Source organism: Rhizobium sp. 05L419, from assembly GCF_056397845.1.
Genome location: NZ_JBFTOF010000007.1, coordinates 112,545 through 168,487 on the forward strand (window position 1 = coordinate 112,545; position 55,943 = coordinate 168,487).

Annotated in this window: 57 protein-coding genes (2 of these 57 cut by a window edge); 27 read left to right on the forward strand and 30 right to left on the reverse strand. The window is 60.4% G+C overall.

What is annotated here, in order from left to right; genetic code table 11:
- Together AC1DMK_RS11650 and AC1DMK_RS11655 are read right to left on the reverse strand one after the other, a co-directional pair.
- On the reverse strand, positions 1-210 hold the 5' portion of the coding sequence (locus AC1DMK_RS11650) for a nuclear transport factor 2 family protein (RefSeq protein ID WP_037061905.1). It extends 183 nt beyond the left edge of the window; 210 of the gene's 393 nt are visible here — the first part of the coding sequence; the start codon lies at positions 208-210; its stop codon lies beyond the left edge, outside the window.
- An 18-nt stretch (positions 211-228) separates the two neighbouring features.
- Positions 229-855: a TetR/AcrR family transcriptional regulator gene (locus AC1DMK_RS11655; RefSeq protein WP_037061904.1), complete on the reverse strand. Its 627-nt coding sequence runs from the start codon at positions 853-855 to the stop codon at positions 229-231.
- Positions 856-972: 117 nt separating this feature from the next.
- On the opposite strand from AC1DMK_RS11655, the gene AC1DMK_RS11660 reads away from it, so the two are divergent.
- The 6 genes from AC1DMK_RS11660 to AC1DMK_RS11685 all read left to right on the forward strand — a co-directional run bounded on the left by AC1DMK_RS11660 (position 973) and on the right by AC1DMK_RS11685 (position 7,080).
- Positions 973-2,067, forward strand: coding sequence for a polyamine ABC transporter substrate-binding protein (locus tag AC1DMK_RS11660; RefSeq protein ID WP_477859106.1), 1,095 nt, complete (start codon positions 973-975; stop codon positions 2,065-2,067).
- Between the two features lie 76 nt (positions 2,068-2,143).
- Complete coding sequence (locus AC1DMK_RS11665) at positions 2,144-3,007, forward strand: ABC transporter permease (protein WP_477859108.1); 864 nt, start codon at positions 2,144-2,146, stop codon at positions 3,005-3,007.
- Positions 3,007-3,798, forward strand: a complete 792-nt coding sequence (locus AC1DMK_RS11670) for an ABC transporter permease (RefSeq protein ID WP_477859110.1) — start codon at positions 3,007-3,009, stop codon at positions 3,796-3,798. The genes AC1DMK_RS11665 and AC1DMK_RS11670 overlap by 1 nt, the downstream gene beginning before the upstream one ends.
- Entirely contained in the window at positions 3,795-4,895 is a 1,101-nt protein-coding gene (locus tag AC1DMK_RS11675) for an ABC transporter ATP-binding protein (RefSeq protein WP_477859112.1), read from the forward strand. Before AC1DMK_RS11670 ends, AC1DMK_RS11675 begins: the two co-directional genes overlap by 4 nt.
- 4 nt (positions 4,896-4,899) lie before the next feature.
- Positions 4,900-5,634: an MBL fold metallo-hydrolase gene (locus tag AC1DMK_RS11680; protein ID WP_037061899.1), complete on the forward strand. Its 735-nt coding sequence runs from the start codon at positions 4,900-4,902 to the stop codon at positions 5,632-5,634.
- A 12-nt stretch (positions 5,635-5,646) separates the two neighbouring features.
- Complete coding sequence (locus tag AC1DMK_RS11685) at positions 5,647-7,080, forward strand: aldehyde dehydrogenase family protein (protein WP_477859113.1); 1,434 nt, start codon at positions 5,647-5,649, stop codon at positions 7,078-7,080.
- 132 nt (positions 7,081-7,212) lie between these two features.
- On the opposite strand, the gene hutC is transcribed toward AC1DMK_RS11685, so the two are convergent.
- Positions 7,213-7,968 carry a histidine utilization repressor gene (gene hutC, locus AC1DMK_RS11690; protein WP_037061896.1) on the reverse strand — a complete coding sequence of 252 codons (756 nt, stop codon included), beginning with the start codon at positions 7,966-7,968 and terminating at the stop codon, positions 7,213-7,215.
- A 186-nt stretch (positions 7,969-8,154) separates the two neighbouring features.
- Here hutC and AC1DMK_RS11695 point away from each other — a divergent pair, with 186 nt between their 5' ends.
- From AC1DMK_RS11695 to solA, 6 genes are all read left to right on the forward strand, one after another.
- Complete coding sequence (locus AC1DMK_RS11695) at positions 8,155-8,994, forward strand: transporter substrate-binding domain-containing protein (protein ID WP_037061894.1); 840 nt, start codon at positions 8,155-8,157, stop codon at positions 8,992-8,994.
- A gap of 105 nt (positions 8,995-9,099) precedes the next feature.
- The gene (locus AC1DMK_RS11700; protein WP_037061892.1) at positions 9,100-9,825 is read left to right on the forward strand and encodes an ABC transporter permease subunit; all 726 of its coding nucleotides are present in this window, start codon (positions 9,100-9,102) and stop codon (positions 9,823-9,825) included.
- A 10-nt stretch (positions 9,826-9,835) separates the two neighbouring features.
- On the forward strand, positions 9,836-10,540 hold the full coding sequence (locus AC1DMK_RS11705) for an ABC transporter permease subunit (RefSeq protein WP_037061890.1): 705 nt from the start codon (positions 9,836-9,838) through the stop codon (positions 10,538-10,540).
- A 28-nt stretch (positions 10,541-10,568) separates the two neighbouring features.
- Positions 10,569-11,345 (forward strand): ABC transporter ATP-binding protein, encoded by a 777-nt coding sequence (locus AC1DMK_RS11710; RefSeq protein WP_477859116.1) that lies wholly within the window; start codon positions 10,569-10,571, stop codon positions 11,343-11,345.
- The gene (locus AC1DMK_RS11715) at positions 11,342-12,835 is read left to right on the forward strand and encodes an HAL/PAL/TAL family ammonia-lyase (protein WP_477859118.1); all 1,494 of its coding nucleotides are present in this window, start codon (positions 11,342-11,344) and stop codon (positions 12,833-12,835) included. Before AC1DMK_RS11710 ends, AC1DMK_RS11715 begins: the two co-directional genes overlap by 4 nt.
- A 10-nt stretch (positions 12,836-12,845) precedes the next feature.
- Positions 12,846-14,003 carry an N-methyl-L-tryptophan oxidase gene (gene solA, locus AC1DMK_RS11720; RefSeq protein ID WP_477859120.1) on the forward strand — a complete coding sequence of 386 codons (1,158 nt, stop codon included), beginning with the start codon at positions 12,846-12,848 and terminating at the stop codon, positions 14,001-14,003.
- A gap of 4 nt (positions 14,004-14,007) precedes the next feature.
- Here solA and AC1DMK_RS11725 read toward each other — a convergent pair whose 3' ends face one another.
- The 6 genes from AC1DMK_RS11725 to AC1DMK_RS11750 form a co-directional block, all read right to left on the reverse strand.
- Positions 14,008-15,078: an ABC transporter ATP-binding protein gene (locus AC1DMK_RS11725; RefSeq protein WP_477859122.1), complete on the reverse strand. Its 1,071-nt coding sequence runs from the start codon at positions 15,076-15,078 to the stop codon at positions 14,008-14,010.
- Entirely contained in the window at positions 15,075-16,004 is a 930-nt protein-coding gene (locus tag AC1DMK_RS11730; protein ID WP_477859124.1) for a PfkB family carbohydrate kinase, read from the reverse strand. Before AC1DMK_RS11730 ends, AC1DMK_RS11725 begins: the two co-directional genes overlap by 4 nt.
- Positions 16,005-17,027 (reverse strand): SIS domain-containing protein, encoded by a 1,023-nt coding sequence (locus AC1DMK_RS11735; protein ID WP_477859126.1) that lies wholly within the window; start codon positions 17,025-17,027, stop codon positions 16,005-16,007.
- Positions 17,024-17,869: a carbohydrate ABC transporter permease gene (locus AC1DMK_RS11740; protein ID WP_037061880.1), complete on the reverse strand. Its 846-nt coding sequence runs from the start codon at positions 17,867-17,869 to the stop codon at positions 17,024-17,026. The genes AC1DMK_RS11735 and AC1DMK_RS11740 overlap by 4 nt, the downstream gene beginning before the upstream one ends.
- On the reverse strand, positions 17,869-18,753 hold the full coding sequence (locus AC1DMK_RS11745) for a carbohydrate ABC transporter permease (protein ID WP_037061879.1): 885 nt from the start codon (positions 18,751-18,753) through the stop codon (positions 17,869-17,871). Before AC1DMK_RS11745 ends, AC1DMK_RS11740 begins: the two co-directional genes overlap by 1 nt.
- Before the next feature lie 73 nt (positions 18,754-18,826).
- Entirely contained in the window at positions 18,827-20,065 is a 1,239-nt protein-coding gene (locus AC1DMK_RS11750) for an extracellular solute-binding protein (RefSeq protein WP_037061878.1), read from the reverse strand.
- Between the two features lie 221 nt (positions 20,066-20,286).
- On the opposite strand from AC1DMK_RS11750, the gene AC1DMK_RS11755 reads away from it, so the two are divergent.
- Positions 20,287-21,492, forward strand: coding sequence for an ROK family transcriptional regulator (locus tag AC1DMK_RS11755; protein WP_477859129.1), 1,206 nt, complete (start codon positions 20,287-20,289; stop codon positions 21,490-21,492).
- A gap of 58 nt (positions 21,493-21,550) precedes the next feature.
- On the opposite strand, the gene AC1DMK_RS11760 is transcribed toward AC1DMK_RS11755, so the two are convergent.
- Both AC1DMK_RS11760 and AC1DMK_RS11765 read right to left on the reverse strand, forming a co-directional pair.
- The gene (locus AC1DMK_RS11760; RefSeq protein WP_477859131.1) at positions 21,551-22,549 is read right to left on the reverse strand and encodes a Gfo/Idh/MocA family protein; all 999 of its coding nucleotides are present in this window, start codon (positions 22,547-22,549) and stop codon (positions 21,551-21,553) included.
- 80 nt (positions 22,550-22,629) lie between these two features.
- Entirely contained in the window at positions 22,630-23,538 is a 909-nt protein-coding gene (locus AC1DMK_RS11765; protein WP_477859133.1) for a LysR substrate-binding domain-containing protein, read from the reverse strand.
- Positions 23,539-23,726: 188 nt separating this feature from the next.
- Between AC1DMK_RS11765 and bioB the strand changes: the two genes are divergently transcribed.
- Genes bioB through AC1DMK_RS11790 form a run of 5 tightly spaced genes read left to right on the forward strand, consistent with a single transcriptional unit; the run spans position 23,727 to position 28,756 of the window.
- A complete protein-coding gene (bioB, locus tag AC1DMK_RS11770) occupies positions 23,727-24,731 on the forward strand; it encodes a biotin synthase BioB (protein WP_477859134.1) in 1,005 nt (334 codons plus the stop codon).
- On the forward strand, positions 24,728-25,873 hold the full coding sequence (locus AC1DMK_RS11775) for an 8-amino-7-oxononanoate synthase (RefSeq protein WP_477859136.1): 1,146 nt from the start codon (positions 24,728-24,730) through the stop codon (positions 25,871-25,873). Before bioB ends, AC1DMK_RS11775 begins: the two co-directional genes overlap by 4 nt.
- Positions 25,870-26,508, forward strand: a complete 639-nt coding sequence (bioD, locus tag AC1DMK_RS11780) for a dethiobiotin synthase (protein WP_477859137.1) — start codon at positions 25,870-25,872, stop codon at positions 26,506-26,508. The genes AC1DMK_RS11775 and bioD overlap by 4 nt, the downstream gene beginning before the upstream one ends.
- Positions 26,505-27,770, forward strand: coding sequence for an adenosylmethionine--8-amino-7-oxononanoate transaminase (locus AC1DMK_RS11785; RefSeq protein ID WP_477859139.1), 1,266 nt, complete (start codon positions 26,505-26,507; stop codon positions 27,768-27,770). The genes bioD and AC1DMK_RS11785 overlap by 4 nt, the downstream gene beginning before the upstream one ends.
- The gene (locus AC1DMK_RS11790) at positions 27,767-28,756 is read left to right on the forward strand and encodes a beta-ketoacyl-ACP synthase III (protein WP_037061870.1); all 990 of its coding nucleotides are present in this window, start codon (positions 27,767-27,769) and stop codon (positions 28,754-28,756) included. The genes AC1DMK_RS11785 and AC1DMK_RS11790 overlap by 4 nt, the downstream gene beginning before the upstream one ends.
- 62 nt (positions 28,757-28,818) lie before the next feature.
- Here AC1DMK_RS11790 and AC1DMK_RS11795 read toward each other — a convergent pair whose 3' ends face one another.
- From AC1DMK_RS11795 to AC1DMK_RS11865, 15 genes are all read right to left on the reverse strand, one after another.
- On the reverse strand, positions 28,819-29,817 hold the full coding sequence (locus tag AC1DMK_RS11795) for a dihydroxyacetone kinase subunit DhaK (RefSeq protein WP_477859141.1): 999 nt from the start codon (positions 29,815-29,817) through the stop codon (positions 28,819-28,821).
- 61 nt (positions 29,818-29,878) lie between these two features.
- Positions 29,879-30,289, reverse strand: coding sequence for a hypothetical protein (locus AC1DMK_RS11800; protein WP_037061867.1), 411 nt, complete (start codon positions 30,287-30,289; stop codon positions 29,879-29,881).
- 1 nt (position 30,290) lies between these two features.
- The gene (locus tag AC1DMK_RS11805) at positions 30,291-31,892 is read right to left on the reverse strand and encodes a putative PEP-binding protein (protein WP_477859144.1); all 1,602 of its coding nucleotides are present in this window, start codon (positions 31,890-31,892) and stop codon (positions 30,291-30,293) included.
- On the reverse strand, positions 31,876-32,220 hold the full coding sequence (locus AC1DMK_RS11810) for an HPr family phosphocarrier protein (RefSeq protein WP_477859146.1): 345 nt from the start codon (positions 32,218-32,220) through the stop codon (positions 31,876-31,878). Before AC1DMK_RS11810 ends, AC1DMK_RS11805 begins: the two co-directional genes overlap by 17 nt.
- The gene (gene dhaM / locus AC1DMK_RS11815; protein WP_037061863.1) at positions 32,217-32,618 is read right to left on the reverse strand and encodes a dihydroxyacetone kinase phosphoryl donor subunit DhaM; all 402 of its coding nucleotides are present in this window, start codon (positions 32,616-32,618) and stop codon (positions 32,217-32,219) included. The genes AC1DMK_RS11810 and dhaM overlap by 4 nt, the downstream gene beginning before the upstream one ends.
- Entirely contained in the window at positions 32,615-33,223 is a 609-nt protein-coding gene (gene dhaL / locus AC1DMK_RS11820; protein ID WP_477859410.1) for a dihydroxyacetone kinase subunit DhaL, read from the reverse strand. The genes dhaM and dhaL overlap by 4 nt, the downstream gene beginning before the upstream one ends.
- 54 nt (positions 33,224-33,277) lie before the next feature.
- Positions 33,278-34,918, reverse strand: a complete 1,641-nt coding sequence (locus tag AC1DMK_RS11825; protein WP_477859148.1) for a dihydroxyacetone kinase subunit DhaK — start codon at positions 34,916-34,918, stop codon at positions 33,278-33,280.
- A gap of 52 nt (positions 34,919-34,970) precedes the next feature.
- Positions 34,971-35,978: an ABC transporter ATP-binding protein gene (locus AC1DMK_RS11830; RefSeq protein WP_477859150.1), complete on the reverse strand. Its 1,008-nt coding sequence runs from the start codon at positions 35,976-35,978 to the stop codon at positions 34,971-34,973.
- A complete protein-coding gene (locus tag AC1DMK_RS11835; RefSeq protein WP_477859152.1) occupies positions 35,971-37,068 on the reverse strand; it encodes an ABC transporter ATP-binding protein in 1,098 nt (365 codons plus the stop codon). Before AC1DMK_RS11835 ends, AC1DMK_RS11830 begins: the two co-directional genes overlap by 8 nt.
- Positions 37,069-37,071: 3 nt before the next feature.
- Positions 37,072-37,284, reverse strand: coding sequence for a hypothetical protein (locus AC1DMK_RS11840; protein ID WP_037061856.1), 213 nt, complete (start codon positions 37,282-37,284; stop codon positions 37,072-37,074).
- A complete protein-coding gene (locus tag AC1DMK_RS11845) occupies positions 37,281-38,234 on the reverse strand; it encodes a carbohydrate ABC transporter permease (RefSeq protein ID WP_477859155.1) in 954 nt (317 codons plus the stop codon). The genes AC1DMK_RS11840 and AC1DMK_RS11845 overlap by 4 nt, the downstream gene beginning before the upstream one ends.
- Complete coding sequence (locus AC1DMK_RS11850; RefSeq protein ID WP_477859157.1) at positions 38,231-39,199, reverse strand: carbohydrate ABC transporter permease; 969 nt, start codon at positions 39,197-39,199, stop codon at positions 38,231-38,233. The genes AC1DMK_RS11845 and AC1DMK_RS11850 overlap by 4 nt, the downstream gene beginning before the upstream one ends.
- Positions 39,200-39,300: 101 nt before the next feature.
- Positions 39,301-40,626 carry an ABC transporter substrate-binding protein gene (locus tag AC1DMK_RS11855; RefSeq protein ID WP_477859159.1) on the reverse strand — a complete coding sequence of 442 codons (1,326 nt, stop codon included), beginning with the start codon at positions 40,624-40,626 and terminating at the stop codon, positions 39,301-39,303.
- 871 nt (positions 40,627-41,497) lie between these two features.
- Positions 41,498-42,523 carry a hydroxyacid dehydrogenase gene (locus AC1DMK_RS11860; RefSeq protein ID WP_037061852.1) on the reverse strand — a complete coding sequence of 342 codons (1,026 nt, stop codon included), beginning with the start codon at positions 42,521-42,523 and terminating at the stop codon, positions 41,498-41,500.
- Positions 42,524-42,813: 290 nt separating this feature from the next.
- Positions 42,814-43,710 carry a LysR family transcriptional regulator gene (locus tag AC1DMK_RS11865; protein ID WP_477859162.1) on the reverse strand — a complete coding sequence of 299 codons (897 nt, stop codon included), beginning with the start codon at positions 43,708-43,710 and terminating at the stop codon, positions 42,814-42,816.
- Between the two features lie 131 nt (positions 43,711-43,841).
- Here AC1DMK_RS11865 and AC1DMK_RS11870 point away from each other — a divergent pair, with 131 nt between their 5' ends.
- The gene (locus tag AC1DMK_RS11870) at positions 43,842-45,023 is read left to right on the forward strand and encodes an MFS transporter (RefSeq protein WP_477859163.1); all 1,182 of its coding nucleotides are present in this window, start codon (positions 43,842-43,844) and stop codon (positions 45,021-45,023) included.
- A gap of 103 nt (positions 45,024-45,126) precedes the next feature.
- Positions 45,127-45,960, forward strand: coding sequence for an aldo/keto reductase (locus AC1DMK_RS11875; protein ID WP_477859165.1), 834 nt, complete (start codon positions 45,127-45,129; stop codon positions 45,958-45,960).
- 55 nt (positions 45,961-46,015) lie between these two features.
- On the opposite strand, the gene AC1DMK_RS11880 is transcribed toward AC1DMK_RS11875, so the two are convergent.
- The 3 genes from AC1DMK_RS11880 to AC1DMK_RS11890 all read right to left on the reverse strand — a co-directional run bounded on the left by AC1DMK_RS11880 (position 46,016) and on the right by AC1DMK_RS11890 (position 48,899).
- Positions 46,016-47,662, reverse strand: coding sequence for a GMC family oxidoreductase (locus tag AC1DMK_RS11880; protein WP_477859167.1), 1,647 nt, complete (start codon positions 47,660-47,662; stop codon positions 46,016-46,018).
- 157 nt (positions 47,663-47,819) lie between these two features.
- On the reverse strand, positions 47,820-48,488 hold the full coding sequence (locus tag AC1DMK_RS11885) for an HAD-IA family hydrolase (RefSeq protein WP_477859169.1): 669 nt from the start codon (positions 48,486-48,488) through the stop codon (positions 47,820-47,822).
- Between the two features lie 33 nt (positions 48,489-48,521).
- Complete coding sequence (locus tag AC1DMK_RS11890) at positions 48,522-48,899, reverse strand: VOC family protein (protein WP_477859171.1); 378 nt, start codon at positions 48,897-48,899, stop codon at positions 48,522-48,524.
- A gap of 230 nt (positions 48,900-49,129) precedes the next feature.
- Between AC1DMK_RS11890 and AC1DMK_RS11895 the strand changes: the two genes are divergently transcribed.
- The 3 genes from AC1DMK_RS11895 to AC1DMK_RS11905 all read left to right on the forward strand — a co-directional run bounded on the left by AC1DMK_RS11895 (position 49,130) and on the right by AC1DMK_RS11905 (position 51,442).
- Complete coding sequence (locus AC1DMK_RS11895; protein ID WP_477859173.1) at positions 49,130-49,828, forward strand: glycosyltransferase; 699 nt, start codon at positions 49,130-49,132, stop codon at positions 49,826-49,828.
- Between the two features lie 78 nt (positions 49,829-49,906).
- Entirely contained in the window at positions 49,907-50,362 is a 456-nt protein-coding gene (locus AC1DMK_RS11900; RefSeq protein ID WP_080725490.1) for an acyltransferase, read from the forward strand.
- A 228-nt stretch (positions 50,363-50,590) separates the two neighbouring features.
- Positions 50,591-51,442, forward strand: a complete 852-nt coding sequence (locus AC1DMK_RS11905; RefSeq protein ID WP_477859175.1) for a 3-deoxy-manno-octulosonate cytidylyltransferase — start codon at positions 50,591-50,593, stop codon at positions 51,440-51,442.
- A gap of 223 nt (positions 51,443-51,665) precedes the next feature.
- Here the strand turns inward: AC1DMK_RS11905 and AC1DMK_RS11910 are convergent, their stop codons facing one another.
- The gene (locus AC1DMK_RS11910; RefSeq protein ID WP_477859176.1) at positions 51,666-52,094 is read right to left on the reverse strand and encodes a hypothetical protein; all 429 of its coding nucleotides are present in this window, start codon (positions 52,092-52,094) and stop codon (positions 51,666-51,668) included.
- A gap of 144 nt (positions 52,095-52,238) precedes the next feature.
- Between AC1DMK_RS11910 and AC1DMK_RS11915 the strand changes: the two genes are divergently transcribed.
- The 4 genes from AC1DMK_RS11915 to AC1DMK_RS11930 all read left to right on the forward strand — a co-directional run.
- Complete coding sequence (locus tag AC1DMK_RS11915) at positions 52,239-53,168, forward strand: aldo/keto reductase (RefSeq protein ID WP_037062040.1); 930 nt, start codon at positions 52,239-52,241, stop codon at positions 53,166-53,168.
- A 237-nt stretch (positions 53,169-53,405) separates the two neighbouring features.
- Positions 53,406-54,158, forward strand: a complete 753-nt coding sequence (locus AC1DMK_RS11920; RefSeq protein WP_477859179.1) for a transporter substrate-binding domain-containing protein — start codon at positions 53,406-53,408, stop codon at positions 54,156-54,158.
- 9 nt (positions 54,159-54,167) lie between these two features.
- Entirely contained in the window at positions 54,168-55,544 is a 1,377-nt protein-coding gene (locus tag AC1DMK_RS11925; protein WP_477859181.1) for a GGDEF domain-containing protein, read from the forward strand.
- 200 nt (positions 55,545-55,744) lie between these two features.
- Positions 55,745-55,943, forward strand: the 5' end (the start) of a protein-coding gene (locus AC1DMK_RS11930) for a TIM barrel protein (protein ID WP_477859183.1). Its footprint extends 584 nt past the window's final position; only the first 199 of its 783 coding nucleotides appear in the window; it begins with the start codon at positions 55,745-55,747; its stop codon lies beyond the right edge, outside the window.

Here is a 55,943-nt window from a genome sequence, read left to right on the forward strand (position 1 = left end):
GCAGCCCCGGACACGAAATCCGTCCCGTGTTTCCCAAAGCTGCCATTCGGCCTCGTATGCGGCGCGACTACGCAGCGGCCGGTCCAGATTGTGGAAAATGAAGGTGGCTTCCGGCGCGAAGGCGGCGAAATAGCCGTCGCGGTCATGGCGCCCGAAAGCGTCGACAAGGCGCTCGGCAGCCGCAAGAACGGCATGTTGCTGTTGTTCCATCCCAAAGTCTCCCGTCTTTTATTGAATTCTGGGGCTGCTGATCAGCAGTGCGAGCGGTCGGTTCTGCCGCGCGACGCGTTCTTTCAGCGTTTGCAGCGTCATCGCCTCGTCCTTGACGAATTCGATGAACATCATGTTGAGGTTGTTGAAGGCCATCTGCCCAACGGCAACCGCATCAATACCCGGCATGACCACGCCGCGCAGTTGCAGCTTCTGGACCAGCATCGAAACCTGGTCGCAAAGCCGACCGTCGAGTTCGGTATAGCGGCGGCTGAAGGGGCTGTCGGGTTGCTGAATGGAGGTTGCCATCGCCGTACGCCACATCTCCTTGCTCAGATAGACCAGCGAATGGTCGAAATACTGGTCGATCAGTGCCTGCAGTGCCTCGAGTGTTGCCGGTGGCGGATTTTCGACAATTGCCTTCCCGGATTGAAGGACTTCCTCGACTTCCATCGAGACTGCGGCGACCAGAATGTCGCCCTTGTTCTGATAGTAGTTGTAGAATGTTCCGACCGAGACAGCTGCTTGTTCGGCGATGTCCTCAATGCGAGCGCTATCGTATCCGACGTTGCGGAACAGGCTTGTCGCTGCCTCCAGGATGCGGCGATTCCGATCGGCTTTCTGCTTTGCGCGCAGTCCCGTCATTCCCGACTTTCTCAAATTATGAATGCCCTCAAGATTCATATTGACTTAAAAAATGAACTCATTCAATCTTTTTCCTGAAGGCGCCGAAATGAGCGCCACCGACCAGAGGGCAACATCATGATCCACGTTCGCAAGGGCGCCTTCGCGCGCAAATTTTTGTCTTCGGCCGCCGCCTTGTCGCTCGGCGCGGCGTCAGCCGTTCTCTCTGCAGCGCCGGTCTTGGCGCAGGAGGAACTGAATGCGCTCGTCTGGTGCGACCACACCGACCCGGCGCTGATCGAGCCCTTCGAAAAGGCGAACGACGTCAAGGTCAACCTCAAGGAATATGAGGGGACAGGTGCGGGCCTCTCGATCATCGATCAGTCGCAGCCTGGGGATTGGGACGTCCTGGTGATCGATGGGGTCGATGTGCAGCGCGCGGTGGACAAGAACATTCTTGCCGACATTCCGGCCGATGCACTACCCAATGCCGACATCTTCCCGCAAGTGCGCATGCAGGACAACAATACGCGCGATGGCAAGACATATGCAGTCACCGAAAAGTTCGGATACAACACCGTCTCCTACGACAAGAGCAAAGTCGATCCGGCCGACATGAGGGACATGTCCAAGCTGTGGTCGGACAAATACAAGGGCCGCATTGCGGTTTACGACTACTATCTGCCGATGATCGGCCTGACGGGAATCGATCTCGGCAAGGCGACGGCCGATCTCAAGGAAGCGGATCTGCCGGCGATCAAGGAAAAGCTCTTCGCGCTGAAGAAGAATTCAAAACAGGTGAGCGACGTCGTCTCCTCGCAAACAGCGCTCGCGACCGGTGAGGTCGATATCGTCTTTGGCGGGGGCGAATGGCTGACGGCCGGATTGGTCAAGGACAAGCCCAATCTCGATTGGGTCATTCCGGATCAGGGTGCGGTGCGTTGGGCGCAGTCTATCGGCGTCATGAAGGATTCCAAGAAGAAGGATCTGGCGCTGAAGTTCGTCCAGTATATCGTCAGCCCTGAAGGGCAGGCACGGCTTGCAACCTCGTCGTGCTACTGGGCGATGCCTGCAAACGCCAAGGCCGGAGAACACCTGACTGGCGAGCAGAAGACGGCACTGCGCTGGAGCGAGCAGGCGGACTATTTGAAGCGCACGCAGCTCTATCCGATCCCGAGTGCCGAACTGGACACGAAGATGCAGGACGTGTGGACCGAGATGCTTCAGAATTGACGGGCTGATTTTACCCGAATGTGCCTCACCATGACCCTCCCCCTTGAAAGGGGAGAGGGAGGACGGAGCCTTGACCATGGCTACCCTTTCTCTTGACGATACAGAGCAACGCAAGGCCTGGGGTTTCGTCGCTCCCGCACTTGTCTGGACGATTGCATTTTTCGTAGCGCCGTTTCTCCTCATGGCGGCGATGAGCCTCTGGGCACAGCAAGGCGGTTCGATTGTCCGCGTCTGGAATTTCGGCAACTACATTGCTTTCTTCGAGAAGGACGCTCTGTTGAAGGGCCTGACCAACTCGCTTGAAATCACCGTCGTCGTCACGATCCTTTCCGTTCTGCTAGCCTATCCGCTTGCCTGGATCATTGCCGAGCGCGTGCCGCAACGGTTCCAGCGAGCAGCACTGATACTGGCTGTTTTGCCATTCTGGACGTCTTATGTCGTTCGTTCCTATTCCTGGCTGCTGGTCCTCTCCCGCAATGGAGTGATAAACCAGGCCCTGATGCAGAGCGGCCTGATCAGCGAGCCGCTTGAACTTGCCAGCAATCGCACGGCCACTGTCATCGGTTTCGTGCATTTCTTCGTCATGCTTCTGACGCTGACCATCTATGCCAATCTCGTGCAATTGTCGCCGAACTACAGGCGGGCGGCGGCCGACCTCGGCGCCAACGCGTTGCAGACCTTCTGGCATGTCGTCCTGCCACTGACGCTGCCAGGCATCATGACGGGCGCTTTCCTGACATTCGTACTGTGCATCGGCGACTACGTCACGCCGCAGATTCTCGGCGGCAACAATGAACTCGTGCTTCCCCAGATCATCATGCTGCAGCTCGGGCGCCGCGCCGATTTTCCGATGGCCGCAGCATTGTCGATCATCCTGATGCTCGTAGTCACCGCAGCCTATCTTGCCTGTGCCCGCTGGCTGAAGATCGAGAGGGCGTGATGGCAGCCAACAAAATCTCGACATGGCTGGCAATGGCCTATGCCGGCCTGATCTTCGCCTTCATCTTCCTGCCAGTCGTGGTGCTGGTGCTTTTCTCGTTCCAGGACGGACGTCTGCCCGTCCCGCCGTTCAACGGTTTTTCCCTGCAGTGGTATGAAGCGGTCTTTGCCGACCGCAAGCTCATGGCGGCGCTATTGCATTCCTTCCTTGTCGCGACGATCTCCTCGTTCGTCGCCTGCCTGCTCGGGTTCCTGGCGGCGTATGCACTTGCTCGCTACAAGCTGCCCGGCTCGGCATGGCAGCGTGGTCTGCTGATCGCGCCAATGACGGTCAGCTATCTCATCATCGCGCTGGGGCTGCTCACGGTCCTCAACACGCTGGGCATCGGGCTGTCGCTCTGGACAGTCGGCATCGGGCACGTGGTCATCAACCTGCCGCTCTGCTTTGCGATTATTTACGCGTCGATGGGCGACCACCACATCAACATCGAACGGGCTGCCCGCGACCTCGGCGCCAATGATATGAAGGTCATGATGCTGATCACGGCGCCCATGCTGATGCCGTCGCTGCTTGCCTCCTTCTTCCTCTCGGTGACTTTCAGCTGGGATGAGTTCATCATCGCTTTCCTGCTGTCGCGCTTTGACGTCACGCTCCCCGTCGAGATCTGGAGCCTCTTGCGCTCTGGTCTCAATCCGAAGACCAATGCCATCGGGTCGTTGGTGTTCCTCGTCTCTGTCATGGTGCTGATCGTGCTGGAGCTGTGCCTGTTCGGAAGGACCAAGAAATCATGACCGCCCCGGTTTCGATCGCCAACGCAACCAAGACATTCGGCAGTTTCACCGCACTCGATGACGTTTCGCTCGATATCGCCGCTGGCGAGTTCATCGTGCTGCTTGGGCCTTCGGGATGCGGCAAAACCACGCTTCTGTCGATCCTTGGCGGCTTTCTGTCGCCGACCAAGGGACGGATCGCGATTGGCGGCAGGGAGATGACCAACGTGCCGCCGGCACGCAGGCCGACGACGACAATGTTCCAGGACTACGCGCTGTTTCCGCACATGAAACTAAAGGAGAATGTTGGCTTCGGCTTGCGGATGCGCGGTGTCGGCAAGGCCGAGCGTGAGGTGCGCGCGAAGAGCTTTCTCGACCTCGTCGGCCTCAGGGCCGCGGCCGAGAAGAAACCGCATGAGCTTTCCGGCGGCCAGCGTCAGCGCGTGGCGCTTGCGCGTGCGCTTGCCGTGGATCCCGACGTGCTTTTGCTGGATGAACCGCTTGGTGCGCTTGACCTGAAACTGCGTCGCCAGATGCAGGACGAACTGAAGGCGATCCAAAAGCGTGTCGGCACGACCTTCGTCCATGTCACCCACGACCAGGAAGAAGCGATGGCGATTGCCGACCGGATCGTGGTGATGAACCAGGGCCGTATTGAGGATTTCGGGCCGCCGACCGACATCTACATGCACCCGCGCTCGCTGTTTTCCGCCGCCTTCATGGGCGAAGTCAATTTCCTGCAGGGCACAGTCCGGTCGCTGGATGCAGTCGATGCGCAGGTGGAAACAGCGCTTGGACGGATCGACCTCGCACGGCAGAATTTCACGGCCGCGCCGCCGGCAGAAGGGCAGAAGGTAACCCTATGCATACGCCCGGAGCACTTGCGCCGCGGCGGCCAAGCAAGCGAGACGCTGACAGCGCTCGGCGATGCCACCGTGACGAGCGCCGCCTTTTTCGGTACCCATCACCGTTGTCATTTGAGGTCCGCGCAGGTGCCGGATCTCGCGATCATCGCACACATGCCCCAGTCGGCCGATGTCGCTGTGGGCCAAAATGTGGCGCTCGCTGTCAACGCTGCAGGTGTCGTCGCCCTACCGACGCCAAGTCGCGGACACTGAACCGATGGAACGCATCAGCGCGGATAGATGGTATGCGGTCCGGCGTCTCGACGACGATGTCACTGCGATCTCTGAGCCCTACATTCAGGAGTTCTACCGTTGCAACATCTGGCATGTGCGCGGACGAGATCGCGATATGCTGGTCGACAGCGGCATGGGCGTTGTTTCGCTGCGCGAATGGGTGCCGCTCGTCACTGAGCGCGATCTGATCGCTGTCGCAAGCCACACCCATTTCGACCATATCGGGTGTCATCACGAGTTCGAGTGCCGCGCCGTGCATGCGGCCGAAGCCGACCTGCTTTCAAACCCCACCCGAACGAACACGCTCGCCGATCCCTATGTTGCCGACGACATCTTCAGCGCCCTTCCTCCCGAACCCTATTGCTCCAAATGCTACGCGGTTAAAAAGGCGCCTGCGACCCGCATCCTCCAAGAGGGTGATGTGATCGACCTCGGCGACAGGAGCTTCGAAATCATCCACACCCCTGGCCACTCTCCGGGCGGCATTGCGCTTTGGGAGAAGAAGACGGCAACGCTGTTTTCCGGCGATATTCTCTACGACGGACCACTCATAGAAGACACCTACCATTCCAATGCGGAGCACTATCTCGCCACGATGGAGCGGCTTTTGAAAATTCCTGCCCGGGTCGTCCACGGCGGCCATTTTCCGAGCTTCAGCGGCGAGCGATACCGGCAGTTGATCACCGACTGGCTTACCGACAAGACAAACGCGAATTGAGGAGGGCAGCAAATGCGAGACAAGCGGAAATTCTACATCAACGGCGAATGGGTAGCCCCACTTGCCGAAAATGACCTTGAAGTCTTGAACCCGGCGACCGAGCGGCCCGTAGCCGTGATTTCCATGGGGACAGCCGACGATATCGACCGCGCCGTTGCGGCTGCGAAGACGGCGTTTCCAAGCTATAGCCGTACCAGCGTCGAGGAGCGCCTGGCGCTGCTGGAGACGCTGCTCGCGATCTATAAACGTCGCTACGACGAGATGGCACAGACGATCACGCTGGAACTCGGGGCGCCGATCACCATGAGCCGCGAGCAACAGGCCGACGTCGGCGTCGGCCATCTGCAAGGCTTCATAGATGCCCTGAAGCGCCTCCAGGCGCGCCAGGTGCTGGGAAATGGCGACGTCGTGTTGCGCGAGCCGATCGGTGTCTGCGGCCTCATCACACCCTGGAACTGGCCAATCAACCAGATCGCGCTGAAGGTCGTTCCGGCCCTGGCTACGGGCTCGACCTGTGTGTTGAAGCCCTCCGAATTTACGCCGTTGAATGCCATGCTTTATGCCGAGATGATCGATGAGGCGGGCTTTCCTGCGGGCGTCTTCAATCTTGTCAACGGCGACGGTGTCACTGCGGGCGCGGCACTGTCAAGGCACCGGGACGTCGACATGATGTCGTTTACCGGCTCGACACGTGCAGGCATCGCAGTCAGCAGGGACGCGGCCGAAACGGTCAAGCGCGTTACGCTGGAGCTCGGTGGCAAGTCTCCGAATATCGTCTTCGAGGATGCCGATCTTGAGGATCGGATCACCGGCAGCGTCCTTGAGTGCTTCAATAACTCCGGCCAGTCCTGCGATGCGCCGACCCGGCTGCTGGTCCAGGCGTCGGTCTATCAAAGGGCGGTCGAGATCGCCGAGCGCGTCGGTCGCGAGGCCGCGGTCGGCGACCCGGCACAAGAAGGTAYGCACATCGGACCGGTGGTCAGCGACGTCCAGTTCAAACGCGTGCAGGCGTTGATCGAGGCCGGGATCGCCGAAGGCGCGCGAATGCTTGTCGGGGGGCCCGGCAGGCCAGACGGCTTTAAAACCGGCTATTTCGTCAAGCCGACCATCTTCGCCGATGTCGACAACTCGATGCGGATTGCCCGCGAAGAGGTGTTCGGTCCGGTGCTGGCGATCATGCCGTTCGAGACCGAAGAGGAGGCGATCACGATCGCCAACGACACCAACTACGGTTTGGCCGCCTATGTGCAGACCGGTGATCCGGCGCGTGCAGAACGCGTCGCTGCCCGGCTTCGCGCCGGCATGGTGCATATCAACGGTGCGCCGCACCGCTACGGCAGCCCTTTCGGTGGCTACAAGCAATCAGGAAATGGACGCGAGGGCGGCATGTTCGGCCTTGAAGATTTCCTGGAGGTGAAAACGCTCCATCGTCCGGACGCCGCTTGAGCGGCGTCGGCGGACCGCCGTCAGTGTGCCAATCCGACGCGCCGTCGCGGTGAAAAATCCCGCCGCCCGAAGCGGCGACGAATCCTTATGCCCAAGGACGACGGCATAGGTACCATATACAACCTCGGTGGATTATTCCTCAAAAACCTTGCCGCTTCGGGTCTCCAGGCGGTAGCGGTAGCCAGGATAGACAAGCCGTGCGGTGGAGACGACATGCCGCTCCGACCATGTTCGGCGGCGGATCGTCAGGCACGGCTCACTCCTCAGGATGGTCAGCAACTTACATTCCCAGGCCTGGGGCATGGCCGCCTCCACAATGTGTTCTGAGCCGCTGAGCGGCGCTGCAGCCGTCAGATAGACGTTGGGGGTGAGGGAGGAGAAGTCCTGCGAAAGGTAGTCGGGCGCGGCTGCCGGATTGACGAAGCGGTCTTCGATCTGAACTGGCACACCATTTTCGCTGTGGACGATCAGGGAGTGGAAGACAGGCGCCGCGATGTCGAGTTCAAGCGCGTCTGCGACCTCCGGAGAGGCTGCTTCCTGGGCAAGAATGACGACTGACGCCTCGTGCGTGTGGCCGCGCTCAGCGATCTCGTCGGCGATGTTGCGGACCTCAAAAAGCGCCGAATAGCCCTTGCGCTCGGCAACGAATGAGCCGACGCCCTGGATGCGCACAAGCTCCCCCTCTGTTGCCAGTTCCCGCAGGGCGCGATTGGCCGTCATCTTGCTGACGCCAAGCTCGCTGACCAACTCGTTCTCCGAGGGCACGCGATGCTTGGGCGGCCACTCGCCGCTATGGATGCGGTCTAGAATCATCTGCTTGACACCGGCATAGAGCGGTGAGGTATCGTTCTGCGCCAGCTCACGCTTCATTTCGCCAGGACGCTTCATTGCCTATTCCTTTTGCACGAACGGAATTCGCCCGATAAACCGACTTTCCTCTTGCATATCATAAAATATCTCATATGGTACCCTATACAACCTGCCGATCACCTTCTTTGGAAGTGGGCAGGCAAGCCGGCGGAGACCGGTCGATCCAGCCGCAAGGCCAATTGTAACTTCAGAGGAGATCCTTCGATGAAATTCAGCACGCTTCTTCTTTCAAGCGCCATGGCGCTCTCTGCCTTTGCAGCCCCGGTTGCTGCCAAGGACTGGACGACTGCCACGATCACACTTGAGGGTGCCTATGCACCATGGAATATGACCAATGCCGACGGCTCGCTCGGCGGTTTTGAACCGGAACTCGCCAAGGTGCTCTGCGAGCGCGCCAAGATCGACTGCAAGCTCGTCGCGTCCGATTGGGATGGCATGATCCCGGCACTTAATGCCGGCAAGTTCGATGTGATCATGGATGCGCTGTCGATCACCGACGATCGCAAGAAAGTCATCGGCTTTACCATTCCTTATGCCGCAACACCGGCAGCGTTTGCGACCGCCAAGGATAGCCCGCTCGCAAATGCGGCCGGGACCGGCGCAACGATCAAGATGACGCCGGGCCAGACCGGCGTGAAGGAAGTCGACGCGCTCAAGGAGGCCTTTAAGGGCAAGACCATCGGCATCCAGGCGGCCACCGTCTACGCGAAGTTCGTCTATGACAATTTCGGCGACATAGCGGATATCCGCGAATACAAGACCGGTGCTGACCGCGACCTCGACCTGCAGAGCGGACGTATCGATCTCGGCTTCGACGATGCGGTCTATTTCGCCAACGCGTTCCAGTCCGCAAACGATGCACTGGCATTTACCGGTCCCGAAATCGTCGGGTCGATCTGGGGTGAGGGCGAGGGCCTTGGTATTCGCCAGGCGGATACCGATCTGCGCGACAAATTCAACGAGGCTATCAAATCGGCGCTCGCCGACGGCACTGTGAAGGACCTCTCCATGAAGTGGTTCAAGGTCGACGTCAGTCCGCAATAACGCTCGACCGGCGAAAGCCGGGGGTCCCGGTCTCCGGCTTTGCTGCCGGGGACCGCATGCTATTCTGACACCGTCGAGAAAGTGGCGGGCGCGGGGACACGGGGTATGGCAACACTGGAATTGATTGGATTCGGCTCTACTGGATGGGGTGCCTTGCTTCTGCTGGCGGCCCTGATGACGCTTTGCGTCACGGCAACCGCGCTTTCAATCGGCGCAGTCCTTGGAGCGGTGGTCGCCGCCGCGAAACTGTCCAGAAGCGTCCTTCTCGCCACGCTGGGCAATGTATACACGACCGTCTTTCGCGGTGTGCCGGAACTCCTGATCATCTATCTCATCTACTTCGGCGGCTCGTCTGCGATCACCTCCATAGGCAAAGCGATGGGCTACGAGGGTTTCCTCGGTCTGCCGTCCTTCCTCGCCGGCGCGCTGGCGGTCGGTATCATTTCCGGCGCCTATCAGGCAGAGGTGTTCCGCGGTGCCTTTCAGGCAATATCGAAAGGCGAGCTTGAGGCCGCTTCGGCGATCGGCATGCCGCAAAGCCTGCGTTTTCGTCGCATCATCATTCCGCAGGTCCTGCGCTTCGCCATCCCGGGCCTTGGCAATGTCTGGCAGCTCAGCCTCAAGGACTCCGCGCTGATCTCGGTCACGGGCCTTGCCGAGTTGATGCGCACCAGCCAGGTGGCGGCAGGCTCAACGCGGCAGTACTTCCTGTTCTTCATCGTCGGCGGCGCGCTCTATCTCATTTTGACCAGCCTGTCTGATCGCGTCTTCAACGGAGCAGAGCGGCGGGCAAACCGCAGCATGCCGACCGCGGCCATGGGCAAGGCTTGAGGATCGTAGAATGGATTTTGCATTTCTMACCCAGACCATGATGACCTTGCTTAAGGCCGTGCCGATGACCTTGGCGCTGTTTTCCGTCGCGGTCTTCTTCGGCGGCATTCTCGGACTGTTGATCGTCTGGATGCGTGTCGGTGGCAATCCGGTGCTTTCGGCGGTCGCCAAGGGCTACATCTTCGTCTTCCGTGGTTCGCCGCTGCTGATCCAGATGTTCCTGGTGTTTTATGGCCTCGGTCAATTCGGATTCATCCGCTACTCGTTCCTCTGGCCGTTCCTGCGCGAGCCCTTCGTCTGCGCTGTACTGTCGCTGGCACTGTGCACCGCAGGCTATTCGGCGGAGATCTTCCGCGGCGGCATTCGCGCGGTCTCGCCGCGCGAGATCGAGGCAGCACGCTCGATCGGCATGTCCGGCCCGCTCCTCGTTCGGCGCATTCTGGCGCCGATTGCCTTCCGTCACGCGCTGCCGGCCTACTCGACCGAGATCGTGCTGATGATGAAATCGACGGCGCTCGCCAGCCTGGTCACCGTCTGGGAAGTCACCGGGGTGGCACAGCGCCTGATTTCGCAGACTTACCGGACGATGGAAGTCTTCCTCTGCGCCGCCATCATCTATCTCGTTCTCAACTTCATCATCCTGCAGGCCATGTCCTTGCTGGAATACTCGCTCTCGCGACATCGCCGCGCGGCCCCGCCGGCGCTGAAGGCGTAGCAGCGAAACGACCACGATTGGAGCTTTCATGCCAGGTGTCACACGACTTTCCGTTCGCAACATCCGCAAGAGCTTCGGGACGCACGAAGTCCTGCGAGGCATCTCTCTGGATGCGCAGGATGGCGACGTCATTTCCCTGCTCGGTGCGTCCGGCTCGGGCAAATCGACCTTCCTTCGCTGCATCAATCTGCTGGAAACCGCAAGCGACGGCGAGATCTGGGTGGATGGCGAAGAAATCCGCATGGTGCACAAGGGCGGCAAGAGCCGGCCGGCAAGCCAGAAGCAGGTGGATCACATCCGCTCCGAACTCGGAATGGTGTTCCAGTCGTTCAACCTCTGGTCCCACATGACGATCCTGCAAAACGTCATCGAAGGGCCGGTTCACGTTCTGAAGCGCGCGCGCGCCGACTGCATTGTCGAGGCAGAAGCACTGCTGGAGAAGGTCGGCATTGCCGACAAGCGCCATGCCTATCCGGCACATCTGTCCGGCGGGCAGCAGCAGCGCACGGCGATCGCGCGCGCGCTTGCCATGAAGCCCAAGGTCATGCTCTTCGACGAGCCAACCTCGGCGCTCGATCCCGAACTTGTCGGCGAGGTGCTGCGTGTCATGCGCGCGCTCGCCGAGGAGGGCATGACGATGCTGGTCGTCACGCATGAGATGAGCTTCGCCCGCAATGTCTCCAACCGCGTTGTCTTCATGAAGGAGGGCCTTGTGGAGAGCAGCGGAACGCCCGATGAGATGTTCGGCGGTGGCGGGTCGCCGGCCTTTCGCCAGTTCATCGGCCATTTCGGAAGCGGCCAATGACCGTCATCATCGAGACCGTGCTTGGTTGGCGCGACGTGGCGCGGATCGGGGCAGGGCACTCGCTTGCGCTTTCGCCTGCGGCATGGGMGCGTGTGGATCGCGCCAGCCGGATCGTCGAGCGCATCGTTGAAACAGGCATTCGTGCCTATGGCGTAAACACCGGTGTCGGCGCTTTGTCCGATACCGTCATCGACCGCGCGTCGCAAAGCCGGCTGTCACGGAATATTGTCCTCAGCCATGCCTGCGGTGTGGGCGACCTCCTGGCGCCGCGGGAAGTGCGCGCCATCATCGCAGCGCAGATTGCCAATTTTGCGCACGGCCATTCCGGCGTGCGGCCCGACGTCCTGCGCCACCTCGCTGCCTTCCTGGCAAAGAACTGCATTCCGGACGTGCCATCACGCGGTTCGGCAGGCTATCTGACACACAACGCGCATACGGCGCTCGTCCTGATCGGCGAAGGCAGCGCCTTGGTTGCTGGCAGGCGGATGAGCGGCCTCGAGGCATTGGGTTCGATCGGCCTTACGCCCCTGGTGCTTGGAGCCAAGGAAGGGTTGAGCCTCGTCAACGGCACGGCTTGTGCCACCGGTTTGTCGAGCGTCGCGCTCGCAAGGGCCGAGCAGCTTCTTGACTGGGCGGATGCCATCGGCGCGCTGACGCTTGAGGCAGCCGGATGCCAGACGGCCGCGTTCGACGAGGCCGTCCTTGCGCTTCGTCCGTCGCGTGGCATTGCACAGGTCGGTGCCTCGTTGCGCCGTCGCCTGGAAGGCAGTGGTCTCATCGCCGCTGCGGTGGGGCGGCGCACCCAGGATGCACTTAGCCTGCGCTCGATACCGCACGCCCATGGCGCGGCCCGCGACGTGTTCGACACGTCGGCGGCAGTGGTCGATCGGGAACTTGCTTCGGTGACGGACAATCCGGCAGTGTCGGGAACGCCCGAGAACCCGGTCGTCTCGTCCGAGGCGCACGCGGTTGCTCCAGCACTTGCACAGGCAGCGGATAGCCTGGCAATCGCAATTGCGCAGATTTCGGCGATGAGCGAGAGGCGCATGGATCGGCTGATCAATCCGCTCGTCAGCGCCCTGCCGCCATTCCTCGCCAGCGATGCTGGCAGCAATTCCGGTTTCATGATCGCACAGTATACCGCAGCTGCCCTCAGCAACGAGAACCGCCGGCTTGCCGCGCCCGCTTCCACCGACGGCGGGCTGACGTCAGCCTTGCAGGAGGATTTCCTTGCCCACCCGACCGCTGCGGCAAACAAGCTGCTCTCGGTGATCGACAACGCCGAGTATATTTTGGCGATAGAGCTGATGGCTGCGGCCCAGGCCCACGATTTCCTGGTCAAGACCGGATCGCGTGCTGAGGGTACCGACGTTATTCATGCGCTCGCCCGCAAGGCCGTTGCGCATTATGACGACGATCGACCGCTTTCCAACGATATTGAGAGGCTGCGGACACTGTTGCAGGAAACGTCGCCGCCTGCTGTCGCCTGAAGGAGCCAGAATGACCACCGAGTTTGATGTTGCTGTGATCGGCCTTGGTGCGATGGGCAGCGCAGCCCTCGCATTTCTCTCGGCGCGGGGGGTAAGGGCAATCGGCATCGATGCCTATTACCCGGCTCACGCCTTGAGCTCCTCGCATGGAGACAGTCGCCTGATCCGGATGGGCTATTTTGAGGACCCATCCTATGTGCCGCTCCTTCAGCGCGCCTATCGGAACTGGCGCTCACTGGAAAAGAGGCTTGCCGCCGACGTCCTGACCATCACCGGCGTGCTGCAGATCGGTGCGCCCGACAGCAAGATCGTCCGCGGGACGCGTGCATCCTGTGAGATGCACGGCCTGCCGCATGATGTCCTCGACAAGGAAGATATGGCGGCTCGGTTTCCCGCCTTTCAACTCGATGACGGCGAAATGGCAGTCCTTGATCCGCAGGGCGGCTATCTCAGGCCGGAGGTGGCCGTCATGGGGTATCTGAAGCTTGCGGCCCAGGACGGAGCCGTCCTCCACTTCGGCGAGCGCGTGTTGGCGATCGAACCCGATGATGGCGGCGTGACGATCCGGTCGGCCACCGGCCGGTATCGGGCAAGGAAGGTGGTCGTTGCGACCGGTTCGTGGATCGCGGAGCTTGTGCCGCAGCTCAAGGACCATGCCGTTCCGATCCGCCAGGTCGTCGCCTGGTATCAACCGCGCAATGGCTTTGCGACAGAACCGCAGCGCATGCCCTGTTTTCTGCGCGACGAAGGCGCGGAGGGCTCCTATTTCGGGTTCCCGGCGATTGGGGTAGACGGTGTCAAAGTCGGGCGGCACGCCCATTTTCGAGAACCGATCGATCCCAACCGGCTCAATCCTCCAGTCAACGATGCGGACACGGCCCTCCTCGACAGCTTCATCGGCAAACGCGTGCCAGCCGCGGGTCTGCGTGTGAACGCCACGACATGCCGTTATACCATGCTGCCCAGCGAGGATTTCCTGCTGGACCTCGTACCCGGCAATCGAAATGTCGTCGTGGCTTCGCCGTGTTCCGGTCACGGTTTCAAGTTCACCAGCGTCGTCGGAGAGATCCTGGCAGATCTGGCGCTTGAAGGCGGCACGGCACTTCCGACTGCCGCCTTTTCCTTTGATGCGATGGACCGCTTCATTGCGGCCCGAGCGCCGGCCTGAACGTTCAGCGGCAGCGCAGCCCTGTTTCTGGATCGAAGAGGTGGACGGCTTCAGGATCGAAGTCGAGCGTCAACTCCTGGCCGGCACTCAGAAGCGTGCGGGGCGGCAGGCTGGCCATCAAGCGCTGTTCTCCAACAAACGCCGTGACAACGAGTTCGGGGCCGGTCAGTTCGGCCACATCGCATCGCGCACCAATCTGACCGCCATTGCCGCCCAGCCGCAACGTCTCCGGGCGGATGCCGAGGATCAGCTTGCGTCCGTCGTCCGGCGCGGTCTTCAAGGATGTCGGGAGCGGCACACGGCAATCAGTTCCATCGATCGTCAGATTGCCGCGCTTCACCGTCGCCTTCAGAAGGTTCATCGGCGGCGCGCCAACAAAGGTGGCGACATAAAGGGTCGCCGGCTGGTCGTAGATTTCGGCGGGGGTCCCGAGTTGTTCGATGCGCCCGTCTTTCATCACGGCGATCCGGGTTGCAAGCGTCATCGCCTCGATCTGGTCGTGCGTCACATAGACGACCGTCGTTTTCAACATCTGGTGCAGGCGCTTGAGTTCGGTGCGCATCTCCATGCGCAGCTTGGCGTCGAGATTGGACAGCGGTTCGTCGAAGAGGAAGACCTCCGGCTTGCGGACCAGAGCGCGGCCAATGGCGACGCGCTGGCGTTGGCCACCTGAAAGTTGTCCCGGTTTGCGATCGAGCAGACCCTCGATCTGGAGAAGCCGGGCGGCGTCGCGCACCGCCGTGTTCCGCACGTCAGCCGGCACCTTGCGCATCTCAAGTCCGAAGCCGATGTTGCGGTGAACGGTCAGGTTCGGATAGAGCGCATAGGACTGGAAGACCATGGCGATGTCGCGGTCTTTCGGATGCACGCCGAGAACGGACCGATTGCCGATGCGCACATCGCCGCTGGTTGCATCGGCAAGCCCGGCGATGATGTTCAGCAGTGTCGACTTGCCGCAACCGGACGATCCGAGCAACACGAGGAACTCACCGCTTTCGAGAGCGATGTCGATGCCCTTCAGTGTCTCGACGTCGCCGTAGGTCTTGCGAATATTCTGGATCTCGAGTGCGCTCATCGCGTGGTCTCCTCGGAAGCCGATGGTCCGCCATAGCTGCGGGGAAGGGTGGAAATGGCACGCGAGGCCACGTCGCAACCTGCCGATAGGCAGGCTGCGAGCGGTCTGCTCTCGGCAAGGGCGGCGAGGAAGGCGGCATTGAAGACGTCGCCGGCGCCGATCGTGTCGACGACCTTGACCTTGGGGGCTGACACCGAGATCAGCTGACCGTCCGGCCCGATGCCAACAGCCCCATCGGGGCCTCGTTTGACGACGACAACCGCGCCATCTGGCATATGGGACCTGATTTCGCGGGCCGCTTCGATCGGGTCGTCGAGGCCGGCGAGCGTGGTCGACTCGACCTCGTTGAGAAGGGCGACCCTACAGCGCGAAAGCCAGTTTCGCGTGTCTCTGCAATTGTCGTCCGTCCAACCGTCGAGGGGCCAGCCGGTATCGAGTGCCACCGCAATCCCGTGCCTGTCTGCCCAGTCGAAGAAAGCATGATAGTCCCGTGTCAGATCATCCGTCAGGAAGGAGCCGCAGAGAAGGGCATAGCCGCCCGACATTTTCGAGCCATCGACAACTGCAACGACGTCGGCGAGGCTGAAACGGGGCAGGTGCCCGCGGGTCGTGAAGAACGTGCGCTCGCCGTCTGGATGCGTGATGCCGACGGAGAGCGTGGTTCCCTCTGGCCGAACCGGCCACTTTTCGGCACGCGATCCGAATGCTTCGCTTAGCCAACGGCCAAACTGGTCATCGCCGACATTGGCCGCGATCTGGAAGTCGACGCCGAGACCCTGCCAGGCGAGTGCGCTGTTGCCAGCTGCACCACCGACGCGCAATTCGTCATGATCGACGATGATCTCTGTGCCCGCCTTCGGCCATGGTGCCGCGGGACCGAGAATAAGATCGACGTTGACGTTGCCAACAACTGCAAGAGGTCGCATTCATTCACTCCGGGTGATCTTGGTCGAGCGTACAGGGGTGCCGGCATTGGCAACACGCGCATCGGCAAACGCGATCATCAGTCGCTGCGCCGCAGGAAGCATCGCCAATATGGCGGCGAGGCCGGTGGCCGGCGTGAAGCAGACAGTGACAGTTCCGGCGACAGGCTCTTTGCCCGAGGCGTCGAACACCACGACAGGCGCGCCGGTCTCGACGGCCGATACCGCCATTGCCGTGACCAGGCTGCAGGTATTGTCGTTTCCCCGGAAGAGGACGACGCCAATCCTGGGGCCGAGCATTTCCATCGGGCCATGCCTCAGCTGGCCACCTTCCAGTGAAAAGCAGGGCAGCCGCGACAGCTCGGTCAATCCGAGCGCAAGCGCCTCCGCAACGCCCTGCAGGCGGCGGCCGGAGGTGACGACGGTTGCGACGTCAGCCAATGCCGAAAGCGCAGGGCCGATATCTGGTTCTTCGGGCGTGGCGAGGGTCGCGAGAGCGCTGGCCGGGTCGTCACCGAGGGCTGCGAGAATGGCGAGGTGCAGTGCGAAGGTGACGGTGAGGCTGCGGGTTGCGGCGAATGCCAGTTCCGTGCCTCCGGCTCCCGTGAGCGAGGTGACTGTGCGCGCAAGGAAGGAACCGCCCTCCAAGGTCAGTCCGAACGTATCCCTGGTTCCGCCAGTTTCGTTGAACCAGCGCACCACTTCGGCGCTCTCGCCGGACTGGGATGTGATGAGAACGGTTCTGCCGACGAGCGACAACGGTTGCCCCAATTGTTCGGACAGCGGCGATGCGATGGCATCGATGCCGAGCGCGCGATAGAGCGGCTCGACGGCGCGGCCGACGGCGTGCGACCCGCCCATGCCCAGCAGGAGCAGCTTGCCTGTCTTGCGCAGCGATGCCGCGATGGTCTCTGCCGTCGCCTTCGCTGTGCCGTATGAGGCTAGCGCATCGTGATGCTGACGCGCCATTTCCCGATCGATGGCGAGAAGGCCAGCAGGTCGTGTCTTTAGCTCGGTCATGATCATCCCTTTACGCCGCCGCTGGTCAGCCCCGAGATCAGGGCGCGTTGCATGACGAGACCGACCAACACCGGTGGCAGGGCGGCCAGCACGCCGGCGGTCGCGATCAGTCCATAATCGGAGACACGGCCACCAGCCAGATCGGCAATGGCAACCGTCAGTGTCTTGGCCCGCTGATCGGAGGTGAACAGCAGTGCGTAGAAGAATTCATCCCAGGCAAGCAGGAAGGCAAACAGCGCCGACGTCGCGACAACGGGCATGGCCAGCGGCAGCGTGATGATCCTCAAGGTCTGGAAGAGGCCCGCGCCATCGATCATCGCCGCAGCCTCGATCTCCTTGGGGATGGAATCAAAGCCCGATTTCATCAGCCAGGTGGTAAACGGCGCAAGGATCGTCAGATAGACGAGGGCGAGCCCGAAGACGTTGTTCAGCAAGCCGAGATGCGACAGGCCCATATAGAGAGGTACGGCCAGTGCCACAGGCGGCAGCATATAGGTGGCGATCACCATCGTCAGCGACCAGCCGACCGATGGCGTGCGCGAGACTGCCCAGCCGGCGGGAATGGCAAGCGCGATTGCTGCGATCGTCGCCATGCCGGCCACTTCGATGCTGTTTCGAAGCGACGAGGTGAAGGCGCCGCCTGCGCTGTTTTCCAGCCTCGAGAGCAGCACCCCGTAGCGAGAAAAGTCCATCGACTGTGGCCACCAGCGAAGCGGTTTTGCGGCAAGATCGGCAGCCGGTGAGATGCTCATGATGAAGAGCCACAGGATCGGCGCCAGAATGATGGCGGCGAGAAGCAGGGCGCAGAGGTAGATGAAGGCGGTGAAAACGGGGCCTCTGCGTTCCATCAGGCGGCACTCCCTGCGGTCTTGCGGACAAGGGCGGCATAGGCTGCGGCAAGCACGGTGACCAGGAGCGTGACAATGAGCGCAAGCGAAGCACCTGATCCGGCACGCTGAAAGGAAAAGGCCTCCTGATAGACGAGGATCGACAGCGTTCGCGTGCTGTTGGCCGGCCCGCCGCGGGTCATGACCCAGATGATATCGAACACTTTGAATGCTTCGATCGTCCGCAGAACGAGCGCGACCATCAACGGACCGGCGAGATAGGGCAGGATGACGAAGCGGAAGCGCGAAAATGGTCCGGCACCATCGACCAGGGACGCTGCGGTGATATCGCGCGGCACCGCTTGCAGGGCCGCAAGTGCAATCAGGGCGACGAGCGGAAAATTCTTCCAACAGTCGGCGAGGATCAGGGCCGCCAGCGCGGTACCGGGCTCTCCGAGCCATGAGCGATAGGCGTCGATCAGACCGACCTGCATCAGGGCTGCATTGAGCGCGCCATATTCCGGATTGTAGATCAGGCGCCACAGCGTTGCGTTGACGACAGTTGGCAGTGCCCAGGGGAGTATCATTAAGGCGCGCAGCACGCCGCGGCCGTGGAAGTTCTGGTTGAGAAGAAGGGCAGCGAGAACGCCGATCACCATTTCAGCGGCAACGGAGACGATCGCAAACCACGCGGTGGTGACGAGCGTGCGCTGGAAATTCGAGCCGGAGATCATCTTCACGTAGTTGTCTATACCGACGAAGCTGCCTTCTGTGCCGACGAGTTTGGCGTCGGTGAAGGACAGGCTGACTGTATCGATCAATGGCCATCCGATGACGGCTACCATGACCACGAGCAGCGGCAGCATCAAAAGCCACGCACGGGTTGTCATCCAGGTGCCGGACATTGGGCGCCCTCTCAATTCATCGGTATGGAAATGAAGGCCAGGCGGCGCTTGCAGCCGCGTGGCGGTTCGTCGCTCAGAGGCCGCTGTTGTCGGCAGCGGACTTCAGCGCATCTTGCGGGGAAGACTGGCCGAGCAGGGACTCCTGGATTGCCTGCTGAAGGGCAGTCGAGAGCTCCTGATATTTCGGTGTCGTCGGGCGCGGATACATGGCGGCAAGACCGATCTTGGCGGCAGAGATCAGTTCTTCCTGGCCCTTGGTGACGGCAGGGTCGTCATAGGACGACGCCCAGATCGGCAGGCTGAGCTTTGCATACTGATTCTGCGTGGCCTGCGAGGTCATGAAGGCGATGTACTTCCAGGCCTCGTCCGGATGCTTGCTTGCCGACGTGATGCCAAGGCCCATCGAACCGTTGACGGCGGATACCTCACTCTTTCCGGCAACGCCTGGTGCAGGCACGACGCCCACCTTGCCTGCCACCTTGCTGTCCTTGGGGTCGTTTGCCATGTTGTACATGTAGGTCCAGTTCAGCGCGAAGGCCGCGTCACCGTTTTCGAATACCTTGCGGACATCCTCTTCAAGGAACTCCTTGGAGTTCGGGTTGGTCAGGCCCGATTTATAGCTTGAGACCATGTAATTCAGCGCATCGAGACCGCCACCTGTCTGGAAGGCGGGCTTGCCGTCCTTCAGGAAGTCACCCTTGTAGGCACTGACGAGCGTCGTGTAGTCGCAAATGGCGGCTTCGGCCTGCGACCAGCTCCATGCGATCGGGGTGGCGAGCAGGCCCTTGTCCTTGATGATCTTGGCCTGTTCGGTCAGCTCGTCCCAGGTCTTCGGCGGATTCTTGATGCCAGCCTTTTCCAGGATTTCCTTATTGTAGAACAGGTATTTGGTGTCCAGAATCCAGGGCATGCCGTAGTACTTGCCGTCTGCCTGAACGGTCGTCCAGGCGCCGGGCAGGACGCCCTTCTTCGTGTCGTCGGAGATGCGCGAGGACACGTCGACCAGAACTTTGTTGCTCGCATACTCAGCAGGCCAGATCACATCGAACAGCACGACATCGTAGCCGCCGCCCGAGCCCTGAGCCAGCACCGTCTTGTCGTGCAGGCCTTCGTAGGGAACGAATTCCAAGTTTACCTTGACGTCAGGGTTTGCTTTGCTGAATGCATCCGTCATGGCGCGGACATCGGCTTCGCTATAGGCCGCCTGTGCCATGAACAGTGCATTGATCGTGGTTTCGGCAAAGGCATGCGGAGCAAACGACGCGCCGAGCAGAGCTGCACCGAGCAGTGTCTTGTTTAAGGATTTCAACATTCCAGCCTCCAGTTTTTTGACATTCACGCGTGTTCCCGAGGCGGCTGTGCGTCGCACCGGCTGTCGAAAAGGCACCGGGTCTGCCGGCTGCCAAATTTCGGAGCGTCGTCGGAGCCGTTGCGGCCCGCTGCGTTCCCGGGAACTCTTCGGTTCCTTATTAAGTCAATTGTCTTGACTTATTTGTTCTTCAATATTCTATTGGTGTCAAGAGGGAATTGCACATGAACGAAACGCGCCCGATCCGGGCCAAGAGCGGCACCAACCATGAAGGCACCAGCGCCCATAACCGGCGGGTGATGATCGATGCGCTACGGATGAACGGCGCGCTCTCACGTGCCGATCTGGCGCGAGCAACAAAGCTTACCAAGCAGACCGTTTCCAACATCATCGATGAACTGGAGCAGGATGGATTGGTGAGCTCGCAGAATGTCGTCAGAAAGGGCAGAGGTCAGCCGTCGACCCCCTATGGTCTCGTGCCCGAAGGTGCTTTCGCGATCGGCCTGCAGATCGATCGGCACATCACCAGGGCGCTCGCCGTCGATCTCATGGGCAATATTCTGACGCGGGCGGAGGCGAACCTGACGCCGGACGGCCCCTCAAGTGGCGTCAAGGTCATTCTCGACCTGGTGGAGACTGTCAGACGTGATCTTGCAAAGCGTGCCAGTCAATCGGAGCGGCGTCTTGTTGGTCTCGGCGCGGCGATGCCCGGCCCCTTCGGCGTCGAGGCAAGCGCCGATGATCCCTGGATGATGGCTGCGTGGCAGACCTTTCCGCTGCTTGAGATGCTGGCCGCAGGAACCGGACTTGAGGTCGGGCTCCAGAACGATGCGGCCGCCTGCGCGACAGCCGAGCGCATGGTGGGCGCCGCACACGGGCTTGACCATGCCGTATGCCTTTATCTCGGCTACGGTATCGGCGCCGGCCTGATCCTCGGAGGGGAGCTTTACAGCGGTGCAAACGGAAACGCCGGTGAGATCGGCATGGCGCTTCTGTCTCCTGGAGGGCGCTCTGCGCCACTCGAACATCGCGCCTCCCTTGCCTCGCTTTATCAGCACTTGCGGATCGATCCCGCCGACCCTGAGCTCTACTCGGCGATCGACGACCTTGCCTCCAGCAGCGATGCCAGGGTTTCGTCCTGGATCGAGGAAGCCGCGATGGATCTGCGCTGGAGCGTCCATCTGATCGAGACCATCTTCGATCCGCAGACCGTCATCTTGTGCTGCGGCGCCCCCGAAGCACTCGGCCGCCGCCTTGTCGCGGCGATGGAGCCGTTGCTGCCATCGATCTCCAATCGTCCAGGCCGTGTCGTTCCGCGCTTTCAGCTCGGCATGACCGATCCCTGGGCGGTCGCGCTCGGCGCTGCGGCTGAACCCATCAGCCGCGCCTTCGACCCGCGCTTCTCGGCCATCCTGAAAGGTGCCGGGTAGCCGCGCGTTCGCCAAGGCGAATTTCAGCGGCGACCCGATGCTATTGGTCGGAAAAACCTCAAAGCGGGGGCGAGGTCCTGCACAGCGCTTCCCATTCGCTCAGCAGTTCCATGATTTCGATCGAATCGCCGAGGCGCGGCGAGGGGCGTTCAGCCTGCTTGAGGCCCAGGCTGAGGCAGCGTTCGACAACGCGAACCTGGTGACCAAACGCGTCGATGTCTGACCAAACCCGGACCTGTTCGGGTTCTTTGCCGTACTCCTCGATGTCGAGGATGTTGTCGCCGGCAATCGGCAGCCACGGGTTCGTTACAAAGCGCGCCGCGCCGAGGTCGCCGCGAACCGTGAAATCGAAAGACATGCCGTAGCTGTCGGTCGATTGCAGTGTCGCGAGTGTTCCGGTGCCGAAGCGAACGGCCAGGGCAGCATCGCAAATATTGTGATCCCTGGGCGAGAGGTTTCCGTGGCCGCTCATCACCCTCTTGGAGAAAGCCTCGGGGCCAAAGGCCGTCTGGATGACGTAGTGCAGCAGTGAGGCTGGATAGCAGCCGAGATTGTAAAGCGTGCCATTTCCCTTGGGGTTGACGACCTTCCAGATGTCGGCCGCGTAAAGGCCCGCGATGGAGCGGATGGCGCCGAGGCGACCGGATCGGATGATATTGCCAAGCTCGGCGATGACGGGATGGTTGAGGTACATCAATCCCTCAAGAAAGAAGATGTCTGCTGTCTGCGCTGCGTCCGCCATTGCCTGCGCATCGGCCATCGTCGTCGCCAGGGATTTTTCGCAGACCACGGCCTTGCCGCGTTGAGCTGCCTTGATCACGGCTTCGTGGTGCACGTTGTTAGGCAGGCCGACATAAACGACGTCGATCTCCGGTTCGTCGACGAGGGCTTCAATCGTGGCGTAGCTTTTTGCAACGGCGTGCCGCTTGGCGAAGGCCTCAAGGCGCTTCGGGTCACGGCCAGCGACGGCTTCGATCCGGGAGCCGTCGCTGGCCTGAATAGCGTCCGCCATCGTGCTCGAGATGAAGCTTGTCCCGAGAATTCCCCAACGCAGCATTCCGTCATCCTTCCGTTCAATCGCCGCCATCGCGGCAATTGCTTGTTCTAGCGCCTGCGAACCCCGATCGCACAGGGATATTATAATGCTGCAAGGGGCAGATTTGCTGCCTTTGCCTCCGCAACCAGCCAGGCACGCAAGGCTGCGATGGACTTTCGGTCGCGATCAGCCACCCGGCAGCAAAGCCGGTAGCCGGCCGGCCGGGCAGTGAAGCCGAATGGAGCAACCAGACTGCCCGAAGCCAGTTCGGCTTCGATCGATGCACGCGGTGCAATCGTGAAGCCCATGCCGGCTTTGGCGGCGCTCAGCGCCAGCACGAGGTCGCCGAATTCGGTGCGCTTGTGAAAGCGGACCGGTGTGGTCCCGCTTTCGCGAAACCAGTCGTCCCAGAGGTATCCGACGTCGCGGGCGATGATTGCGGTCGCCTTTTCCAGGCCGGCGGACATATTCGCCGCCACCTGGGGACTTGCGACAGGGCCGAATTGGTCGTCCATGAACTGCGTGGCCGAAATGTCTGGAAGGGGCCGGTACTCGCCGCCCGCCACGATGGCGTCAATATCTGGTGCGTCAGACAGAGTGACGCTGACGGGAACTGGCACCACCTCGATATCGAGCGACTTTATATCCGCCTGAATGCGTGGCAAAAGCGCAACAAACCAAGCAGATGCCATCGGCATCGGGACGCCGAGCCTCAGTCGCAGCCTCTGTTCTTGAGACGATATCTCGTCGGCTGCCCGCACGATGATCGCAAAGGCCACGCCGATCGCGTCTGCAAGGCGGCGGGCGGTGTCGTTCAGGCTGACGCGCCCACTCTCCCTGTTGAAGAGCGCGACGCCGAAGTGATCCTCAAGGCTTGCAAGCTGCTGGCGTACCGCACCCGGCACGACGCCAAGATCGGCCGCGGCGGCCCGCAGGCTGCCGCACCGCGCCAACGCATCGAAGGCCCTCAGTGCATTGAGCGGGGGAAGGGAGGGGCGTTTGTCTGCCATAGAGGGTTCACGGTCCAAGCACGGAAGTGCCCAGCGTTTTCGGTCGCGGCCTGTCCGATGTCAACCGATCCCCGAACAGCGGCGCTGGGAGCGTGTGATCTATTCCGTTTCTGCCAGCTTGCAAAATTATAGATAAAAGTACATGCATATCTATATTGTGATCAAATCCAGGGGAGGCACATTAGCAGATGCGGCTTGAAACATCAGAGTTCATCCTGCGCGATCAAGCCGGAGCGGCTGGTTCGTTCGCGTGTTCGGTCGAGAATGCGAGTATTATCTATAATTTGCCGTTCAACGATCTCCTCTTTCGTGCGCAGACCATCCACCGTGCCAATTTCGATCCCAACGCGATCCAAATGAGCCGACTGTTGTCCATCAAGACAGGGGGCTGTGCGGAGGACTGTGGATATTGCAGCCAGTCGGCTCACTATCCGACGGGCCTGAAGGCCTCGAAGCTGATGGAAGTCGAGCGTGTGCTGGCCGAAGCCCGCAAGGCAAGGGAGGCTGGCGCCACCCGCTATTGCATGGGTGCGGCCTGGCGCAGTCCCAAGGATCGGGACATGGATCAGGTCGTTGCCATGGTGCATGGCGTCAAGGCGCTGGGCATGGAGACCTGCATGACGCTCGGGATGCTGACACCCGCTCAGTCCGCTTCGCTGGCAGACGCCGGCCTCGACTACTACAACCACAATGTCGACACGTCGGAAAGCTTCTACAGCGAGATCATCACGACGCGCAGCTTCGCCGATCGTCTTGAGACACTGGCAAATGTGCGCGAGGCGGGCATAAAGGTCTGCGCCGGTGGCATCCTCGGGATGGGCGAGACCAGTGAGGATCGCATCTCGATGCTGGTCACTCTTGCCAATCTGGCGGTGCCTCCAGAGAGCGTGCCAATCAACATGCTGATCCCGATCCCGGGATCGAAGCTTGCCGACGCCGAGCCCGTCGACCCGATCGACTTCGTCCGCACGATCGCACTGGCGCGCATCCTGATGCCTACGTCTCACGTGCGTCTTTCGGCGGGTCGGACCGAGATGAGCGACGAGATGCAGGCGCTTTGCTTCTTGGCAGGCGCCAACTCCATCTTCGTCGGCGACACCTTGCTGACGGCCGACAATCCGGGCGAAGACCATGACAGCGCTTTGTTCCGTCGTCTGGGCCTGCGGCCGATGGAGCTGGAGCCGGTGCGATGAGCACAGCCGGCCTTGCCCGGTATGAGAGGACGTTGGCCGGCCTCGAACGCAAGGGTCGCGGCCGTGCGCTGGTCGCTCAGACTGGAATAGATTTCACCTCGAACGACTACCTTGGCCTTGCCCGGTCTGATCGGCTGAAGGATGCGATCACCGCAGCGCTTGTGCGCGGCGTGCCGGTCGGGGCAGGCGGCTCAAGATTGCTGCGAGGCAACCACCCTGAGCACGAGGCACTGGAAGCGGAAGCGGCAGCCTATTTTGGGGCCGAGAGAGCGCTCTATTTCGGTAGCGGTTATGCCGCGAATGTGGCCCTGTTTTCGACCCTGCCGCAACGCGAGGACGTCATCGTCCACGATGCGCTGATCCATGCCAGCGCCCATGAGGGGATCACCGCCAGCAAAGCGCTGGCGATCTCCGTCCCGCACAATGATGCACAGGCATTTGACGATGCGATCGGCTCCTGGCGTCGTTGCGGCGGTACAGGGCGACCCTGGATCGCGGTCGAGAGCCTTTACTCCATGGACGGTGACCGCGCGCCGCTTGCCGAGCTTTTACGCATCGCCAAGGCGCACGACGCGTTTCTTGTCGTCGACGAGGCACATGCGACCGGCGTTTTCGGACCGGGCGGCCGAGGTCTTGCGGCGGGTCAAGCGACAGGCGAAAATGTCATCGCTCTGCACACATGCGGCAAGGCACTTGGCGTTTCCGGCGCACTGTTGTCCGCTAATGCGGTCATCTGCAACTATCTCGTCAATCGCGCGCGCGGCTTCATCTATTCTACCGCGCCATCGCCTCTGGTGGCCGCGGGCGTTCGCGAGGCTTTGCGCATTCTCGGCGACGAGCCCCAACACCGCGCCTGCTTCGATGCACGGTGCGCCTTCGCAAACGCCGCGCTCACGCGGGTTCTCGGTGTGCCGGCAAGTGGATCGCAGATTCTGCCGGTCATCATCGGCGACAATGCCAGGGCTGTCAGGATCGCCACCAGGATGAGAGACGACGGCTTTGATATCCGTGCAATCCGGCCACCGACGGTGCCGGAAGGCACGGCACGGCTCAGGATTGCCATCACGCTCAACGTCGACACGGACATGATCGTCGCGATGCTCGAGCGCCTGGCGACCGTTCTTGCGGAGGAACGCGCATGACGCTGCGTTTTGTTGTCACCGGCACCGACACCGGTATCGGAAAAACGGTCTTCAGCGCCGCCCTGACCAGCGCGCTGGGTGGCTACTACTGGAAACCGGTGCAATCGGGCCTGGACGAAGAGACCGACAGCCAGACGGTCATTCGGCTTGGCGCGGCCCTCGCGTCGCGCGTTCTTCCCGAGGCATACAGGCTGAAGACGCCGGCCTCACCGCATCTGGCCGCGCGGCTCGATCGCATTTCGATCGATCCCGAACGATTGATACCACCCGAAACCGACGCACCACTGGTCATCGAAGGCGCCGGTGGTTTGCTGGTGCCCCTGAACGACCGGTTGCTGTTCGCCGACATGTTCGCGCGATGGCAGGTCCCGGTCATTTTGTGCACGCGAACCACGCTCGGCACCATCAACCATACGCTTCTGTCGCTTGAAGCGCTGCGCAGCCGGCGTGTTCCTGTCTTCGGCATTGCCTTCATCGGCGATGAGAATGTTGAGACTGAGCGGATCATCACCGAGTTTGGCGGCGTTCGATCGCTTGGCCGCCTGCCGCAATTGCCCGCGCTGACGCCAAGGGTACTTGCCCGCGCCTTTGCCGAAAACTTTGACATCACACGCTTCAAGGAGGGTTTTGCGTGACCCGCTCGGCTGTATGGCATCCCTTTACGCAGCATGCGCTCGAGCCGTCGATGCGCAGGATCGTCGAGACCGAGGGCGCCTATCTCATTGATGAAGACGGCAATCGTATTCTCGATGCGATTTCGTCCTGGTGGGTGATCACCCACGGCCATCGGCATCCGGCGATCGTCAAGGCGATCGCGACGGCGGCGGGGCAATACGACCAGCTGATCTTTGCGGAATACACGCACGCTCCGGCCGAGGAGCTGGCCGTGGGGCTACTCGCCCTGGCGCCGCCCGGCCTCGCGCATGTCTTTTACTCCGACAGCGGATCGACCGCCGTCGAGGTTGGATTGAAGATGGCGCTGGGCTTCTTTGCCAACAGGGGCGCGGCGCGCAATCGTATCGCCGTCATGCAGCATGGCTACCACGGGGACACCATTGGAACGATGTCGGCGGGAGAACGGGGTGTTTTCAACGCTGCCTATGAGCCGCTTCTTTTCGGCGTCGATCGCCTTCCCTTTCCCGAACCCGGCCAAGAGCAGGAAACGCTTGACGTCTTCGAACGCGTCTGCCGGTCGGGCGAGGTGGCAGCGCTCCTGGTCGAACCGCTCATCCTCGGCGCTGGAGGGATGAGACTGTTTACTCCACCGCTGCTTGCCGCATTGAAGGCAATCGCGCAGCATCATGGAACGCTCCTGATTGCCGATGAGGTCATGACCGGCTGGGGACGCACGGGCACGGTTTTTGCATGCGAACAGGCAGGTGTGGCACCGGATATATTGTGCACGTCAAAGGGGCTGACGGGCGGCGCGCTGCCGCTGGCTGCGACGCTGTGCACCGGGGAAATATTCGATGCGCATCTTTCGACGGATCGGAAAAAGACGTTCTTCCATTCGAGTTCATACACGGCCAATCCGATTGCATGTGCTGCGGCAGTCGCAAATCTCGGCATCTGGCGCGACGAGCCTGTGCTGGCGCGCGTCAAGGATCTGGCAGACATGCATCGAGAGCGGTTGTCGCGCTTTGACTGCGACAAAAGGTTCGGGAACGTTCGCCAGATCGGCACGATCGCGGCACTCGACCTCAACACCGAGGCTGGCGGCTACCTGGCAGATGTCGGCCCGAGACTTCGCACCTTCTTCCGCGAACGCGGCCTGCTTGTCCGACCGCTTGGCAATGTCATCTATCTCATGCCGCCCTATTGCGTGACGGCGGCGGAGCTTGACCACGCCTATGAAACGATCGACGAGGCTGCATCCCTGGTCGGAGGCGCTGCATGACGACCGTCAAATCGTCGCGGCTTGTGGGCTTCGGACACAGCGTTCCCGCGCGCCGGGTCGACAGCCGCGAAATCGAGATCAGGCTCGGTCTCGAGCGTGGTTGGATCGAGCAGCGGACCGGCATCAGATACAGGCACTGGGCGAGCGAGGGCGAGACCTTAAGCGGCCTTGCGGCAAACGCTGGCGCGATGGCGCTGGACGATGCCGGCGTTGAGCGCACTGACATCGCCCTCACTCTGCTTGCGACGTCGACCCCTGATCACCTGCTGCCGCCATCGGCACCCTTGCTCGCCCACCGCCTTGGTCTTCGCAATGCCGGTGCTATCGATCTTGCCGGAGCCTGCTCGGGCTTTCTCTATGCGCTGACCTTGGCTGACGGCTTTGTCCGCACGCAGGGACGACCGGTTCTCGTTGTCGCGGCAAACATTCTCAGCCGCCGCATCAATCCCGCCGAGCGCGCGAGTTCGGTCTTGTTTGCCGATGCGGCCGGCGCGGTCGTACTGGCGCCGGCGAGCGACCCCGATGCGGGCCTGCGCGGCGTTGACCTCGTTGCCGACGGAAGCGGCTACGACCTGATCTCGATTGCAGCCGGCGGCAGTAACCAGCCGTTTGGGCCTGACATCAGCGCCGAGGATTGCCTCATGACGATGCGGGACGGACGCGAGGTGTTTTCGCGTGCCGTCGCGATGATGGCGACGTCGTCGCTATGCGCACTCGGCCAAGCGGGCCTCCTGCCGCGAGATATCACGCGCTTCGTTCCGCATCAGGCCAACAGCCGCATCTTTGGTGCCGTGGGCGAGAGGGTGGGTATCGCGCCGACGAAAACAGTGAGCACGATCGCAGATTATGGAAACTCGTCGGCAGCGACCATCCCGCTATCGCTCTCGATTGCGAACAGGGCGCGCCGCTTCGACGGCGATGACAGGCTTCTCCTGGCGGCTGCAGGCGCTGGCATGACGGGCGGTGCCGTCGTGGTCGCTTTTTGAGGCAACCGGGTTTGAGCCAAAGACGACAACGGCTTGGCAGTATGGGGATGGCGGCTCTCGGGTCAGCCGTTGCCCCAATGAAGTGCCGCTGTCGCTACAGGTTGGTCCCACAGGGCGATCTGCTCGTCCGTCAAGTGGGCGAGGGTGACGGACAGCCCCTGCATGTCGAGCGAGGTGACGTAGGTCCCGACCAGCGAGCGCTCGACGCGGATGTGTCGCTGCTCCAGGAAATTGCGGGCAGCGTTATAGGCAATATAGAGCTCGGCCGGTGGTGTACTTCCAAGGCCATTGACGAACAGCAGCGCCTTGGCGTCGTCTGGCATAGCAATGTCGGCCGCAATGATCCTGCAGAGCTTTTCGACAATGACATCAGACGAACAAAAGGGTTCTCGAGAATGGCCGGGCTCCCCGTGAATGCCTACCCCCAATTCCATTTCCTCAGGCCCGAGCGAGAACGTCGCGCGCTCTGTCTGCGGAACGGTAACGCCGCTCAGTGCCACGCCCATGGATCGAACCTTGCCATCCAATCGGTCTCCAAGTGCCTTGAGCTGCGCAAGTGACATGCCCTGCTCCGCTGCAGCGCCGATGATCTTCTCGATGACAAGCGTGCCGGCAACACCGCGACGTCCGCGGCCGTCGCCGTTCCTTGCCGTTTCCATGTCATCGCTGACGACGAGCATTTCGATAGTGTGGCGGTCGCCGACCATCTCCATCGCCATTTCGAAGTTCATGACGTCACCGTCGTAATTCTTGACGATGAGAAGGCAGCCGGCTCCCGTATCCGTTTCGTCGATGGCACTGATAATCTGGCTCGGCGTTGGCGACGTGAAAATGTGCCCGATGCAGGCAGCATCCAGCATGCCGCGGCCGACAAAGCCGATATGCATTGGCTCGTGGCCGGCGCCGCCACCGGAGATGATGGCGACCTTTCCCGGCGTCAGGCCACGGCGGCGGACGCATTTGCGCTCAGCACCGAACACAACGAAGGCTTCATGGGCGCGCACAAAGCCTTCGACGCTTTCGGCGACCATAGTTTGCGCTGTGTTCATGAACTTCTTCATCGAGCCCCTCCCAAGGCGGCGATCGCTATGGCCGATTAGGCCGTGGCTGTTGCTCTGCCGGTCATTCCGGCCCCCCCGAGATCGCGACGATCTTCTGGACGAGATCCGAGATCGCTTCCTCCAGAAGGCGGTTGCGTCGTTCGTCGCCGAAATCCGGTACCATCAGAGACAGGTGCCGCAGTTTTTCGGAATGACCGAGCTCCGGTAGCTTTCCAGGATGCGCATTCTGGTAGGCGTCAAGAAAGCGGTCCTGTTCGGTGGCGCTGAAATGACAGACCCTGAAGATCGTCGCGAGATGGCGTGCCGGTAGCGGTGTCGTGTAGCTCGGGCTGGTGATCTGTGTGACAAAGCTGCGGTGCTTGCCAAGCTCGGTCGCCAGGCGCTGACGGGTGCCGGACGGCCTGTTGTCGATGATTTGCGCCAGGATGGACTTGTAGGCGATGATGGCGTCTTCGGTGTCTTCGCGCGCCATTCTATACTCCGGCTGCCGTTGTCCCGTCGGCGTTCAGGCCGACGATCGCCGATCTTATCGCGCCAAGGCGACCCGGCGCTACGGAAAAATTCCGCAAACCGGCCGCTAGAAGGGATGGCACGGATTGCGGATCGCTCGCCATATCCCCACAAATGCTGACCGGTTTTCCGGCGCCAAGTTTGACGGCCTGTTCCAAGAGACGGACGACGGCCGGCTTTGCCGCGTCATACTGCATCTCGAAATCAGTGCCTTCCCGGGCAGAGGCGATCAGGTACTGCGCGAGATCGTTGGTGCCGAACGAAAAAAAGTCTGCCGCCACAAACCTATCCAGCATCAAGGCGGCAGCGGGCACCTCTACCATCATTCCAATGGAGGGCATGCGATGGGCAATGCCGCGGCGGTCGAGTTGGCGTGCCTGGTCGAGGAATATCAGGCGCATCTGCTCGACCTCCGACGGAAAGGTCACCATCGGCAGCATGACGGCGAGTGTTCCTGACACAGCAGCGCGAAGCAGCGCACGCGCCTGGACGCGTGCAATTTCGGGCCGGGCAAGGAGCAACCGTATGCCGCGCGGCCCCATCGCAGACAATGCCGGTTGATCGCCAAGACCCGAAAGCGGCTTGTCGCCGCCGAAATCAAACATGCGGATCGTCACGGGTTTTTCCCCCGCCCATTCCAAGACGCGTCGATAGATCGCGAACTGCTTGTCCTCGTTTGCGGCATCGGCGACCGACATCACCGCGAACTCCGAGCGCATCAATCCCACACCGGCAATTGTTGCCGGATCGACGGAGGCGATTTCGGCCGGATCATTGAGATTGAGGAACAGTCTAATCTGCACCCCATCTGCTGTCAGCGCATCGCCATCGTCGGATGCGATTGCGTTGTCGCGGGTGGCGGTTGGATGAGAAAGCGCAGTCGGGGACGACGGCCGGTCGCCTTGCAGGACGATCTCGCCGCTGTCGCCATCCACCTGGATCTGGTGTCCGCCAAGTGTCGTGAAGGGACCGGCGTTGACCACCATCGGAATTGATCTCGACCTGGCGAGCAAGGCGACATGGCCCACCGTGCTGCCATCGAAAAGCGCAATGCCGCCGCCCGCCGACCAGTCATGCGCCAGAAAACGGCTCGGCTCCATATCTCTGGCCACGAACACCGAACCGGCAGGAAAGTCGGCGACTGCGGTCCCGGCCAGCGCGCCAAGCACACGGTTCTTGATGTCCAATATATCGACGGCGCGGGCGCGCATCTGTTCCTCGTCAGAGGATTCCAGCTCCCTTATGTATCCGTCGAGCGTATTGACCCAGGCGAAAGCGACGTTTTCGCCTGTGGCCATACGCGCTTCCGTCGCCTCGGCGATCGTTGGATCGTGAAGCACTTCGATCTGAAAATCGATGATGTCCCGGCTCTCGCTGTCGGCGCCCTGAGTGAGCTGCTCAAGTTGGCCGATTGCGGTTTCGATTGCTGCTGTAAGGCTGTCATATTGCCAAGCGGTCTGCAGGCGAGACCCAACCGGGAGGTCCGGCGGTTCCGCCAGGTGAACCGGGCCGGTCGCGACGCCGGGAGATGCGCTTCTAGCCTTTACCCTAAACCGTCCGGCCATGCTTCTTCTCCTCATCGAAATTGCGCTCGATGAGTTCTCTCAAGACCCGGATTGCTTCCTCAGCGAGAATTCCGTCGGCCCGTATCTTGAGGATCGACCCCTTGCGGATTCTGGCGCCCATGATCTTGATGATGCTCTTGCCGTTCAGCCAGACGTCGCTGCCGTTGACGGCGACTTCGATGGAGCAGGGGAAGGATTTGGCAAGCCGCGTGAACGTGACGGAGGGGCGGGCATGCAGGCCCACGCCGTGCTTGACTTCCACTTCCGTCTGGCAGCTTGCGTGCACTGAAGTTTCCTCTCGTTTCTCCTTATCAGGCTCGCTGGTCATAAAGGCGATAATTCCTCGGCCGTGGCGACGACTTTTGCGAGCGATGCGCCGCCGGATGCTTCGGCTGCCGCGATCACAGCGCCCTCGACMAGCGGCGCGTTGCAGATCGAGACCAGGCCCGCCCGTGGCGCGCCGAGCATCTCGATGGCCATTTCGCTGTTGGTTTCTGCGCCGCCGAGATCGACGAAGACAGCAACGCCGGCATCCGACCAGGCAGACTCGATTGCACGAAGGATGCCGGCGGCATCCGTCCCAAGCTCACCGTGCACGTTCCCGCCTGACCAGGCGAGCGGGATGCAATCTCCGACCATCTGCCGCACCATGTCAGCAATGCCCCGTGCGACGAGGGGCGAATGAGAGACGATCACGATCCCCACATTTGCGGTTTTTCCACTCATTGCGGATAGTGCTCCTCCAGATAGTGACATATTGCCGTGGTCAGCAGCGCGCAGCTCGATGCGCCCGGATCCACATGCCCGATCGAACGGTCGCCGAGATAGGATGCCCGGCCGCGCATCGCTTTCATTGCAGCGGTCTGGCTGGCAGACCGTTCCGCCCTGATCGCGATTTCACTGAGCGGCGATCGTGCCGTAAGCGCAGCATGAATGGGATAAAGGACATCAAGCAGGGTCTTGTCGCCTTCCTGGGCACGTCCGCGCCTTGCCACCGCGTCGATTGCCTGTTTCAGGACGACAGAAAACTCAGCCGCCTCGTCGCGCCGCCGAAGCTCGCGCCCCATTTCCATCAGCAAGGTGCCGTAAAGCGGTCCGGCCGCGCCGCCTATGTTCATCACCAGGGTCAGGCCGATCCCTTCCACAGCATCCGGAAAAGGCAGGGTTGACAACTTTGCGCCCTCGGCACTGACCGCCTCGCAGCCACGCTGCATGTTCGTACCATGGTCGCCGTCACCGATCGCACGATCAAGCGCGCAGAGCTGCTCGCTGTTTTCAGCGATTGCCTGACGGCAGACTTCGATCAGTCCCGAAACAAGCACCGGTTCCATCCGCACCTTCGATCCTCCCGCACCTTCGATCCTCGCCAAGGACCGCCTCGCATTCTATGCGAGGCGTGCCGCAACCTCGAACGCTCCTGCGACCGCGACTGCGCCGGGATCGGGCACGCCGGCGAGATCCCTTTCACCGACATAGGACGCGCGCCCTGCTTTCGCCTTGCGCATCGACTTCGTCGCCTCTGCACCTGCAGCCGCTGCCTTTGCAGCTGTCGCAACATTGCCGCAGGCCAGCGCGTTCAGCGCCGGCGCAAGCGCATCCACCATCGTCCGGTCGCCGACGACCGCGCCACCATAGAACGTCATCCGGCCCAGTCCGGCAAGAAGGGCCGCAGCAATATCCGGCTTTTGCGCCATTGCCTTTGCGGCGGCGGTAAAGAAGATCGACATCAGCACGCCGCTGGAACCGCCCATGCTGGTGCCCAGGATATCGCCAAGCGCGGCGAGCGTCGCGGCTGGCTGCTTGAGCGGCAGGGTGTCGATGCGGGCAAGGATGCTGCGGGCGCCGGCTGCGACAGTGGTGCCCGTATCGCCGTCGCCAACTCGGCCGTCGAGCCGGTTGAGTTCGTCCTCCAACGATATCAGATGGTTGCAAAGTGCGGTGATCAGACGCCGGCTCTGTTCATGTTCGCTCGCCGCGCCAATTGGATGCGGCTTGGCAGCCGTTGTCGGAGCATTGGCGACGGCAAGCTCGTGGCGTTCGACCACAGGAACCCAGGCATGAGGGGCGACCGCGGCCGTCAATGCTGCCTCGCGACCCGTGTCCAGCCGGATCAGCGACAGCGAGAAGCCGTTCATATTCAGCGCGGTCATCATCGGCGCCGGACCGACAATCAACCTGACCCGCTTGGCGATGGGAGAGGACAGGACCGCGTTTGCGATAACGGCCATCTCGAGCGGTGGCACTGCTCCGAGATTGTTGATGAGGAGCGCGTGGTCGCCGCCATCACGCAGTGCCGCCTGAAGCCGCCTGATCATGGTGGCGACGATATCGGTGACCGGCTGCAGCGCGATCCGCTCGACCCCCGGCTCACCGTGGATGCCAAGGCCGAGCTCGCCTTCGTTTTCCCCCAGGCGATTCTCGTGAGCCTGGCCGGGTACGCTGCAAGTCGACAGAGACATGCCGAGAGAGACGATATCCCTGGCTGCTGCGCCGGCATGGGCCGCGACTGTCGCCAGGTCTTCTCCTGCCTCTGCGTAGTAACCGGCGATCTTGTRCACGAACAAAGTGCCGGCGACGCCGCGCGGCTGATTTATGTCAGGTATGGCGATGTCGTCGGCGACGATCACCATCTCGACATCGAAACCCTCAGCGCGCGCTTTTTCGGCAGCCAAACCGAAATTCAGGCGATCGCCCGTATAATTTTTCACAATCAGCAATGCCCCCTTGGGGCCGGTGACCGCGCGGATCGCCGTCAGAACCGCGTCGACGCTCGGCGAGGCGAATATCTCGCCCGAGACCGCCGCCGTCAGCATGCCCTTGCCGACGAACCCGGCGTGCGAAGGCTCGTGCCCGGCTCCCCCGCCGGAAATGATCGCCACCTTCGACTTGTCCCAGTCCGCGCGCAGGATCACCTTGATATCGGGATAGGAATCCAGGCGCGCCAGACGGCCCTTGCCGGTCGTCAGAAGCAGACCATCCAAAGCCTCGGTGACGATGTTTTCCCTGCGGTTGAAAAAGTGCTTCATTGGTCGATACCCGTGCGTTTGTCTTGCATGCCATAATCGGTTCGTTTGGCGTTCAGGAGAGACGCTCTCCGCTCGCGCCGAAATAGAGCGGATCGCGCAGCGTCAGGTTAATCCTGTCGCCTCGTTTGATCGCAAGATATGGGTCCGCAAGTGTGACGAGCTTGTGATCCCGGACCCGGATGTGCAGATGGTTCTGATCGCCGAGATGTTCGACCCAGTCGATCTCGGCATTGGCGTCCTTCCCGACGACGATATCGAGATGCTCCGTCCGTGCGCCGACGGTTCTGGTGCCGGACGGAGGGTGGCCGCCCGGAAGCAGATCAGCCGGCAGAAGGTTGATATGCGGTTGGCCGAGGCGGGCAGCAACATGGAGGTTGGCGGGGTTGCCGTAGATCTCGCGCGGGGTTCCGACCTGCATCAGCCGGCCTTCGGCGACGATGCCGATACGGTCGGCCATGGTCATGGCCTCCACCTGGTCGTGGGTCACGTAGAGCAATGTCGAGCCCAACTCCTTCTGGATCCGCTTCAGTTCCAGGCGAAGCTCGGCGCGCAGTTTGGCATCGAGCGAGGAAAGCGGCTCGTCCATGAGGTAAATCGCGGGCTGGCGTACCAGCGCGCGGCCGATCGCGACGCGTTGCATCTCCCCGCCGGAGAGACGCGTCGAGCGGTTCTCCAGCTTGTGGTCGATCCGGACCATGCGTGCAACGTCGCGAACACGGCGATCGATCTCGTCCTTGGTCAGTCTTCGCACCGGCGCCTTCAACGGAAAGGCGAGGTTCTCATAGACCGTCATGTGGGGGTAGAGCGAATACTGCTGGAAGACAAAGGCGACATCCCGCTCCGCCGGGGCCTCTGTGGCGACGTCACGGCCGCCGATCTCGATGCGGCCGCTGTCGGGTCTTTCAAGCCCGGCGATGAGCCGCAGCGTCGTCGTCTTGCCGGCGCCTGTTGGCCCCAAGAGCACGACGAACTCGCCGTCACGGATCGCAAGATCGAGATTGGACAGGGCCTTCGTTTCGCCGAAGCTCTTGTTGAGGCCCTTGAGAACGACATCAGCCATGTTGGGCCTCCTGATAAAGCGCTGAAGCGACCGCACGGCCCGACTTGCAGTCAAAAAGCGCGAGGTTTGAATGATTGAATTCGAGCCCGACCGTTTCGCCGATGCGAAAATTCCTGTTTGCCGGAACCCGCGCCTTGATCAATCCACTGGAGGTTTCGACAGCGACCACCTGGTCGGTGCCAAGATACTCGCTGCCGTAGACGGCGCCGCGGATCGGCGAGGCGTCGCTGAAGCGGATGTGCTCGGGCCGCACCCCAAGTGCCAGCTCGCCCTCGGCCATGTCTTGCCTGACCTCGGGAACGGCAATGTCGACACCGTGGAGCGAGACAGAGCGCGCACCCTTTTGGAGGCCCGCGTTGAAGCGTATGAAATTCATCGGCGGCGAGCCGATGAAGTCGGCGACGTACATGGTCGCCGGCTTGCTGTAGATCTCCTGCGGCGTCCCGAACTGCTCGATGACACCGTGGTTCATGACGGCGATCTTGTCGGCCATCGCCATGGCCTCGTGCTGGTCGTGGGTGACGTAGACCGTCGTTGCGTGAATGCGGTTGTGGAGTTCGCGCAGTTCGTGAACCATGACCTCGCGAAACTCGGCATCGAGCGTGCCGAGCGGCTCGTCCATCAGGAAGCATTTCGGTCGACGCACGATTGCTCGGCCGAGCGCCACCCGCTGGCGGTCGCCGCCGGCAAGGCCGGAGACGGACTTGTCGAGGATATGGCTGATCTGTAGCAGGCGTGCCGTTTCCTCGACGCGGGCACGGATTTCGGCCTTCGGCATTCCCTGCGACAGCAAGGGGAATGCGATGTTCTTGCGCACGTTCATGTGCGGATAGAGCGCAAAGAGCTGGAAAACGAAGGCGATGTCGCGGGCGCTGGCCCGGTTGAACGTAACGTCCTCGCCATCGAGGTAGATCTTGCCGCTGGTCGGCAGTTCCAGTCCGGCGATCATGCGAAGCGTCGTCGTCTTGCCGCAGCCGGATGGCCCGAGCAAAGCGAGGAATTCGCCGTCATGAATGACGAAACTCGAAGCCTGCACCGCGACGAAGTTGCCGAACTGCTTGCGCAGATTTTCGATCCTGATGTCCGCCATGGTTCACTCCGGAAACTTCGAGACGATGATGAACATGACGGTTCCCGCAAGAAGGGTGACCAGCGAATAGGTGTAGAGCACCAGCAGGAACGGCTGGAACAGCATCAAGAAGCCCGCCGCGATCAGGACCGTGGCGATGTTTTCCATCGGCCCGCGCCGCAGCAGGAACGACCGTTTCGGACGGGTGGGGGGTGGTGTTTCGATCAGGTGCGTCATTTGCGGACCGCTCCGAAGGTGATGCCGCGCAGCAGCTGTTTGCGAAGGAGGATGGTAAAGACCAGGATCGGGATCAAGAAGATCGTCGTTCCGGCGGCCACGGCCGGCCAGTCCTGCCCGCCTTCGCCGATGATCGTCGGGATAAAGGGCGGTGCAGTCTGCGCCTCGCCCGATGTCAGGAGCGCTGCGAAAGCATATTCGTTCCAGGCAAAGATCAGGCAGAAGATGGCGGTAGCCGCGATGCCGGTCGTTGCTTGCGGCAGCACGACCTTGCGGAAGGCCTGCAGCCTCGTGTAGCCGTCGATCATGGCGGCTTCCTCGTATTCACGTGGGATCTCGTCGATAAACCCCTTGAGCAGCCACACTGCGAGCGACACGTTGACCGCCGTATAGAGCAGGATCATTCCAAGAGCGGTATCCGAAAGCCCAAGCTCGCGGTACATCAGATAGATCGGGATCGCGACGGCGATCGGCGGCATCATGCGCGTCGACAGGATGAAGAACAGCAGATCATCGGCGAGCGGTATTTTGAAGCGAGAAAAGCCGTAGGCGGCAAGCGTTCCCAGGAAGACCGCGAGGAAGGTGGAGCCGAACGCGATCACCAGCGAATTGACGAAGCGCGGCAGGAAGTTCGACGGGCCGGCGATCACCATGTTGCGCTTGCGCGTCACCTCATCGCAGGTCCCCGTCGGTGCAGGCAGGGAAGCGATGTAATCCGGCGTCTGCCGTGTTCTCGTGGTGAGAAGGTTGCAATAGCCTTCGAGGGTTGGCGTGAAGACAATCTTGGGAGGATAGCTGATGGAATCGGGCGGCGACTTGATGCTGGTCAGGAAAATCCAGACGAGCGGGATCAGTGTAATCAGCGCATAGAGGACCACGATTGCGCCAGCGATGCGCTTGCTGGTGCGGCTCGGTGCGACGACCGAATGGGCTGATGTCACGGAGCTCATCGTTGCTTCACCTTGTTGAGAGCCTTGACGTAGATGTTGGCAAGGCCAAACACCGCGACGAAAAGGACGATTGCGAAGGCGGAAGCCCGGCCGGTTGCCCAGCTTTCGAAGGCGGTTCGCTTTAGGGTGATCGACGCCACTTCGGTGACTGACCCTGGCCCGCCGCCTGTCAAAAGGGTCACCATGTCGAACATCTTGAAATTCTCGATGCCGCGGAAAAGCACGGCGAGCATGATGAAGGGCAGGGCCATCGGTACGGTGATCGACCAGAACTGCCGCCATGCCGATGCGCGATCCACCTCTGCTGCCTCGTAGATGTAGTCGGGGATCGAGCGAAGGCCGGCAAGGCAGATCAGCATCACATAGGGCGTCCACATCCAGGTGTCGACGATGATGATCGCCCAGGGCGCAAGCGACACGTTTCCGAGCATCTGGATGTCGGAGGTCGGGATGCCGGTGAGAAGCGAAACCGCATAGGCGAAGAGACCGATCTGCGGCTCATAGAGAAACCGCCAGAAATTGCCGACGACCGCTGGAGACAACATCATCGGAATGAGGATGATGGTGGTCCAGAAGGCATGGCCGCGAAACTTGCGGTCGATCAGATACGCCAGCGCGAAGCCGATGACCGTCTGCAAGACGATCGTCCAGAAGACGAAATGCGCCGTTGTCTGCATGGCCTGCCAGATATCCGGATCCGTCAGAACGCGCTCGTAGTTGCTGAAGCCGACGCCCTGGACGGGGGCATTCGGCCGGTTGGCGCGGTAGTTCGTGAAGGAGAGATAGACTGCCCAGATGAGCGGGAAGATGTTGATCGCGAGCAGCAGGGTGATGGCGGGTGCGATAAACACCCAGGCGATCGCCCTGTCGGAGAGGCCGCGGACGCGGCGGGCGACCGATACCGGCGTTGCCCTTGCAGTCGCGTCCGCGGCCTTCTCGACGATGGAGGAATGGGAGATATTCAAGATGTCACCTGGTCTTTGCGTATGTGAGACACTTGGCGGCCCGGCCCTGTTGCCGATCCGGACCGCCATTCTGGCAAGGATGTCGCGTGTCCAGCCGCACACTAGATCTTGCCGTCGTCCGTGAAGACCTCGGTCCAATCCTTCACCAGTCCGTCGAGCGCTTCCTGGGCGGTGCCATTGCCGGCAACGACGTAGTTGTGGACGCGTTTTTGCATGTCCTGGAGAAGGGTGGCGTAGCTTGGCTCGGCCCAGAAGTCCTTGACGATGGCCATGGAGTCGAGGAAGGCCTGGGCGTAAGGCTGGCTGGCGGCGAAGTCGGGCGCGTTGACGACGGACTTCAGGCAGGAATAGCCGCCGAGTTTCCACCATTTCGCCTGCACCTCGGGCTGGGCGAACCACTTGATGTATTGCAGCGCCGCATCCTTCTTGTCGGAATAGGAGACGACCGAGATGCCTTGCCCACCCAACTGAGCGAAGTGTGCCTTTTCGGCAGGGTTGGGGAAGAAGCCGATCCGGTCGCCGCCAACCTTCTCGTCCTTGTAGAGGCCGGGCCAGGTGAAGGCAAAGTTCATCTGCATGGCGACCTGGCCGGATTTGAACGCGTCGGCGGACTCGACCATATAGACGTTGGAGCTGCCGGGCGGTGTGCAGCAATCATAGAGGGACTTGTAGAATTCGAGGCCCTTGACCGCATCGGCGGAGTTGACGAAGCCTTCCATCTCGTAGGGCTTCTTCGGATTTTCGTACTGGAAGCCCCAGTCGTAGAGGACGTTGGTCACGCCCATGGTGATGCCTTCGGAGCCGCGTTCGGTGTAGATCGAAGCCCCATAGACGGTTTTGCCGTCGATCTCGCGCTTCTGGAAGAACTCGGCGATCTGCTTCAACTGGTCATAGGTCTTGGGGGCAGCAAGCTCCCAGCCGTATTTTTCCTTGAACGCCTTCTTCAGTTCGGGCTTCTCGAACCAATCCTTGCGATAGGTCCAGCCGACGACGTCGCCCATGGCAGGAAGCGCCCAGTAGTTTGGTGAGTTCTTCGGCCACTCGGAATAGCCCACGACTGTCGCCGGCACGAAGTCATCCATCTTGATGCCTTCCTTGTCGAAGAAATCGTTGAGCTTGACGTAGTGGCCATTCTCCGCAGATCCGCCGATCCACTGGCTGTCGCCGATGATCAGGTCGCAGAGCTTTCCATGGGAGTTCAGTTCGTTGAGGAAGCGATCCGCATAGCTCGTCCAGGGAACGAACTCGAACTTCATGTCCGTTCCGGTCTTTGCGGTAAAATCCTTCGACAGCTCGACGAGCGCATTGGCTGGATCCCACGCGGCCCAGCAGAGCGTCAATTGGTCGGCTTTCGCAAGAGTTGGCAATGCCGACGACAGCACAAATGCCGAGGCAAGCCCAACAAGGGCTTTCGATGTTTTCTGCATAAGTTCCTCCCAGAACCAAAGGCCAGCTCCTCGCCGGCGGCGCAAGTTCACCCGTTTTCAGAGAATGCCGACATGAACTCCTCAATCATCATGTTTAGCAATATGTTTAGTAATAAGCATTTTTATAAACATGGCAAGCCGTATTCGTCGCTGCAGTGCAGCGTTGGTATCGCGAGGTACGTCTGCTCGGCGGCGTGTCGTCGAACAGTGCGCCGTTTTGGCCGTGAAGACATGCACAGCAGCATCGACAAAATGACGTAGGAAGACCGCGTTGCAATGTATTTTAGTAAATTATAAAATAAAAGGCGGAGGACAAGGCAATGCGGACATCCATCGCGATACTGGTGATATTCGCCGCGCTGGGTACAGCGTCAGCGTCTGAGCGGTACATTCACATGCCGGGCTATGCATTCAGGACCGATCCCCACTGTCACCGGACAAAGCCGATCGACCAATTCGATCCAAGATGCGATGAGCCCGTGCTCGGCTACAGGGATTTCTGTCCACCACTTTGGCTTGGCATCGCCACGTGATCGGCGCCGGTTGATCAATGCCGGGATATCTCCGCTCTGGACTGTGGTCGGCTGCTGCGCGGCAAGCGCATAGCGCATGGCTGCCGTGCGGAAACCTGCTTGTCGTTTAGGCTAAAACAGCCTGTATAAATATTCATCGAAGCGATGCACCTCCTCCCGCAGAGCTTCGTGTTTGCAGGCGCCTCACTCCTCCTCAAAGGGCGCCTGCGCGAACAGCAGCACTCCTCCTCCCAGCTGCTGTTCAACTATTTCAAATAGCCTGCCGCACCTCCTCCCGCGGCAGGCTTTTTCTTTTGTGCATTGCTCCACGCAAATTGGCTGTCACATCGTTGTCGCGTCTACGACACCGATACGGGCTTTGACCTCAGCCTGCTCGCCGTTGCGGGGTCGGCGCGGCGGCAAAGCTGCGGCGGCAAACCTCTCATGATCAGTTCGGCGTCAGCCACTGCCATTGCGCCGATCTCGTAGAATGCGTCGCGCGTGCCGCCTGTGCGGTGCGCCGAAAGAAGAAGGCCGGGGATCTGCCGGACAGGATCGTCTGCGGCCACCGGTTCGTCGGGGAACACGTCAGTCGCCGCCCTGATACGTCCGGAGCCGACTGCGTCCAGCATTGCCGGGAAATCCACCACGGCAGCGCGGCTCATCAGCAGAAATGCCGCCCCTGGCTGCATCAGCGCAAATTCCCGACGGCCGATGAAGCCCTCGTTTTCGCTTGTGACGCTGGCGAAGACAAAGACAATGCGACTTTCGCGCAAAAGCTCGTCAAGGTCGCTTCTGATGCAGTCGAGCCGTTCGATCGCTTCCCTTGGAAGCCATGGATCGAAGACCCTGACGGTATTCCTGAACGGCCTTATGAGTTCCCGCAACTGCTTGCCGAGGTCGCCGAAGCCGACAATGCCGACTGGGGCGCCGGAAAACCGGAAGACACCTCGATTACCAGCAAGACCGTATTCTTCTGTCCCGGCGCGAAAGTCGCGGTCGGCCGCGGTGATGCCGCGCGAAAGATCAAGCGCCATGCCGAGCGCCGCTTCCGCGACGGGCGACGCGAAGGCAGACGCCGGCGTGATCACCCAGATGCCCCGCTCGACGCATGCCTGGTAGTCGATATTCGGCATGAAGTTGGATTCAACGTTGATGATCGCCTTGAGTTTCGGGGCCTTGTCGAGGCGCTGCTTGGGCATGTCCGTCTGCCCAAAGATCAGCACAGTCTCGGGAAGCAGCGCTTCGACCTGCTCGTCCGGCATCTGGCGATCTTCCGAAACGATCACCTCACCGAGTTCTTCCAGGCGCGCACGCACGTCAGGCGTCATGATGAGCTCAAGCGTTCTGGGCAAAGGATCGACTAGAATGATGTTGCGGCTCATGGTTCCTCCCAGATATCCAGCGTAGAAGAATTATCATCAAAGCGCTTTTGGCAAAGCGTTTTTCGCATCCTTGGGCGCACAACGGGAAAGGGGTGGAAGCCTCCGTGTGCCACTGGCCGATCGATGAGGGGCAAGGCTCTTTTGCAAGTCGATCTGGGATATGCATGATGATCTCGAGGTCGGGCTTCGCGATATGACGCCTCCGCCTCACCCGATCCACGCTGTGTTTCGGGGGAGGCTTCGAGACAACCGGCCGATATCCCGCAACGGTCGTTGCAACGTGTTTGAGGCTATCTTATACGCTCGACAAGGAAGTCGATAAAAGCACGTATTCTCGTCGCCAGATGCTCATGTCCGGGGTAGACGGCATGGATCCGTTCTATGTCTTCGGGGTTAAATTCCTCGAGCACGGGAACCAGCGTTCCGGCATCGATGTCAGGCTGAACATGAAACCGGCCCACACGGGCCAAGCCGGCTCCCTGAAGGCAAAGCGCTCGCACAGTGGGACCGTTGTTGCTTTCGAAATTCCCATGAACAATCTTCAGGAAGCTGGTTCCTGAAACAGGATCTCGAAACGGCCATTCCTCCCAGGTCGGTCTGAAACTGAAGGTAAGGCAATTGTGCTGGTCCAGTTCATCCGGACTGGAGGGTCTGCCGGCGGAAGCGAGATAGGCCGGCGACGCCACGATGATACGGCGGCTCTCCAGGAGCTTTCGTGCTTTCATCGCGGTATCTGTGAGGTCGCCGGACCGGATTGCCACGTCGGCGCCTTCGCCCACGATGTCGATGAGGCCGTCCGTCAAGGAGAGTTCCAGCTGGACCTCCGGATACTTGTCGAGAAAATCCTGAATGATGGGAACCACATAGCGCACGCCAAACGCCACGGAGACACTGACCCGCAGCCGACCCCGCGGCACCACCACTCCCCCCGCCGACACGACCTGTTCCGCCTCGTGGATGTCTTCGAGAATGCGCTTTGCGCGCGCGAAGTAGACTTCGCCTTCCGGTGTCAGCCGCAACTGGCGGGTCGTGCGGACGACCAGCCGGGTTCCAAGCCGTTCTTCGAGCCTGGTGACAAGCTTGCTGACGGCGGAGGGCGATAGCCGCAGTTGTCGTCCTGCAGCTGAAAAGCTCTGCAGTCTCGCGGCCTGTATAAAGACTTCCATCTCACCCGCCCGGTTGTCCACGACCACTCCTGTGAATTTGTTTCATAAGTATTTGGACGATATATCGCCTTATCGGGATAGTGAATGCCCTGCATATACCAGTCCGACATCTCAACCGCCGACCATTCGGCTCGTTCAAGCGGACCAACGCCATGCCAATTGCTCTTTTTGCACTGACCCTCGCAGCCTATGCGATCGGAACCACCGAATTTGTGATTGTCGGACTTTTGCCGACGGTTGCGTCAGATCTGCACATCACGCTTCCACTCGCTGGGTTGATCGTCAGCGTCTATGCACTTGGTGTTACCTTCGGCGCACCCGTGTTGACGGCGTTGACCAGCCGGGTGGAGCGAAAGCCTCTCCTCCTCGGTCTGATGGCGCTCTTCGTCGCCGGGAATATGATCGCGGCGCTTTCGACCAACTATCAGATCCTCCTCATTGCTCGTATCCTGGCAGCCTTTGCGCACGGCGTCTTTTTCTCCGTGGGTTCCACCATCGCTGCCGACCTGGTGCCGGAGGATCGCCGTGCATCAGCGATCGCGATGATGTTCATGGGCTTGACCGTGGCAATCGTGACCGGGGTCCCGATCGGCACGCTCATCGGGCAGACGTTCGGTTGGCGGATGACTTTCTGGGCAGTCACCGGCTTGGGCGTCGTAGCCTTTGTCGGCATCGCAGCGCTGCTGCCCAATAACCTCAGCAAAGCGGAGCCCGCAAGGCTGCTCGATCAAGTCCTGGTGCTTGGGTCCGCACGCCTTCTCATTGTCTTTGCAATGACCGCGCTGGGCTACGGCGGTACGTTCGTCGCGTTCACCTATCTTGCGCCCATCCTGCAGCAGGTGACCGGCTTTTCGGAGGGCGGCGTCAGCCTGATCCTCGTCGTCTACGGCATCGCAATCGCGATCGGCAATATCGTCGGCGGCAGGATCGCCAACCACGATCCTGTCAGGGCGCTGATTATCCTGTTTGCCCTTCAGGCCATCGTGCTTGTTGTCTTCAGCTTCACGTCGGTGTCCCCGGTCCTGACGGTCGTCACGCTTGCTGCGCTTGGTTTTCTGCAGTTCGCCAATGTACCGGGTCTGCAGCTCTATGTCGTCCAACTTGCCAAGCAATATCGCCCCGGCGCGGTCGACGTGGCCTCGGCGCTCAACATTGCCGCCTTCAATCTAGGGATCGCAATTGGTGCCTGGCTCGGCGGTCTCGTTGTCGCATCCCCGATTGGCCTGACCGGGACGCCGTGGATCGGTGCGATCCTGGTCGGCGGCGCTCTGCTCCTGACGATCTGGAGCGGCTCGCTCGACCGGAACGCGACGCCGGAACTCAAGGCCGCTTAAACTTCGGCGACGGCGACCCCGTTGCAGGAAGTCCATCAAATCTGCGTCCGAACATCCAATTATCTGCTGCCCTTCAGGCTGCGGAACCACAAGGAGAAACGAAATGCATGACGTAAACGCCAACGGCGCTTCGATCCCGGCTCTTGGCTTCGGCACCTTCCGTCTGCCGGGCCCGGATGTCCTCAAAATCCTGCCGCATGCGCTGAAGATCGGCTTCCGCCACATCGACACCGCGCAGATATACGGCAATGAAGCGGAGGTCGGCGATGCCATCAAGTTGTCAGCCGTCGCGCGCGGCGACATTTTCCTGACCACCAAGGTCTGGGTCGAAAACTACCGGCCCGCGACTTTCGTCACGTCGGTCGAGGAGAGCCTGGCGAAGTTGAAGACGGACTATGTGGATCTACTGCTGTTGCATTGGCCGAATGATGCCGTACCTCTCGCAGATCAGGTCGGAGCACTCAACGCCGTGAAGGATGCAGGCAAGGTTCGCCACATTGGAGTGTCCAATTTCAACACCGCGTTGATGGCCGAATCAATCAAACTCAGCACGTCACCTCTCATCACCAACCAGATCGAGTATCATCCCTACCTTGATCAAACGCCCATCCTCCAAGCCGCAAAGGAGGCGGGTATGGCTGTCACCGGCTATTACGGGATGGCTGATGGAAAAGTCTTCATCGATCCGCTTCTCAAGGACATTGCGGCTTCGCACAACAAATCCGTTGCGCAAGTGGTGTTGCGCTGGCTGGTCCAGCAGGACGGGATCGTCGCCCTGTCCAAGACGGTTGGCGAGGCGCGAGCTTCCGAAAACATCGAGATCTTCGACTTTGCTCTCACCGCCCAGGAGATGGCCGCGGTTCACGCTCTCGCGAAGCCGGACGGCCGGATCGTCAGCCCGGACGGCCTTGCACCAGTCTGGGATGCTGCAGCCTGAGGACTATCTGCGTGAGAAGGCACGATTGTCTTCTCATGCAGCCCGCAGGGACGCTTCAACCCCTGGAAACGGGCCCCGAGACCGGCTGGTGGTCGGCCGCTATCAACTCTGAAGCTTTGGACCCGATGGCCATGGCAGGCGCGTTCGTATTGCCAGAGGGTATGAACGGGATGATGGAGCAGTCGATGACCCGCAGTCCTTCTATGCCGCGCACCCGCAATCGCGTATCGACGACTGCCATAGGGTCTCTGTCGGGCCCCATGCGCAGACTGCCTGAAGGATGGTAGTTGGTCTTGACCGTCTCGCCGGCAAATCTGGCCAGCGCACCTTCGTCCTGCAGCGCCTTGCCTGGCAGGAGCTCGACGGCGATCTTCGATTTGAACGGTTCCGTCTCCAGAAGATCTCTCGCGGTCTTCAGCGATGCGAGCGTCAGGCGAAGATCATCGGGATGGCCGAAGAAATTGCAGTCGATCACGGGTTGGGCGGCGGGGTCTGCCGAACGAAGTCTGACGCTCCCGCGGGCCCTGGGGCGCAGCAGACACGAGGTGAACGTGACCCCATGGGTCGGTTTTGCGCAAGAGACGTCTCGATCGAGGTAGACGATCGGTGCGCAGTAGAGCTGGATCGTTGGCCGCTCGCCACCGTCCGGGTCGTAGAACAGGCAGGCCTCGATGCCCGTCGTCGTCACGGGACCGGAATTGAAGAGCAGATACTGCAGGCCGTTACGGATCATCGGCCAACCCTTGTCCTCGCCGAAGTAGCCGGATTTTGCCTTGGTGGTCGCGACGACAGGAACCTCGTGATGGTCCTGCAGGTTTGCGCCTGCGCCTGGAAGATCGGCGTGAACCTCAATGCCATGCTCGCGCAGATGATCAGCCGGCCCGAGACCGGACAACATCATCAGCTTGGCGCTATTATAGGTTCCCGCGGCGACAAGAACCTCGCGGCCGGCGTGAACCGTGTGGTTTTCTCCGTTCCTTTTGTAGATCAAGCCAACGGCGCGTCCGTTTTCGATCAGGATGCGGTCGACGCGCGCATCCGTTACGATCTCCAGGCGCTTGTCGCCCGCAAGCGGATCGAGGAACGCCTTCTTCGCATCCGAGCGTGCTGTCCGGCCGCCCCATGTCCCGAAGGTGTGCTGCATGATACCGACGCCGTTTTGCCTGGCGCCGTTGAAATCCGGATTGTAGGGATGGCCAAGTCCCTGCGCCGCGAGGATGAAGTCTTCGGTCGTATCGGAGATGTGGCGCGGCTCCGAAATACGCAGATTGCCCGATATGCCGTGATACTCGTTGTTGAAACGCGTGTTGGCCTCGACATATTTGAAATGCGGAAGCAGGTCGGCGTAGGACCATTCGCTGCTGCCGCCGAGATAGGATGCCCAGCCATCGTAGTCCTCCTTCTGGCCGCGCATATACACCATCGCATTCACGGCACTGCCGCCGCCAAGGACCCTGGCGACTGGAACGATGGGGCCACGGCCGCCGAGCTGCGGCTGGGGCACGGTGTGATGCATTTCCAAAAAATCGTCGCGAGCCAGATATTTCATGTAGCCAGCGGGGAAGCTCATCAAACGCGCGATCCGGCGAGGCCCGCGCTCGATCATCAGCACGGAGAATCCGAAATCGCGCACCAGTCTCATCGCTGTAACGCATGCCGCCGAACCGCCACCGGCGATGATGAAATCGAAATTCTCCGCCAAAGCTCGTCTCCGGCCCAAAATGACTGTTATGCGCGATGAGATTCGCACGCCGCGTATAGGAGTACGCGGCCAGGCGAGAAAGGCAACGGCACCCACGACGACAGCGCACGACATTCTCACGTGCGAAAAGGGAGTGCTCAGAACCTTGATCGCGCGACTAAGCTCGCCTTATCCCGATCTTTCCGTCGTTGTAGAGGACGGGCTTTACGTCATCGTAAGACGATAGTGTCGGGTGAGCGGTTTCGATCTGGTGATGCTGTGCGGCGGTTACGACCATCACATCCGCGCCCGCTGCTTCGCCGGCCAGAATACCCGCATGAACGTCTTCAAAGACAAGGCACGCGCCGGGATGCGCGCCCAAGCGTTCTGCCGCGAGAATGTAACAGCGCGGATCAGGTTTGCCGATTGCAACATCCTCGGCGGTTACGATGGAGGTTGGCACGGGTAAGCCGGCTGCCTCCAGTCGACGCCGAGCGAGACGTAGAGGTGAGGACGTAACAATGGTCCACCGCCCCGGCGCGAGTGCAGCCAGGAAAGCCAGCACACCAGGTAGTGCGACAAAGCCCTCGACGTCGTCAATTTCCGCCTCGGTTATCGCTGCAGCTTCCCGCTCGGGATCGATACCCGGCAACCCAAGGCGGGCTATCGTGTCGATGCCGCGTGAACCGTGCATGGTCGGAAGGAATGCATCGACATCCAGCCCCTGCCGTTTTGCCCATCTGCCCCAAACCCGTTCGGCTGAAGCAAGAGAATTAAGGATCGTCCCATCCATATCGAACAAGAAAGCCGCGTAGGGCTTGTCGAATGACGCGGGTATTTGGGGCATTGCGAGAGGCTTTCTTGAGCAGGGCGCCGCGGCTCAGTCCGGCATTCGGTAATAGGCTTCCAGCCTGTATCCGTCCGGATCTATGACGAAGGCCGCATAGTAGGTTTGTCCATACTCTGGCCGAACACCGGGCGGTCCATTGTCGCTCCCGCCGGCGGCAAGTGCCCTGGTATGGAACTCTCTGACAGCGTTTTCGCTGGGGGCGACAAAGCAAAAATGAAGTCCGGAGTCCATATCCGCAACGACCGGCCGCAAAGCCTGGGCAACCCAGAAGGATACCCTTTCAGGGCCATAGCCCAACATCCGTTCCGATTTGGACAGCCTCTCATACCCGATCGCCGCAAGGGCAGCGTCGTAGAAGGCCTGTGAACGGTCCAGATCGGCGACGCCAATTGATATGTGGTCGAACATGCTGCGATCTCCCTGCCGATATGGGATACGACAGCCCGCGCGATGTCAACAGATGATCCAGACGCACTTGTCCGCGGCCAACCGCGTCCCTTGCCCGAGACGTCCCCACCGGATGCCATGGCCATCTATGGTTGAGCAGTATTACTAATATAGCGTATTGACACGCAAGCATCCATCCGTCCAAATTGCCAGGGTTAAGCTCAGGTCGCGGCAACGAGGAGACGTGATTGATGGCAGATTTGTCAGTCTATATTGGATGGGATTCCCGTGAAGATATCGCATACGAGGTCGCCAAAACAACTTTGCTCGAAAATGCCTCTATCGATGTCGATGTACATCCGATCAAACTGCAAGAGCTGATCGACCAGGGTGTTTATACCCGTCCGGTCGATCCGCTGGCCTCGACGGAATTCACCTACTCTCGCTTTTTTACGCCTTGGCTTGCGGGTTACAAAGGCTGGGCCCTGTTTTGCGATTGCGATTTTTTGTTCTTTGGCGATGTCGCCGAACTCGCTGTGTTCCAGGACGAATCAAAGGCGGCCTGCTGCGTCCACCACGACTACGTCCCGAAGGAAGGCGTGAAGATGGATGGCAAAGTGCAAACGACCTATCCAAGAAAGAACTGGTCGTCCTTTATGCTCTTCAACTGCGAGCACCCGTCAACCAGGACGCTGACGCCCGAGCTTATCAATACGCAAACCGGAGCGTTTCTGCATCGTCTCCAATGGGCAGCCGACAGCGAGATCGGGCAGATTCCGGAGGAATGGAACTGGCTTGAGGGGTGGAACACGAAGCCATCCGCCGGCTTTCCCAAGGGGGTCCATTATACGAACGGCGGCCCTTGGTTCCACAACTGGCAAGACGTCGAGTATGCGCAGATCTGGCGGGACAAAGCGCGCGCGATTGATCCACAGTTCGTCCCTGTGTGACACGTGAACCTCGGATTTCTGGTCAAGCTGCGTTCGTATTGTTCGAGTGGGTCTTTAACGATCGGGAAAAGGCCGAACATGCGCTACTGGCCGCGGCTGCGCTGGGAGCAGGGCAAAATCGAGATCGGGGACCACATCTGGACCCGCTGTGGGATCGTGATCGACGCGCAGAATGGTGACATCAAGATAGGAAACAACGTCTCGATCAACGACTATTCCATCTTGCTGGGGCATGGTGGCATCACGGTCGGCAACAACGTCCGTATCGCCGCTCACGTTGCGATCGCCTCGTTTGAACACGCCTACGATGATCCTGCCGTTCCGATAAGGCATCAAGGTATCAAGAAAGCGCGTGTGATCATTGAAGACGATGTCTGGATCGGCGCGGGTGTGAAGGTATTGGCGGGTTGTCACCTTGCCCACGGGTGCGTCATCGGGGCCAACAGCGTCGTCAAGGGGGAAACGGTCCCTTTCGGCGTCTACGTCGGAGCGCCTGCCCGCCTCATCAAATTGAGGACAGATCAGCACGGCTGACGAGTTTCGTTGCTTCAGACACACGTTGATCGGCTGTAAAAGTAGAGTAATGTTACCGCAATCACAGATAGCTGCGTCGTTAAAACCGCTGGGAAAGCTCAGATGACCTTAAGACCCGGCGAGTAAAAAGACATCTTTCATCACACTGTGAGGAAAGATGTTCGAATGCACGACGTTCAGAACGCGAGAAGATCCGACAACAGGGTTCACGATATGATGGATACTACGATGTCGAGCATTCGCTCCGAGGAATGGATGTCGCTCTTTCTGGGCTATAGCGACATCGTATTGGTCGCAAACAGCGAGGAGGTTGTCATAGCTGACCTCATGTCGCGCTTCCCGGAAGCTACGCTCTTCATCTTCTTCAACAAGGTTTACAAGGTTTTGCATGAGCCGTTCACGCGCAAATCGCTTCTCGTCTCACGAAGCGGAACGCTGGGTGCAAACCTTGTGAAAAGTGGCAAGGTGCCCAAGGTTCTGCAATATTTCGAAACGAGCAGCTTCCTCGGCGTTCTCAATCTAACGATTGGAAACAACGAGCAGTTCAGTCCTGCTGCTGCATTTGGCGATGTCAAAGTCAGGCACGTGGACCTGGAGGAACTGTTCGCTCCTTTTTATCCCCGCGCCAAAGTCGCGACGACGGGCTTTGCACTGTGCTATTGGCTCACAACACTGGACCTTGGTGCAAAGATAACGCTGGCGGGTTTCTCGTCGAAGCGAGGCGAGCGCTACAAGGTTCTGGACGTCCACGACTGGACATTCGAGCGGGTGCTCTTGCGTCTGCTCTATCGCAGCGGGAAGATCGACATAATCGAAAGCCCGCTAGCCAATCCATATGCCGAGCTTGCTGCACATTTTCCCGAATATTCTCCAGCGGAGATCGCCCTGACGGCAAACGAGGTGCTTTCAGAGCGCCTGGAGAATTTGAGTTCGGTCGTTGATCGGCTGATGCATGTGACGCGCTTCCTTCGCTTTCTTGATCGGACATTCCACAGGCTGAAGCCGAAGACCCGGAAAGAACGGCTTTGGGAGCGGATGGAGGGCAAAGGAGACCACGACGCCCGATCGGGCGGGACTTGAGATTGATGCTGCCGACAATCGCATCGCCAATGAAGGCATGCTCAGTCGGCCGTACGGCCACAGCTTGAGAAAAGTGGTGAGGCCTTCGTTCAAGGGGGGTGACGCTTAGACCCGGACTGCTGGTGGTGTTAGGGATCGGTGTGTACGTGGCGATTTGGCTCGTCGCCATATGGTGATCGACGAATCGTTGCCCGTGCCGGGGGAACGTCCAGGAAAGCCCGGTTCAATGCTCTCGAAGGGAACTCGCGATCAGAGGCACATCGGCACTTCTGGCCGCGATAGCTGCGGCTTGGCGAAGGAGGGCGCGGCGGGCGGGCACGGCTTCGTTTTGAAGACTGATCTCAGCCGTTCCTGTGATGCGGTATCGGCCGCACTCGGTACAGCTGATCTCGCGTTGGTCACCGATCTTCGGCAATGCTTCGCCGCATCTTCCCATGCATACAGGACAGGTCTGGCTGATCCAGTTCATCTTGCTCCCCCGGAACTCACGCACAGCCAACAAACGATATGACGAGCCGCGCAGCAATTCGTCAATTTGGAGGGTCGGCCAGAAGGTGGTGGTGCGTCCGCATGCAGCCATGGCCACAAGGACGCAGATCGCGACCACCGGCAGATGCGGGACATGGTGGGAGACTTCAGTCGCGGCAAACATTGGCGCGCCGCGGCCCTGCTGCGTGGTCCCAGACCAAACAGCCGTTCTTGTTACCTGTTGCCTTTGGGCTATCTTGCGACCACCGAATCGAAACCGATGAATTCGGCTCATCTCTCAATTGCCGCAAATCGTGGAGCTGCCAAAATGAAGACATTCGAGCTCGCCAGGTCCGGAATCCAGGTCTCGAGCGTCATCCTCGGCCTGATGCGCATCGCCTCGTTGGAAGATGGTCATATTAGATCGCTTTATAGGACGGCGCGAGAAAGCGGAATCAACGTTTTCGATCATGCCGACATATACGGCGGCGAGCCCCACCGGTGCGAGGCGCGCTTCGGAGCGGCGATCGGCATGTCTGCGGCAGAACGCGAAGAAATCGTGGTGCAGAGCAAGGTCGGGATTAGGCCTGGTTTCTTTGATTTTTCAAAGGAGCACATCCTGCAGCGTGTCGACGGGTCGCTGGCTGCGCTCAAGACCGAATATCTCGACATTCTGCTCCTGCATCGCCCCGATGCCTTGGTCGAGCCGGAGGAAGTCGCCGAAGCGTTCGAGACGCTACACAGTGCAGGGAAGGTCCGGCATTTTGGCGTATCCAACCACACGCCCGGGCAGATTCAGCTTCTAAAAACGGCGGTTAGCCGACCGCTTGTTGCAAATCAGATTCAGCTGAGCGTTGCTCATGCACCGTCCATTGCATTTGGCGTGGCCGCAAATATGGCGGACTTCGATCAATCGGTGGATCGGGATGGCGAGCTCGTCAACTACAGCCGCGTCAACAATATGACCCTGCAAGCCTGGTCTCCGTTCCAGAGGGGCTTCTTCGGTGGCGTCTTCGTTGACGACCGGGAGAATTTCCCAGAGTTGAACGTTGTGCTTGATGAATTGGCGGCGAAATACGGGGTTTCTGCCTCGGCGATCGCCGTGGCTTGGATCGCACGCCATCCGGCGAACATTCAAACTGTTCTCGGCACGACCAATCCGGAGCGCGTGAAGGGTTCTGCGGCTGGCGCGGATGTCTCGCTGTCTCGGCAGGAATGGTATCGTCTGTTCACATCGGCCGGCTATACGCTGCCGTAATCCTTGCCAGCGCCAAGCGGGACGGTGGATCAGCCACTGTTTCAGACACATGTCGCATAGGAAGCCAACCCTGCTTGCAACCTGGTTTACGTCAACTCCGCAAGCCGTTCTCGAGCAGAACCTGCCCAGGCCACAATCGCCCAACCAAATCTTGCGGATAGCAAGACTTCGAGGGGTTAATTGAGGATTTCCTTAGTCATTTGGCGCGATCATGGTTTCAAACGGAGAACTGCGACAATGCGATCTATTATCCTTGCCATAGGTTTTCTGTTGATCGTTGCTTCCGCTGCGTCTTCAACCGACCGCTTGCGGGTAGCCACCGAGGGTGCCTATCCCCCTTTCAATTTCGTTGACGACAGCGGAACGCTGAAGGGATTTGACGTCGATATCGCCAAGGCACTGTGCAATCAGCTCCATGCAGATTGCACATTCCAGGCCGTCCCGTGGAATCAGATAATCGAGGGCCTAGAGGGTGATAAGTACGACTTGGTCGTGGCGAGCATGGCCTACACCAAGGAACGTGCCGAGCGGATGGAATTTTCGGCCCCATACTATCGGTCCCATTCCGTGTTGATCGGAGACTCCGAGAAGTTCACCGACAGTGCTCCTGCAGCATTGGCGGGGGTGCGCATCGCCGCAGCCGAAGGGACTATTCAGGCCGACTACGCAAAGCAGGCCTACAAGGAGAGTATTACGGTTCTCGCCAAAGATCAGCCCTCGGCTCAAGAGCTGCTGGCCGGGAAGAAGGCTGACTTGCTGATTGGTGATGCGATCGAGCTTTTGAGCTTCATGCAAACACCGGAAGGCTCCGAATATGGCTACGTCGGAGATCCGATATCCAGCGATTTCCTCCAGAGCTCCGCACACATCACCGCCAGGAAAGGTAACTCCGCTCTCGTTCTAAAAGTGAATGAGGCTCTTAAGCAGATCAAGCTCAACGGCGTGTACGACAAGATCAACGATCAGTACTTTCCCTTTAGCATCTACTAGGGGAAACCGTTGAAAGAACCTCGCTTATCGAAGCCGCACGAAATTTCGCTCCGGTCGGCAGGGCGCATCCTGCTGGCCGTGGTGGTTATCTATTCTGCAGTTGCGGCGGCTGGAGCTGCGCTTTTGCTGACCAGAATCGAACACGAGGCGATCGCCACTCGCGAACGCCAAATTCCGCAAATCCTTTCACAGACCCGGAACGCGGTAAAAATCGAGCGCTTGTCGTCGCTTGTGCGGGCGCTTTTTCTCACGAAGGACCGACGTCTGGAACGCCAACTCCAACTGCAAATTCAAGCGCTGGCGCAGGGTTTCGGATTTGAAGGAGCGTCATCTCTGGTTGACGGATCTCGCGAGGTCGCGAACCTCGCCAAAGTCATCGTGAACGTCCATGATGGTCAGCGGGACCATTTTGCCAATCAGGCCGTCGAGCAGCCGAGTGCTGAAACGTCCGGCCAGTCGACGAAAGACCTGATCGCCTACGAGGGCGCGATGCGGGTCATTGATACCATGGGTAAGGAGGTAAGCGGCAATTCCGCCTTGGTTGCCGACGACATCGCCGGAGGGATCCAAAAGAGAGCGGTCGCTGTTCGTTACCTGGTAATCGTCGTTCTCAGCGTGCCGGCGCTCTTTGTCGCGCTACTGTTGTTGCTCGCTCGCCGCCACCTTGCGGCTCCAATCGTCGCTGCCATCAGAAACCTTGACCGGGTCGGCAATGGCGAGACATTGGAATTGGCGAAGAACAGACCTGTACTCAGGGAACTGGCGTTGATCGGCGACGCGATTGTTTCTTACGGAAACACCGCCAGCGAGCTTCGACGCACGAATGTGGTGTTGCAGGCCCTCGCAGAAACGGACCCTCTGACAGAGTTGGCAAATCGTCGGACATTCGAAAAATTCTTGATTGCCGCCATTCAGCGCGCGTCTCCCGACGCTGGTCCTGCGGTTCTCCTCATCGATATCGACCATTTCAAATCGATCAACGACCGGTTCGGTCACCCCACGGGTGATCGTTGCTTGAAATCGCTTGCCTTTCTTCTTGCCAACATTCCGGATCTGTCGAACGCTCTCCCAGCCAGATTTGGCGGCGAAGAGTTTGTCCTGGTCTACGATGCGCCATCAGCCGATCACGCACTTGAGTATGCGCGCTTTCTCTGCAGGAAGATCGAGCAGCTGGAGACGGAAAGCGTTGACGGAACGATTGTGCGATTTACAGGAAGCATCGGCGTGTCCTTCACAACTTCGCCAACGGTGGACCTAACCAGTCTTCTAGAAAGGGCCGACCGGGCGCTCTACTGCGCCAAGCGGTCCGGACGAAATCGGGTAGAAGCCGACCCTTTCGTGGACCATGGGGACGCGAAACAGGCGCGATCCCAACGAATCCCATAGATCTGTCGTTGGGGATTTCTGCGTGGAAGATGCCGCCGCGCGTGCGTTCTTCATGGGCTTTTGCGGGCTGTCTGTCGCACGGGCAATCTCACGCCATTTCCTTCGAAGCCCAGTGTGGTACCTTCCGTTTTGAATTGTTCCTGGGGGTCCGATTTTCCGATCTGGTTCCGAAACACGCTCCGACTTGAGGTCTAATCTGCATGAATTCGGCATTCCAGCTAGCCGCTTGCGCCGAGATGCTGTGGCGCGATCAGCCGATCGAATGGCGGGTGAGCAAATTGAAGGATCTGGGTTTCGGTGTCGGCCTCTGGAACTGGCCGGAACACGATCTGGCCAAGCTCGCAGAAACGGGCGCCACCTTTACCATCATGAACGGCTACTTGCAGGGTCGTCTCACTG

Excerpts from the sequence above, each read along its gene's own strand:
- AC1DMK_RS11900 (WP_080725490.1), top strand. The coding sequence starts at position 49,907 with ATGCGCTACTGGCCGCGGCTGCGCTGGGAGCAGGGCAAAATCGAGATC.
- AC1DMK_RS11845 (WP_477859155.1), bottom strand. The coding sequence starts at position 38,234 with ATGAGCTCCGTGACATCAGCCCATTCGGTCGTCGCACCGAGCCGCACC.
- dhaL (WP_477859410.1), bottom strand. The coding sequence starts at position 33,223 with ATGGAACCGGTGCTTGTTTCGGGACTGATCGAAGTCTGCCGTCAGGCA.
- AC1DMK_RS11905 (WP_477859175.1), top strand. The coding sequence starts at position 50,591 with ATGTCGAGCATTCGCTCCGAGGAATGGATGTCGCTCTTTCTGGGCTAT.
- AC1DMK_RS11710 (WP_477859116.1), top strand. The coding sequence starts at position 10,569 with ATGCCAGGTGTCACACGACTTTCCGTTCGCAACATCCGCAAGAGCTTC.
- AC1DMK_RS11910 (WP_477859176.1), bottom strand. The coding sequence starts at position 52,094 with ATGTTTGCCGCGACTGAAGTCTCCCACCATGTCCCGCATCTGCCGGTG.
- AC1DMK_RS11805 (WP_477859144.1), bottom strand. The coding sequence starts at position 31,892 with ATGGCCGGACGGTTTAGGGTAAAGGCTAGAAGCGCATCTCCCGGCGTC.
- AC1DMK_RS11765 (WP_477859133.1), bottom strand. The coding sequence starts at position 23,538 with ATGGCAGACAAACGCCCCTCCCTTCCCCCGCTCAATGCACTGAGGGCC.
- AC1DMK_RS11695 (WP_037061894.1), top strand. The coding sequence starts at position 8,155 with ATGAAATTCAGCACGCTTCTTCTTTCAAGCGCCATGGCGCTCTCTGCC.
- AC1DMK_RS11870 (WP_477859163.1), top strand. The coding sequence starts at position 43,842 with ATGCCAATTGCTCTTTTTGCACTGACCCTCGCAGCCTATGCGATCGGA.
- AC1DMK_RS11735 (WP_477859126.1), bottom strand. The coding sequence starts at position 17,027 with ATGATCATGACCGAGCTAAAGACACGACCTGCTGGCCTTCTCGCCATC.
- AC1DMK_RS11775 (WP_477859136.1), top strand. The coding sequence starts at position 24,728 with ATGAGCACAGCCGGCCTTGCCCGGTATGAGAGGACGTTGGCCGGCCTC.
- bioD (WP_477859137.1), top strand. The coding sequence starts at position 25,870 with ATGACGCTGCGTTTTGTTGTCACCGGCACCGACACCGGTATCGGAAAA.
- AC1DMK_RS11750 (WP_037061878.1), bottom strand. The coding sequence starts at position 20,065 with ATGTTGAAATCCTTAAACAAGACACTGCTCGGTGCAGCTCTGCTCGGC.
- AC1DMK_RS11745 (WP_037061879.1), bottom strand. The coding sequence starts at position 18,753 with ATGTCCGGCACCTGGATGACAACCCGTGCGTGGCTTTTGATGCTGCCG.
- AC1DMK_RS11795 (WP_477859141.1), bottom strand. The coding sequence starts at position 29,817 with ATGAAGAAGTTCATGAACACAGCGCAAACTATGGTCGCCGAAAGCGTC.
- AC1DMK_RS11655 (WP_037061904.1), bottom strand. The coding sequence starts at position 855 with ATGACGGGACTGCGCGCAAAGCAGAAAGCCGATCGGAATCGCCGCATC.
- AC1DMK_RS11660 (WP_477859106.1), top strand. The coding sequence starts at position 973 with ATGATCCACGTTCGCAAGGGCGCCTTCGCGCGCAAATTTTTGTCTTCG.
- solA (WP_477859120.1), top strand. The coding sequence starts at position 12,846 with ATGACCACCGAGTTTGATGTTGCTGTGATCGGCCTTGGTGCGATGGGC.
- AC1DMK_RS11800 (WP_037061867.1), bottom strand. The coding sequence starts at position 30,289 with ATGGCGCGCGAAGACACCGAAGACGCCATCATCGCCTACAAGTCCATC.
- AC1DMK_RS11670 (WP_477859110.1), top strand. The coding sequence starts at position 3,007 with ATGGCAGCCAACAAAATCTCGACATGGCTGGCAATGGCCTATGCCGGC.
- AC1DMK_RS11675 (WP_477859112.1), top strand. The coding sequence starts at position 3,795 with ATGACCGCCCCGGTTTCGATCGCCAACGCAACCAAGACATTCGGCAGT.
- AC1DMK_RS11830 (WP_477859150.1), bottom strand. The coding sequence starts at position 35,978 with ATGGCTGATGTCGTTCTCAAGGGCCTCAACAAGAGCTTCGGCGAAACG.
- AC1DMK_RS11890 (WP_477859171.1), bottom strand. The coding sequence starts at position 48,899 with ATGTTCGACCACATATCAATTGGCGTCGCCGATCTGGACCGTTCACAG.
- AC1DMK_RS11885 (WP_477859169.1), bottom strand. The coding sequence starts at position 48,488 with ATGCCCCAAATACCCGCGTCATTCGACAAGCCCTACGCGGCTTTCTTG.
- AC1DMK_RS11860 (WP_037061852.1), bottom strand. The coding sequence starts at position 42,523 with ATGAGCCGCAACATCATTCTAGTCGATCCTTTGCCCAGAACGCTTGAG.
- AC1DMK_RS11915 (WP_037062040.1), top strand. The coding sequence starts at position 52,239 with ATGAAGACATTCGAGCTCGCCAGGTCCGGAATCCAGGTCTCGAGCGTC.
- AC1DMK_RS11855 (WP_477859159.1), bottom strand. The coding sequence starts at position 40,626 with ATGCAGAAAACATCGAAAGCCCTTGTTGGGCTTGCCTCGGCATTTGTG.
- AC1DMK_RS11835 (WP_477859152.1), bottom strand. The coding sequence starts at position 37,068 with ATGGCGGACATCAGGATCGAAAATCTGCGCAAGCAGTTCGGCAACTTC.
- AC1DMK_RS11730 (WP_477859124.1), bottom strand. The coding sequence starts at position 16,004 with ATGCGACCTCTTGCAGTTGTTGGCAACGTCAACGTCGATCTTATTCTC.
- AC1DMK_RS11665 (WP_477859108.1), top strand. The coding sequence starts at position 2,144 with ATGGCTACCCTTTCTCTTGACGATACAGAGCAACGCAAGGCCTGGGGT.
- AC1DMK_RS11755 (WP_477859129.1), top strand. The coding sequence starts at position 20,287 with ATGAACGAAACGCGCCCGATCCGGGCCAAGAGCGGCACCAACCATGAA.
- AC1DMK_RS11740 (WP_037061880.1), bottom strand. The coding sequence starts at position 17,869 with ATGGAACGCAGAGGCCCCGTTTTCACCGCCTTCATCTACCTCTGCGCC.
- AC1DMK_RS11895 (WP_477859173.1), top strand. The coding sequence starts at position 49,130 with ATGGCAGATTTGTCAGTCTATATTGGATGGGATTCCCGTGAAGATATC.
- hutC (WP_037061896.1), bottom strand. The coding sequence starts at position 7,968 with ATGAAGCGTCCTGGCGAAATGAAGCGTGAGCTGGCGCAGAACGATACC.
- AC1DMK_RS11920 (WP_477859179.1), top strand. The coding sequence starts at position 53,406 with ATGCGATCTATTATCCTTGCCATAGGTTTTCTGTTGATCGTTGCTTCC.
- bioB (WP_477859134.1), top strand. The coding sequence starts at position 23,727 with ATGCGGCTTGAAACATCAGAGTTCATCCTGCGCGATCAAGCCGGAGCG.
- AC1DMK_RS11760 (WP_477859131.1), bottom strand. The coding sequence starts at position 22,549 with ATGCTGCGTTGGGGAATTCTCGGGACAAGCTTCATCTCGAGCACGATG.
- AC1DMK_RS11790 (WP_037061870.1), top strand. The coding sequence starts at position 27,767 with ATGACGACCGTCAAATCGTCGCGGCTTGTGGGCTTCGGACACAGCGTT.
- AC1DMK_RS11680 (WP_037061899.1), top strand. The coding sequence starts at position 4,900 with ATGGAACGCATCAGCGCGGATAGATGGTATGCGGTCCGGCGTCTCGAC.
- AC1DMK_RS11725 (WP_477859122.1), bottom strand. The coding sequence starts at position 15,078 with ATGAGCGCACTCGAGATCCAGAATATTCGCAAGACCTACGGCGACGTC.
- AC1DMK_RS11875 (WP_477859165.1), top strand. The coding sequence starts at position 45,127 with ATGCATGACGTAAACGCCAACGGCGCTTCGATCCCGGCTCTTGGCTTC.
- AC1DMK_RS11810 (WP_477859146.1), bottom strand. The coding sequence starts at position 32,220 with ATGACCAGCGAGCCTGATAAGGAGAAACGAGAGGAAACTTCAGTGCAC.
- AC1DMK_RS11700 (WP_037061892.1), top strand. The coding sequence starts at position 9,100 with ATGGCAACACTGGAATTGATTGGATTCGGCTCTACTGGATGGGGTGCC.
- AC1DMK_RS11840 (WP_037061856.1), bottom strand. The coding sequence starts at position 37,284 with ATGACGCACCTGATCGAAACACCACCCCCCACCCGTCCGAAACGGTCG.